This window comes from Pseudomonas sp. GW822-FHT01E03 (assembly GCF_058802985.1).
This window is the reverse complement of the sequence record NZ_JBXAOQ010000006.1, coordinates 349490-406643: the sequence shown is the minus strand read 5'-3', so window position 1 is coordinate 406643 and position 57154 is coordinate 349490. Positions and strand designations below refer to the sequence as shown.

Sequence of the window (57154 nt, the reverse complement as noted above, 5' to 3'; positions counted from 1 at the left end):
GGCACTGGAAGTGTGTCGGATGTGCATGCGCGGAATGTAACCGAGCTGGATCGCCTGGCGGGTCAGGGAGAACGCACCGGAAATCACCGCTTGCGAGGCAATCACCGTGGCCAGGGTCGACAGGCCGACCAGCGGGATCAACGCCCAGCTCGGCGCCAGCAGGTAGAAGGGGTTACGGGCCGCTTCCGGATCACCTAGCAGCAGCGCGCCCTGGCCGAAGTAGTTCAGCACCAGCGCCGGCAGTACAAGGATGAACCACGCACGTGCGATCGGCTTGCGGCCGAAGTGGCCCATGTCCGCGTACAGCGCTTCGGCACCGGTCAATGCCAGCACCACGGCGCCGAGAATCGTCACGCCCATGCCCGGATGGACCATGAAGAAACGTACGCCCCACATCGGGTTCATCGCTTCCAGGACTTCCGGATGCTGGCTGATGCCATAGACGCCCAATGCACCCAGCACGAGGAACCAGGTGACCATGATCGGCCCGAACAGAATGCCGATGCGCGCCGTGCCGTGACGCTGGATCAGAAACAGCGCGACCAGCACCACCAGCGACAGCGGCACGACCCAATGGTCGATACCTTCGAACGCCAGCCCCAGGCCTTCAATCGCCGACAGTACGGAGATCGCCGGGGTGATCATGCTGTCGCCATAGAACAATGCCGCGCCGATCAGTCCGCAGACCACCAGCAACATGCGCAATTTGGCATGCCCCGCCGCCGCCCGCCGGGCCAGTGCGGTCAAGGCCATGATCCCGCCTTCGCCCTGGTTGTCGGCGCGCAGCACGAACATCATGTACTTGATCGACACGACCCAGATCAGCGACCAGAAAATGAGCGCAAGAATCCCCAGCACCCCGTCATGGTTGACCGGCACGCCATAGCCTCCGGAAAACACTTCCTTCAGGGTGTACAACGGACTGGTGCCGATATCGCCATAAACCACCCCGACAGCCGCGACCAGCATGCCGATCGGCTTCACCGCCGAATGCTCGGCATCGGTAGCCTGACTACTTGCCTGACCCATCCACCACTCCTACTTCTCAGACCCGGGCTTCTTTGAAAGAAGCACTATGCTTTGTCGTGCAGCATGCGCTGTTTTACTTCACGTTACAGACGTTTTGTTGACAGTAAAAAATCTGTAAAGCGTAACGGCGCGAAGCATAGCGCAGCACTCGTCGTATTTCCCCGCATAAAGCTGGTCAAGTGAACGACTCATCGCTAGAATTGCGCACTTTTTGATCAGAGGCGCAGTTCAAGCGCCCGTCCGTCGGTTTTGCCCTGCCCGGCAAGCGGCGTCACAAAATACCGAGGTTAGACATGTCCACCACTCCTGCGCCGGCCAATCCAAAGGTTGGCTTCGTATCCCTGGGTTGCCCCAAAGCACTGGTCGACTCCGAGCGCATCCTTACCCAGCTGCGCATGGAAGGCTATGACGTGGTGTCCACTTACCAGGACGCCGATGTCGTGGTAGTCAACACTTGCGGCTTCATCGATTCGGCCAAGGCCGAGTCCCTGGAAGTGATTGGCGAAGCCATCAAGGAAAACGGCAAGGTCATCGTGACCGGCTGCATGGGCGTCGAAGAAGGCAACATTCGCAACGTACACCCGAGCGTGCTGGCGGTGACCGGCCCGCAGCAGTACGAGCAAGTGGTCAATGCCGTGCACGAAGTCGTGCCGCCGCGCCAGGACCACAACCCGCTGATCGACCTGGTGCCGCCACAAGGCATCAAGCTGACCCCGCGCCACTACGCCTACCTGAAGATTTCCGAAGGCTGCAACCACAGCTGCAGCTTCTGCATCATCCCGTCGATGCGCGGCAAACTGGTCAGCCGCCCGGTGGGTGATGTGCTCGACGAGGCCCAGCGTCTGGTCAAGTCCGGCGTCAAAGAGCTGTTGGTGATCTCCCAGGACACCAGCGCCTACGGCGTCGACGTGAAATACCGCACCGGTTTCTGGAACGGCGCGCCGGTGAAAACCCGCATGACCGAACTCTGCGAAGCCCTGAGCACCCTCGGCGTCTGGGTTCGCCTGCACTACGTTTACCCGTACCCGCACGTTGACGAGCTGATCCCGTTGATGGCCGCCGGCAAGATCCTGCCGTACCTGGACATCCCGTTCCAGCACGCCAGCCCGAAAGTGCTCAAGTCGATGAAACGCCCGGCGTTCGAAGACAAGACCCTGGCGCGGATCAAGAACTGGCGCGAAATCTGCCCGGACCTGATCATCCGTTCGACCTTCATCGTCGGCTTCCCGGGCGAGACCGAAGAAGACTTCCAGTACCTGCTGAACTGGCTGACCGAAGCCCAGCTCGACCGCGTCGGCTGCTTCCAGTACTCGCCGGTTGAAGGCGCACCGGCCAATGACCTGGACCTGGAAGTCGTCCCGGACGACATCAAGCAGGACCGCTGGGAGCGCTTCATGGCGCACCAGCAGTCCATCAGCTCGGCGCGTCTGCAAATGCGCATCGGCCGTGAGATTGAAGTGCTGGTCGATGAAGTCGACGAGCAAGGCGCGGTCGGCCGCTGCTTCTTCGATGCCCCGGAAATCGACGGCAACGTATTCATCGACAACGGCAGCAACCTCAAGCCGGGCGACAAGGTCTGGTGCAAAGTGACCGACGCCGACGAATACGATCTGTGGGCTGAACAGATCTAAACGCAAAAAATACGCAAAGCCCCGCTCTCTTGACGAGATGCGGGGCTTTTTTACGGCTATCGTTTGCACATGGAAGGATTCCTATCAACCACTGCATAAGAGGCAGACGGGCATGCGTCAGCATTCGGTCATCCACACGCCGAAACTCGGCGACTACGAAGAATTGACCCGGGTCTGGGAGGCCTCGGTACGCGCCACCCACGACTTTCTGCCAGACAGCTACATCGAACTGCTGAAGAACCTGGTGCTGACCCGCTACCTCGACGCGGTGATGCTGATCTGCACCAAGGATTCGAACCAGCGCATCACCGGGTTCGCCGGCGTCGCGGCGGGCAAGATCGAAATGCTCTTCATCGACCCCGACCATCGCGGCCAGGGCCTGGGCAAGAAATTGTTGCACTATGCCCTGGAACACCTGAACGCCGACGAACTGGACGTCAACGAACAGAACCCGCAAGCCCTCGGCTTTTACTTCAAGCAAGGCTTCGAGGTCATCGGTCGTTCGGAGGTCGATGGCATGGGCCAGCCGTATCCGTTGTTGCACATGCGTTTGCGTCAGGACCAGCAAAAATCACGGCATGGATGACACAACACAGATCAAATGTGGGAGCGGGCTTGCTCGCGAAGGCGGTGTGTCAGCCAACATACATGTTGAGGCTGATGGCCCTTTCGCGAGCAAGCCCGCTCCCACAAAAAGCCTCACTGCGTAAATGGAACCGGGATTAACCGGCGCCAGGCAGGTACAATGCCCACCCCCTTTTTGTTACGGCCCTGACATGACTGACCCGATTCGTCTCTCCAAACGCCTCATCGAACTCGTCGGCTGTTCCCGTCGGGAGGCTGAGCTGTTCATCGAGGGCGGCTGGGTCACCGTCGACGGTGTGGTCATCGACGAGCCGCAATTCAAGGTCGACACCCAGAAAGTCGAGCTTGATCCAGAAGCCAAGGCCACCGCACCGGAACCGGTGACCCTGCTGCTCAATGTGCCCGCAGGCATGGACGCAGACACCGCCTTGGCCACCCTCGGCGCCGAGACCCTGAGCGAAGAGCACCGCTACGGCAAGCGCCCGTTGCGCGGGCACTTCCTGCGCCTGACCGCCAGCACCGACCTGCAGGCCAACGCCAGCGGGCTGCTGGTGTTCACCCAGGACTGGAAAATCCTGCGCAAACTCACCGCCGACTCCAGCAAGATCGAGCAAGAGTATGTGGTCGAGGTTGAAGGCGAGATGGTGGCCCACGGCCTGAACCGCCTGAACCACGGCCTGACCTACAAGGGCAAGGAGTTGCCGGCGGTCAAGGCCAGCTGGCAGAACGAGAACCGTCTGCGCTTTGCCATGAAGAACCCGCAGCCGGGCATCATCGCCCTGCTCTGCCAGGCGGTCGGCCTCAAGGTCGTCGGTATCCGCCGTATTCGCATCGGTGGCGTGTCCATCGGCAAAGTGCCGGTGGGGCAATGGCGCTATCTGTCCGGCAAAGAGAAGTTCTAAGGCTTTTCTCGCCGCCATCCATTTCGGCGCCGCGCCTGGCCGCGACGCCCACAGCTGAATATCAGGACTGCACACATGATTCATAACGACGTACTGCGCAGCGTGCGCTACATGCTCGACATCAGCGACAAGAAAGTCATCGAGATCATCAAGCTCGGCGGCCTGGACGTGACCCTGCCGGATCTGTTGACCTACCTCGACAAGAAAGAGGAAGACGAGGAAGGTTTCGTACGCTGCCCGGACGAAGTCATGGCGCACTTCCTTGACGGTCTGGTGATCTTCAAGCGCGGCAAGGACGAAAGCCGCCCGCCGCAGCCGATCGAAGTGCCGGTGACCAATAACATCATCCTGAAAAAGCTGCGGGTGGCGTTCGAGCTGAAAGAAGACGACATGCACGCGATCCTCAAGGCTGCCGAGTTCCCGGTGTCCAAGCCTGAACTGAGCGCACTGTTCCGCAAGTTCGGTCACACCAACTATCGCCCGTGCGGCGACCAGCTGCTACGCAATTTCCTCAAGGGCCTGACCCTGCGAGTGCGCCCGCAGTAAGCTCAAGACACATCTGTTTTCTGTAGGAGCTGGCTTGCCAGCGATGGTCGCAAACGATAACGCGTGCTGACTGGATGAGCGCGGCGGTCTCTCATCCTTCGCTGGCAAGCCAGCTCCTACAGGACCGAATGCCTCCCTATTCCGCGCAAAAATAGTGGCTCCGCTTCTGGCGGCTGACGACTAGGGTGTAAAGACCTCAGTTCTCAGGATTCGCCATGCATCCCTACTTTTCCCTGCAAGGCCGCACCGCCCTGGTGACCGGCGGCACCCGTGGTATCGGCAAGATGATCGCCAAGGCCTACGTCGAGGCGGGCGCCACCGTATACGTCTGCGCCCGCGACGTCGAAGCCTGCCAGCAAACCGCTGACGAACTCGGTGCACTTGGCCGCTGCCGCGCCATCGCGGCGAACCTCGCCACCGAAGAGGGCGTCCTGCAACTGGCCACGCGCCTGGGCGAGCAGATCACTCATCTGGACATCCTGGTTAACAATGCCGGCACCACCTGGGGCGCGCCATTGGAGAGCTACCCGATCAAGGGCTGGGAAAAAGTCATGCAGCTCAACGTGACGTCGGTGTTCAACTGCATCCAGCAGTTCCTGCCCCTGCTGCGCAAGGCCGGTTCCGAAGCGAATCCGGCGCGGATCATCAACATAGGATCGGTGGCAGGGATTTCCTCCTTCGGCGAGCAGGCGTATGCCTACGGGCCGAGCAAGGCTGCGTTGCACCAACTGTCGAGGATTCTGGCGCGCGAACTGGTGAGCCAGCACATCAACGTCAACGTGATCGCCCCGGGGCGGTTTCCGAGCAAGATGACCCAGCACATCGGCAATGATGAACAGGCGCTGGCGCAGGATACGGCGTTGATCCCGATGAAGCGTTGGGGCCGCGAGGAGGAAATGGCGGCGCTGGCGATCAGCCTGGCGAGTACTGCCGGGGCTTATATGACCGGGAATATCATTCCGCTGGATGGTGGATTCAGCCTGTAGATCGGCGGTGCGGCCATCGCGGGCAAGCCACGCTCCCACAGGTTTTGAGACGGACACAAATCTTGTGTGCGCTCGAGAACCCTGTGGGAGCGTGGCTTGCCCGCGATGACGGACTGATAGGCGCCACCGGGCCAAAGGCCGTGTGGGTTATCATGCCTGCCTTAAATTCCACCTCGACCCCAAACCATGACCTACAGCGTTTCCCCCATCGGCTTCGTGCGCTCCTGCTTCAAGGAGAAATTCGCCATTCCGCGCCAACCGCAACTGGCCCCGGCTGCCCGTGGCGTGCTGGAACTGGTGGCTCCGTTCGATCAAGGGGACGCGGTACAAGGCCTGGAGCAGGTCAGCCACGTGTGGCTGCTGTTCCTGTTCCACCAGGCCCTGGAAGAAAAACCTCGCTTGAAGGTCCGCCCACCGCGCCTCGGCGGCAACAAGTCCATGGGCGTGTTCGCCACCCGCGCCACCCACCGCCCCAATGGCATCGGTCAATCCGTGGTCAAGCTGGACAAGATCGAAGCCAATCGCCTGTGGATATCCGGTATTGACTTGCTCGACGGCACGCCGATTCTCGACATAAAACCCTACGTGCCTTACGCCGACATCATCGATACAGCCACCAACAGCATCGCCAGCGCTGCGCCGCTGTTGATTCCCGTGCAGTGGACGGACGCAGCGCTGCAACAGGCTCACGAACACGCTCAGCGCCTTGAGGAGCCTTTGGTTGAGTTGATCGAGCAATGCCTGGCGCAGGATCCACGCCCGGCCTATCAAATGCCTGCACCCGAGCGGGAATACGGCGCGCAGTTCTGGGATCTGGATGTGCGTTGGCATTACCCGGAAACAAACGTGATCCGGGTCCTGGAAGTTATCCCGGTTAAATAAACCCGGCAACGAAAAAGCCCGCATGACCTTTTCAGGCCATGCGGGCTTTTCTTTGTGCTGCGAACCTACTGTAGGAGCTGGCTTGCCAGCGATGGGCTCGAACTCACCGCGTTAAACCAGAAAACGCGCGTTATCGTTAACGACCATCGCGAGCGAGCTCGCTCCTACAACGTGACCTGCGGTCACTTCTCGACGAACGCTCGCTCGATCAGGTAATCACCCGGCTCGCGCATCCGCGGCGAAACCTTCAGGCCGAAGCTGTTCAGCACTTCACTGGTCTCGTCGAGCATGCTCGGGCTGCCGCACAGCATGGCGCGGTCGTCCTGCGGGTTGATCGGTGGCAGACCGATGTCGCTGAACAGCTTGCCGCTGCGCATCAGGTCGGTCAGGCGACCTTCGTTCTCGAACGGCTCACGGGTCACGGTCGGGTAGTAGATCAACTTGTCACGCAGCGCATCACCGAAGAACTCGTTCTGCGGCAGGTGCTCGGTGATGAACTCGCGGTAAGCGACTTCGTTGACGTAACGAACGCCGTGGCACAGGATCACTTTTTCGAAGCGCTCGTAGGTTTCCGGGTCCTGGATGACGCTCATGAACGGCGCCAGACCGGTGCCGGTGCTGAGCAGGTACAAATGTTTGCCAGGCTTGAGGTCATCCAGTACCAGCGTGCCGGTAGGCTTCTTGCTGATGATGATCTCATCGCCTTCCTTCAGATGCTGTAACTGCGAAGTCAGCGGACCATCAGGCACCTTGATGCTGAAGAACTCGAGATGCTCTTCCCAGTTCGGGCTGGCAATCGAGTAAGCGCGCATAAGCGGGCGGCCGTTGGGCTGTTGCAGGCCGATCATCACGAACTGACCGTTCTCGAAGCGCAGGCCCGGATCACGGGTGCACTTGAAGCTGAACAGAGTGTCGTTCCAGTGGTGAACACTGAGGACACGCTCGTGGTTCATGTTGCTCATGTACGTGGGACTCCTGGAGATTTGTCTGCGCGTGTTCGGCGCCTGCTCTGCAAAAAAAGCCAGCTCTGCGCAATTGCATCGCATTCTAAAGGCAGAGACAATATCTGTTAAATGGATTATTAAGATAAGGGTTATCGGTTATATCGATATGCGATTTACTCTCCGTCAACTTCAAGTATTCGTCGCCGTCGCCCAGCAGGAAAGTGTGTCCCGTGCCGCGGGCCTGCTCAACCTCTCGCAATCGGCGGCGAGCACCTCGATCACCGAACTGGAGCGCCAGTGCAGCTGCCAGTTGTTCGACCGTGCCGGCAAACGGTTGAGCCTGAACGCCCTGGGCAAACAGCTGTTGCCACAAGCGGTGGCGCTGCTGGACCAGGCCAAGGAAATCGAGGACCTGCTCAATGGCAAATCCGGTTTCGGCTCGCTGGCCGTGGGTGCGACCCTGACCATCGGCAATTACCTGGCCACATTGTTGATCGGCAGCTTCATGCAGCGCCACCCGGAAAGCCAAGTGAAGCTGCATGTACAGAACACCGCCAATATCGTGCAGCAAGTGGCCCACTATGAAATTGATCTGGGTCTAATCGAAGGCGACTGCAGTCATCCGGACATCGAAGTGCAAAGCTGGGTCGAGGACGAACTGGTGGTGTTTTGCGCCCCCCAGCATCCGTTGGCCAAGCGTGGCACGGCCACCATGGAGGAGTTGAGCCACGAAGCCTGGATCCTGCGCGAACAGGGCTCGGGCACGCGGTTGACCTTCGATCAAGCCATGCGCCATCACCGCACTTCGTTAAACATCCGGCTCGAGCTTGAGCACACCGAAGCGATCAAACGCGCGGTGGAGTCTGGTTTGGGGATTGGCTGCATTTCCAGGCTGGCTTTGCGCGACGCATTTCGCCGCGGCAGCCTGGTGCCTGTCGAGACGCCGGATCTGGATCTGGCGCGACAGTTTTATTTCATCTGGCATAAACAGAAATATCAGACCTCGGCGATGCGCGAGTTCCTCGATCTGTGCCGCGCCTTCACCGCCGGGGTTCAGCGCAGCGACGAGATCGTGCTGCCGACGATCGCCTAGAGCAGAATCACCGCCCATACCAGGGCAATCATGCTCAATGCCACGGCCTGGGCGGCACTGCCCATGTCCTTGGCATTCTTGGACAGCGGGTGCCGCTCAAGGGAAATGCGGTCGATGGCCGCTTCCACGGCCGAGTTGAGCAACTCGACGATCAACGCCAACAGGCATACCGCGATCAACAACGCCTGTTCGACCCGGCTGACATTCAGGAAGAACGACAACGGAATCAGGATGACGTTGAGCAATACCAATTGCCGAAAGGCAGCTTCACCGGTGAAGGCTGCGCGCAGGCCGTCCAGCGAATAACCGGAAGCATTGAGAATACGTTTCAGGCCGGTCTGGCCTTTGAAAGGTGACATAGAGTGGGCAACTGGCAAAAAAGAAGTGGGAAAGCTAGTTCAACCAAAGTCAAAAAAGCGTGAATTTGCCAGCCTTTAATGGCTGGAAATTGACTCAAGTTGTTGCAAGAGCAGCGCGGCCTGGGTCCGGGTCCGCACATTCAGTTTACGGAAAATCGCGGTCACGTGCGCCTTGATAGTCGCCTCGGAAACACTCAGCTCGTAGGCGATCTGCTTGTTCAGCAAGCCTTCGCAGACCATGGTCAGCACCCGGAATTGCTGCGGGGTGAGGCTGGCAAGCCCTTCGCTGGCCGCCTTGGCTTCATCCGAGACGCTGACCGCTTCGAACGCCTGTGGCGGCCAGAACACGTCGCCATCGAGGACCGCCCGCACGGCTTTCTGGATCACACTCAAGTCGCTGGATTTGGGAATGAAGCCACTGGCGCCGAATTCACGAGACTTGACCATGATGGTCGGTTCTTCCTGGGCCGAGACCATGACCACCGGAATCTGCGGGTACTGCCCCCGCAGCAGGACCAGCCCGGAAAAACCGTAGGCCCCCGGCATGTTCAGGTCCAGCAGCACCAGATCCCAGTCGGACTTTTCCGTCAGGCGGGCTTCCAGTTCGGCGATGCTCGCCACTTCCACCAGACGGACATCCGGGCCAAGGCCCAAGGTCAGCGCTTGATGCAAGGCACTACGAAAAAGTGGGTGGTCATCGGCAATCAGGATTTCGTATGTGGCCATTTTTCAAATGATCCTGTTTTTCATGGGACGCCCGATGCATTCGGACCTCGCCAAAGCACCTCAAGGCACAGCCACGGAGCTGCACTGACAAGGCACGCTCAGCGCAAAAAACGGCGCCGAAAACTCCGGCCGCACCCTAATCGGCGCCAAGCATGCCCAGCGAAGCCGGGGTGGTCAAGCAGCATGGCCGGTACACTTTATTGCAGTATGCGCGACAATCAGTCCATCAATGGGGCGGCCACCTGAACATAGGGCATCAATTCGGCGTGTGCAGGGGTCGAAACGTTCATGTCCAACTGATGCTTGGCATCGAGGTAATGCTGGCTGAACACATCAAAGTAGGCATCCAGCGCCGATGCCGCGGCGACATCACCTGCAAGGTCAAGGCATAGCGCCGCCACTTCCGCCGTGCACAGATGCTCGCTGCGGGTCGAGCGGCGCAATCGGTAGCGGGAGAGTTTCTCCGGCAACAGGCTGAGGATCGGCAGTCGATCGAAATAGGGGCTCTTGCGAAAGATCTTTCGCGCTTCAGTCCAGGTCGCATCCAACAGAATGAAAAGCGGGCGCTTCGTGCCATCGACGTCCACGCTGTTTGTCACGCGCTCAGGTTCGACGTACTCACCCGGAAACACCAGGTAAGGCTGCCATTGCGGGTCGGACAACAGCGCCAGCAACTTCGGATCAATCTCGGTACGGGACCAGATGAACGCATGGTTGTCAGGCACCACGTCGGCAATCAGCCAACCGGTGTTGCTCGGTTTGAACACCTCCTTGTTGGTCATGATCAGGCACACGCCGGAGCGGGTAGCGACCTGCGGACGCCATGCACACAGACAGTGACTCTCGATCACCCGGCAGTCACGGCAGCGCGGCGCACGCCAGCCGCGGGCCTGAATCGGCTTGATGCCCTCCTCTTCGCGCTGATCGCGCAAGCGGGCCACGGCATTCAAGGCAAAGCGCGCGGGGGTATGACTCATCGCGGGCAACGCCCACAGAGAAGGGAAATCGACACGAAAAACACTCGACAGGGTAAAAAGTGCCAGCAGTTTACCAGACCGCCCGGCGCAAGCCTGTACCGTCCAGCTAGCCTCCCCTATAATTCGCCGCCACTGAACGCACAGTCACGTGACGGGTCAAACCCCGCATCACTGAACCAGGAGAGTTTCATGCTGCGCCTTATCGTTCCTACCGCGGCCATTTTGCTGGCGTCGTCCTTCAACGCCCAGGCTGCGTCCTTGAAAGACACGGAACTGAACAAAATGCTGCAAAACGTCGCCACCCAAAGCAGCGTCGGCACTCCTCGAGCGATCAACGAAGACATTCTCGATCAAGGCTACACCGTTGACGGCAAACAGTTGATCAACCATCTGAGCGTGCAGAGCAGCCACGCCGACAAGATGCGCGCAGATCCAAAAGCGGTTTACTTCCAGTTGGGGGCCTCAGTCTGCCGAAACGAAGGGTTTCGCAAGCTGATGGCCAAGGGCGCGATCATGCGTTACGACTTCACTGAGGTGAAGACCAACCGCCCGGTCGGCTCCGCAAGCTTCCAGGAATCGGATTGCCTGCAACCTGCCAAGAAGAAAAAATAATCACCTGGAGTTGGCGCGCCGTTGTTCATCTTCGGCGCGCAGTTCCGCCAGCAGCGCCTGCAAGTAATGCGAACGACGCTCGCCACCGCGCAAACGTCGGCAGCACTCCTCTTCGAGACTCAAATGATGGGTCTCGGCCGATGACTTCAGCAATCGATACAGTTGCGTATCGATCTCCAGAACGACTCTGGCCATGGTTTCCCGCCTCCTTGCACTTCACTCATGTTTGAGCAAAAAATCCTTGAACCGCTTGTATTGCGCGCCTTGCCGTTGACGCAAAGTTGTCGTGTCGCACCTGTAACTTAGTAAATCAGAGTGCAGCACACGCGACGTGCGTTCAGACGAGCGGTGAAAGCACCTTGCAAATCGTCAATAAGCGGTTGCCAGGAAAGACTTTGAGGCGCAATGATCAAGGCAGCGCAAATCACTGTGAAGGTCTAGATTTCAGGGTATCCACTTTCACTTTTTCAGGCCTGGAAAGGGGCTGGCCGTCGCTTGTCGTGTTATGCGAACGTTTCTTTCATCCAAGGGAAAACAGAACCTGTTTGGATGATCCGATGCCTTTCGGGTCAAGTAGGTCGCCCAGGCATGGGCCTGGGCAGACAGCGACACATGAAGTGTCGTGGCACCGACGTACATTGTCGGGCCGAGGGTTCTGTGCAGAAGGAGAAGTTGAATGCCTTACCAACCGAACGATCTCCTGAGCCGTCATTTTGAAGAAAGCGGCCACGACCTTATCAGCAAGGTCGAAGAACAACTCAAGCTGATTTCACCCAACAGCCCGAACATCCCGATCTACCGCGACATGATCCTGACCGTGCTGCGCATGGCCCAGGAAGACCACAACCGCTGGAATGCCAAAATCACCCTGCAAGCCCTGCGCGAACTGGAGCAGGCTTTCCGCGTGCTGGAACAATTCAAGGGGCGACGCAAGGTCACTGTATTCGGCTCGGCCCGAACCCCCATGGAACATCCGCTCTACAGCATGGCCCGGGAACTCGGCGCCGCTCTGGCGCGCTCGGACATGATGGTCATTACCGGCGCCGGTGGCGGCATCATGGCCGCCGCCCATGAGGGCGCCGGACTGGCAAACAGCCTGGGGTTCAACATTACCCTGCCCTTCGAACAGCATGCCAACCCCACTGTCGACGGCACGACCAGCCTGCTGCCCTTCCACTTCTTCTTCACCCGCAAGCTGTTCTTCGTCAAGGAAGCCGACGCCCTGGTACTGTGTCCGGGTGGCTTCGGTACGCTGGATGAGGCGCTGGAAGTACTGACACTGATCCAGACCGGCAAGAGCCCATTGGTACCCGTGGTGCTGCTCGACTCGCCGGACGGCAAATTCTGGCAAGGCGCACTGGACTTCATTCACCAGCAACTGGAAGAAAACCACTACATCCTGCCCACTGACATGAAACTGGTGAAACTGGTCTACAACGTCGAAGAAGCGGTAGAGCACATCAACCAGTTCTACAGCAACTTCCACTCCAGTCGCTGGCTCAAGCATCAGTTCCTGATTCGCATGAATCACACACTCAGCGACCACGCCCTCGAACACATGCAGGAGGCGTTCGCCGACCTGTGCCTGAGCGATCATTTCCATCAGCACGCTTACAGCGGTGAAGAACACAACGAAGCCGAATTCAGCCATCTGGCGCGGCTGGTCTTCAACTTCAATGCCCGCAATCATGGTCGCCTGCGCGAGCTTGTGGACTACATCAACCTGCCGGAAAACTGGGCACAATCAAAACCCCAGGTACAACAACGCACGCGGGAGCCGTCAAAGGTTTCGTGAGGCATAAAAAACGGCCCGCCATCTAAATAGCGGGCCGTTTCAGTTCAATCGTCCATCCCTCGACCGCTGAACAGGCGGTTGATCATTTCCATGGAGTATCCCCGATACGCCAGGAACCTGCCTTGTTTGGCTCGCTCCCTGGCGTCTGCCGGCAATTGCCCGGAGAACTTGCGTCGCCAGGTATCGATCAATTGCTCCTGCCAGTCGATACCGCTCTCACGCAGGGCGAGTTCAATATCGGTGCGCTGCAGGCCACGCTGGCTCAACTCTTCACGAATGCGTAAAGGGCCATAACCGGAGCGGGCGCGGTAGGAAACGAAACTTTCCAGGTAACGGGTTTCGGACAACAACCCCTCTTCCGTCAACCGGTCGAGTGCTGTTTCGATCATTTCAGGGAGGGCGCCGCGCTGACGCAGTTTACGCGTCAGCTCGACACGACCGTGCTCGCGTCGTGCGAGCAGGTCCATTGCGGTTCGCCGCACCGCGACGAGTGTATCGAGTACGGCGGTCATCGCTTCGATCAGATATCAGCGTCAGCCAGGTCGTCTTCGGTCTCTTTGACCGCAGAAGCTTTGGCGTCCGCAACCGATGCAGGCGACAGCAGCTTGTCACGCAGTTGCTTCTCCAGCTTTGCCGCGACTTCCGGATTGTCTGCCAGGAACTTGGCCGAGTTGGCCTTGCCTTGACCAATCTTGGTGCCTTCATAGGCATACCAGGCGCCGGATTTCTCGACGAAACCGTGCAGAACACCCAGGTCGATCATCTCACCGTTGAGGTAGATGCCCTTGCCGTAAAGAATCTGGAACTCAGCCTGACGGAACGGCGAAGCCACCTTGTTCTTCACAACCTTGACGCGGGTTTCGCTACCGACGACCTCATCACCTTCTTTCACCGCACCCGTACGACGGATGTCCAGACGAACCGATGCGTAGAACTTCAGTGCGTTACCACCGGTGGTGGTTTCCGGGCTACCGAACATCACGCCAATTTTCATACGGATCTGGTTGATGAAGATCACTAGGCAGTTGGCGTTCTTGATGTTACCGGTGATTTTACGCAGTGCCTGGGACATCAGACGGGCTTGCAGGCCCACGTGCATGTCACCCATTTCGCCTTCGATTTCAGCCTTTGGCACCAGGGCGGCCACGGAGTCGACGATGATCACGTCAACCGCGTTGGAACGCACCAGCATGTCGGTGATTTCCAGGGCCTGCTCGCCGGTATCCGGCTGGGAAACCAGCAGGTCGTCGACGTTGACGCCCAGCTTGCCGGCGTACTCAGGGTCGAGGGCGTGTTCGGCGTCGACGAATGCGCAGGTCGCGCCGGCTTTTTGAGCCTGGGCGATCACGGACAAGGTCAGCGTGGTTTTACCGGAAGATTCAGGACCGTAGATTTCAACAATACGGCCTTTTGGCAGACCGCCGATGCCGAGAGCGATGTCCAGCCCCAGAGAGCCAGTGGAAATGGCCGGGATCGCCTGACGGTCCTGATCGCCCATACGCATTACGGCACCCTTGCCGAATTGACGTTCGATCTGACCCAGGGCCGCAGCCAAGGCTTTCTTCTTGTTGTCGTCCATTAAAGTCCTCACGTAATCAATAAGGCCTGACGGCCAACACCTGTATAAGTAGCCAGTATTATTCCACAGCGTTTCCGGATCGCCTACCCCTGATTTGAGATTTCTGCCGCGGCATAGCGCAGCAGCCCCTCTAGCGCGGCCTTCACCGTTTGTCGGCGGACGTCATCGCGATTACCCGGGAAGTGCTGCCGCTCGCAGAACACCTGATCTCCGACGCCCCAGGCCAGCCACACCGTGCCAACCGGCTTGTTCGCCGTTCCGCCATCCGGCCCGGCGATGCCACTGACCGCCACGGAGAAATACGCGCTATTTTTCTCCTGCGCCCCCCGGACCATCGCCTCGACCACCTCGCGGCTGACCGCGCCCACGGTGGTGAACAACTCCACCGGTACATTCAGTTGCAGGGTTTTCTGTCGGTTGGAGTAAGTGACATAACCGGCCTCGAACCAGGCCGAACTCCCGGGGATACGGGTAATTGCCTCGGCGATGCCTCCGCCGGTGCAGGACTCCGCCGTGGTGACATGGGCATTGAGAACCTGCAGGCGTCTGCCGAGTTCGGCGGCGAGCTGGGTGATTTCGTTCACGGTCATCTCCTGATCGGGCGGGATGAGGTTAACCGTACACGAGCAGACCGCACTTGCAAGCGACAGGAACGATCAAAATGTAAAGAACCGGAGGCTCTGGAAAAGGCCTGTCGGAGAATCAATCTTCCACGTCACCGGAGGGGGTATGGCCGATACCCATGCGCTTGGCCAGCCAACGCTCATACAACCCCAGAACGACGTCTGTCCCGGCCATCGCCGCTAAACAACCACCCGCACAAGCAGCCCAGATGGAAACATTGGCAGCGTGCAGCAGCATGATGACCGAAGCGCCGCAGATCATGCTGGATCCAGACCGCAGGCTCAGGCGCCGGACAAGGGACCAGCCACGAACGCCCTCTTTTTCGGCACGCCACATTTCACCGGCAACGCCACCAAGGATTGGCAGGCTGATGACCAGCCACAAAGGCATGTCCAGCAATGCATATTGCTCAGCGGTCATTTCATGCCTCCTTGAGTAGTGATCACAGCGCATTCTTTAATAGTCAGGCAGCAACATTATGCACTTATGCATATTCAGTCAATGCACAAACGCATTATTAAAAGTATGCCCAATGCTTTCAGCACACGAAAAAAACCCGCTCGGGAAGCGGGTTTTATCTAAACGGATGAGTGTTAGCGGGCGTACATACCCCACCAGAAGACATGTCCGAGGATTACAATCGGCTCCTCCTGGATCTCCTGAAAGGTGTAATCTTCGTCCGGATGCTCGTCACGGTTGAAGCTGCGCAAGCGAATGCCGGTCGGCAGGCGATAGAGTTGCTTCACCCGCAATTGGCCGTTGTGATTGATTGCATAAAGGTCGCCGTCAACGATATCGCCAATGCCGCACTTGCCGGCATTGACCCCGACCGTGGCGCCGTCGCGCAGCACCGGCAACATGCTGTTGCCCCGCACTGTCACGCATTTGGCCTGGTCGAACTGCACGCCGTTATGGCGCAGACTCCGTTTGCCGAAGCGCAGGCTAGAGCGCTCGCTCTCCTCGATAACGAATCTTCCCGATCCCGCAGCCAATTCAACCTCGCGAAGAAAGGGGACCGACACCTCGTCGTCATCGACCGGGGTATCGTCGTCCCACAGACTTATATCCTTGAGTTCCGAATGCACAGGAGCGCGCCCGGCATTGGCGGCAGACGAGACGTCCGCGCGGCCACGCAACTGGTCGGTGCTCAAGGCGAAATACTCGGCAATCTTCGAAATATGTTTATCCGAAGGATCGACGATCTTCCCGCTGAGAATGCGCGAGAGCGTGGATTGAGGCACGCCGGTGCGACGGTGAAGCTCCGTGGGGGAGATCCCGTGCTGATCGAGCAATGCCCTTAATACAGTAGATACGTTGCGCTTTTGCATAACGCGCATAGTGCTTGCACTTTTCGAAGAAGACAATGCCGATTTGCATAATCGATGCATAACATGATTTTTGCATCGTAAAGGATGTCACCCGGCCGTGGCGCCTGCGTCGGGCAGACCGCCCATGGTAACCTTGCGCCCATCGCGGAAAAGCCCGGCCGTTGCCCTGCTTTTGCCCCACCTCTTTCAACGAGCTTCCTGACAATCCGATGAATAAAGCCGTCTCCGACCTGTCCTCCCACACCCCGATGATGCAGCAGTACTGGCGCCTGAAAAACCAGCACCCGGACCAGCTGATGTTCTACCGCATGGGCGACTTCTACGAGATCTTCTATGAAGACGCGAAGAAGGCCGCCAAGTTGCTGGACATCACCCTGACGGCCCGCGGGCAGTCGGCCGGCCAGGCGATTCCGATGTGCGGGATTCCTTACCACGCCGCCGAGGGCTACCTGGCAAAACTGGTGAAGCTTGGCGAATCGGTGGTGATCTGCGAGCAGGTCGGCGACCCGGCCACCAGCAAAGGGCCGGTGGAGCGGCAGGTGGTACGCATCATCACGCCGGGGACGGTGAGTGACGAGGCGCTGCTCGACGAGCGCAGGGACAACCTGATCGCTGCTGTCCTGGGCGATGAGCGCCTGTTCGGCCTGGCGGTACTGGACATCACCAGCGGCAACTTCAGCGTGCTGGAAATCAAGGGCTGGGAAAACCTGCTGGCGGAACTGGAGCGGGTCAACCCGGTGGAATTACTGATCCCGGATGACTGGCCCAAGGACTTGCCGGCGGAAAAACGCCGCGGCGTGCGTCGCCGTGCGCCGTGGGATTTCGAGCGCGATTCGGCGCTCAAAAGCCTGTGCCAGCAATTCTCGACCCAGGATCTCAAGGGCTTTGGCTGCGAAAACCTGACCCTGGCGATCGGTGCCGCCGGTTGCCTGCTGGCCTACGCCAAGGAAACCCAGCGCACCGCCCTGCCCCACTTGCGCAGTTTGCGTCATGAACGCCTGGACGACACCGTGGTGCTCGATGGCGCCAGCCGTCGCAACCTGGAGCTCGACACCAACCTGGCCGGGGGCCGCGACAACACCCTGCAATCGGTGGTGGACCGTTGCCAGACCGCCATGGGCAGCCGCCTGCTGACCCGCTGGCTGAATCGCCCATTGCGCGACTTGACGGTGCTGTTGGCACGCCAGAGCTCGATCACCTGCCTGCTCGACGGTTATCGCTTCGAAAGACTGCAACCGCAGCTCAAGGAAATCGGCGACATCGAGCGGATTCTTGCGCGGATCGGCCTGCGTAATGCCCGCCCCCGCGACCTCGCCCGGTTGCGTGACGCCCTCGGCGCACTGCCCGAACTGCAAGTGGCAATGACGGAGCTCGAAGCCCCACACCTCCAGCAACTCGCCACCATCACCAGCACCTATCCGGAACTGGCGGCACTGCTGGAAAAAGCCATCATCGACAACCCGCCCGCGGTCATTCGTGATGGGGGCGTGCTAAAAACCGGCTACGACAGCGAACTCGACGAATTGCAGTCGCTGAGCGAAAACGCCGGACAATTCCTGATCGACCTCGAGGCACGGGAAAAGGCCCGCACCGGCCTGTCGCATCTGAAGGTTGGTTACAACCGCATCCACGGTTACTTCATCGAGCTGCCAAGCAAGCAGGCGGAATCGGCACCGGCCGACTATATTCGTCGCCAGACGCTCAAAGGCGCCGAGCGCTTCATTACGCCGGAACTCAAGGCATTCGAAGACAAGGCACTGTCAGCCAAGAGCCGCGCCCTGGCCCGCGAGAAGATGCTGTACGAAGCGTTGCTCGAAGATCTGATCAGCCAGCTGCCACCGTTGCAGGACACCGCCGGCGCCCTGGCCGAGCTGGACGTCTTGAGCAACCTGGCCGAACGTGCACTGAACCTCGATCTGAACTGCCCGCGCTTCGTCAGCGAGCCGTGCATGCGCATCAGCCAGGGTCGTCACCCGGTGGTCGAACAAGTGCTGACCACGCCGTTCGTGGCCAACGACCTGAGCCTGGACGACAACACCCGCATGCTGGTGATCACCGGTCCGAACATGGGCGGTAAATCCACCTACATGCGTCAGACCGCATTGATTGTGCTCTTGGCGCACATCGGCAGCTTCGTGCCAGCGGCCAGTTGCGAATTGTCGCTGGTCGACCGCATCTTCACCCGGATCGGCTCCAGCGATGACCTGGCCGGCGGGCGTTCGACCTTCATGGTGGAAATGAGCGAAACCGCGAACATCCTGCACAACGCCACCGAGCGCAGCCTGGTGCTGATGGACGAAGTCGGGCGCGGCACCAGCACCTTCGACGGTCTGTCCCTGGCATGGGCGGCGGCCGAGCGCCTGGCGCATCTGCGTGCCTACACGCTGTTCGCCACCCACTACTTTGAACTGACCGTCCTGCCGGAAGCCCAGCCGCTGGTGGCCAACGTGCACCTCAATGCCACCGAGCACAACGAGCGCATCGTATTCCTGCACCACGTATTGCCCGGGCCGGCCAGCCAAAGTTATGGCCTGGCCGTTGCGCAGCTGGCAGGCGTACCGAGCGAGGTCATCACCCGTGCTCGCGAGCATCTGAGCCGCCTGGAAGACACCGCCCTGCCCCACGAAACACCGGCACCGGCCAAAGGCAAACCGGCCGCGCCGCAGCAAAGCGACCTGTTCGCCAGCCTGCCGCACCCGGTGCTGGATGACCTGGCCAAGCTCGACCTGGACGACATGACGCCACGTCGTGCTCTCGAAATGCTCTATACACTAAAGACACGGATCTAACGCAGCGGCTTGCAAGCTGTTAGAATCTCGCGCGGTTTGGGATGCTGCTGGCTAATAGCCTGGCCAGCAGACTATCGCTCCCGAACCTGGCGACCCCTACGAGAAGGGGCGCAGCAAGCCGCGCCTGAGGAGAAAATTAGAAATGACCTTCGTCGTCACCGACAACTGCATCAAGTGCAAGTACACCGACTGCGTAGAAGTCTGTCCGGTGGACTGCTTTTACGAAGGCCCGAATTTCCTGGTGATCCACCCGGATGAGTGCATCGATTGCGCGCTGTGCGAACCTGAATGCCCTGCCGTGGCTATCTTCTCTGAAGATGAAGTTCCGGCCGGCATGGAAAACTTCATTGAGCTGAACGCTGAGTTGGCCGATATCTGGCCAAACATCACCGAACGCAAAGATCCAATGCCCGATTCCGCAGAATGGGACGGCAAGCCAGGCAAGATCGCAGACCTCGAACGCTGATTACCCCCGCGTTCGCGAAAAAGGCCCCACAAGGGCCTTTTTGCTTTTCTGCGGGCAAAAAAAGGGGCGGTTTGACCCGCCCACATTTCTTCCCTATTCCCTGTATTCCTTTTCATCGTCCTGATGAATCGCGTCCTGCGATATCCATATCCCTCATCCATGAAGGACGTGTCTGTCCGTCGACACAACCTCAATACTAGAGTGTTCCCCTCCGGGATCAATCGGCCCTTGGCGCGAGATTCAGGTGTCACGCATCATTAATACTAAAAAATATTAATATAAATCAAAGATATATAAGCGGTCGACGCTCCGAATGGACGACTGCCGGGGTGTAAAAATAACGAACACTTACGCAAGAGTAAGCCTAGGCTTACAGCACGAAACCAAAATCCCGAGGGGACTCGGTCTCCTGGCCAGGCAATAAAAAACCCCGAGCCAGTCGGGGTTTTTCATGCCATCGCAGTGAGTGCCTTATTGGAACAGCGACTCGCTCGACAGACCATTTTTTTCCAGGATCTCGCGCAGCCGCTTCAAGCCTTCCACCTGAATCTGTCTGACCCGCTCCCGGGTCAGGCCGATTTCCAGGCCGACGTCTTCAAGGGTACTGCTTTCATGGCCGCGCAGGCCGAAGCGGCGTACAACCACTTCGCGTTGCTTGTCGGTCAGTTCCGAGAGCCATTGATCGATGCTCTGGGACAGGTCGTCGTCCTGCAACAATTCGCATGGATCGGTTGGACGGTCGTCAGTCAGGGTGTCCAGCAGGGTTTTATCCGAATCCGGACCCAGCGAGACGTCGACCGAAGAAACCCGTTCGTTAAGGCCGAGCATACGCTTGACCTCTCCCACCGGTTTTTCCAGCAGGTTGGCGATTTCTTCGGGTGAGGGTTCATGGTCGAGTTTTTGCGTCAGCTCCCGCGCGGCCCGCAGGTACACATTCAGCTCCTTGACCACATGGATCGGCAACCGGATGGTCCGGGTCTGATTCATGATTGCGCGTTCGATGGTCTGGCGAATCCACCAGGTCGCGTAGGTCGAGAAGCGGAAACCGCGTTCCGGATCGAACTTCTCCACCGCCCGGATCAAGCCGAGGTTGCCCTCTTCGATCAGGTCCAGTAGCGACAACCCACGATTGACGTAGCGTCGGGCGATTTTCACCACCAGTCGCAGGTTGCTTTCAATCATGCGTTTGCGCCCGGCCGGATCGCCACTTTGCGACAGGCGCGCAAAATGAACTTCTTCTTCGGGTGATAGCAGGGGAGAGAAACCAATTTCATTGAGATACAACTGCGTGGCATCAAGTGCCCGCGTGTAGTCAATGTACTTGTGCTGTTTCAAGGATGCGGAGTGTTTGGATTTGGCACGAACGGAAGGTGGAGCCGCCCCTTCATCATTCGACATCGAATCCGTATCGATGCTGCTCTCCATCAGGAGAACCTCATCGTCGATGTCAAACTCCGGCACTTCTTTACTGAGAGCCATTGTTATAGTCCTTTGGTGAGTTCGACCTCAAGCTCAAGCGGCGCCTTTCTCCCTGGCAACGCTGGAGCCTGTCCCCTCTACGCGACGGAACAGGCTGGTAGCGATCAACGGCGTGGCAGGAATTGCAGCGGATCTACAGGTTTACCTTGGCGGCGAATCTCAAAATGCAGTTTCACCCGGTCTGTACCCGTTGACCCCATTTCGGCAATTGTCTGTCCGACCTTGACCTGCTGCCCCTCCCGAACCAACAGCCTGCGGTTATGTCCGTAGGCACTGACGTAGGTTTCACTGTGCTTGATGATCACTAATTCGCCGTAGCCCCTTAAGCCACTCCCGGCGTATACCACCGTCCCATCAGACGCAGCTAAAACAGGCTGTCCCAAATCTCCGGCGATATCAATTCCTTTATTCAAACTACCGTTTGAAGAGAATTTTCCAATCAGAATGCCATTAGATGGCCATCCCCAGCCGGTCGGGGCTGGCCCGGGAGGTGGCAAAGGAGCAGGGGCTGGCTTGCTCGCGACGGACGGTACAACCGTCGTTGTGCTGGTGGTCGTACCGTTTGCCGAACGACGGATGACCGTGGTTTTACTCGACGACGAAGGTGTTGAACTGGACGAACTGACCACCGCCGTCGACGTTGAATTGGTACGACCATCAAAGCGAATCGTCTGACCCGGACGGATGGTGTAAGGCGCAGGAATGTTGTTGCGTGCCGCCAGGGCCTTGTAGTCCCAGCCGTAACGGAAGGCGATGGAGAACAGGGTGTCCTTGGGCCGAACAATGTATTGCCCGGTGGTCACGGCTGGACGCTGAGCCGCGGCATTGTTACGGTCCACGACACGAACATCGCTGGACTTGTTGCTGGAACAACCGACCAGCAAAGTGCTCAAGACAAGGCCAGTCACCAGGCGCTGAAAGCTCGTTTTACTCATACGCTGCGCAATGACTGTGAGACTCACCCGCCGCTCCCTCTGTGGTGGCTGAAAATGTGAAATGCCGGAGTCCGGCATGAACTGTCGCAAGTATAACGGGCCGTGCACGCTTTACCTTTAATGTGGCGAATCGGTGCCGCGCACACGTTTGCTGCCTGACGATGAATCCCGTTTAACACAACGATGCCGCTGTAAGACAAAGGCAATCGAAGAGAATTCAGCGTGCCGAAACAAATGCTCAGGCCAGTGGCCCATTGAGCAGTGGCACGAAGCGCACAGCCCCCAGGACATGCCTGGAAAAACCTTGTTCCTCGCGGATGATCAGCATCAATTGCTGGACTTCGCCGGCCCCGACCGGGATCACCATTCGGCCTCCCGGTGCCAACTGGTCAAGCAATGCCTGGGGCACGTCGGTTGCCACTGCGGTGACGATAATCCCGTTGTATGGTGCCAGTGCCGGCCAGCCCTCCCAGCCATCGCCCCAGCGGAACACCACGTTGCGCAGGTTCAGTTCGACCAGGCGTTCCTTTGCCCGATCCTGCAGAACCTTGATGCGCTCGACCGAGAACACACGCTCGACCAGTTGCGACAGCACCGCCGTCTGATAACCCGACCCGGTGCCGATCTCCAGCACCTTGTCGAGGGGACCGGCCTCCAGCAGCAGCTCGCTCATGCGCGCCACCATATAAGGCTGGGAGATGGTCTGGTTGTTGCCAATCGGCAGCGCGGTGTCTTCATAGGCACGGTGCGCCAGCGCTTCGTCGACGAACAGGTGGCGCGGGGTCCGGCGAATGACCTCCAGTACCCTGGCGTTGGAGATGCCTTCTTCGTACAGGCGCTGGATCAGCCGCTCCCGGGTTCGCTGGGAGGTCATGCCGATGCCGCGACGCAGCATATCGTCTTGTTCGCGACCCATCAGCGCAGCCCCTCCAGCCAGCCGTCCAGACTTCTGAAGGCATCATTGAAGGTGCGATCCAGTTGCAGCGGCGTGATCGAAACATAACCCTGCATCACTGCATGGAAATCGGTACCCGGGCCGCCATCTTCGGCATCCCCGGCCGCCGCGATCCAGTAACCGGACTTGCCCCGCGGATCCACCACTTTCATCGGTGCCGCGGCTCGGGCGCGATGGCCCAGGCGGGTCAGCTGGATACCGCGGATGCGGTCCAGCGGCAAATTGGGAATGTTCACGTTCAGTACCGTACGCGGTGGCAGATCCAGGTCAGCATGGGCTTCAACCAGTTTGCGCGCGAAATGGGCAGCTGTGGGAAGGTTCTCTACCTGGCGTGAGACCAGCGAAAAGGCAAACGAGGGGTGATTCAGGAAACGCCCCTCGAGGGCCGCCGCCACCGTGCCGGAATACAGGACATCGTCCCCCAGGTTCGCACCCAGGTTGATACCGGAAACCACCATGTCCGCTTCGCGCTCCAGCAGGCCGTTGAGGCCCAGGTGCACACAATCGGTTGGCGTGCCGTTGAGGCTGATAAAGCCGTTGGCCAGGGTTTGCGGGTGCAACGGACGGTCGAGCGTCAGCGAACTGCTGGCGCCGCTCTTGTCCTGGTCCGGGGCGATAACCACGCACTCGGTGTAATCCGCCAGCGCAGCATAAAGCGCGGCGAGACCGGGTGCTGTTACCCCATCGTCGTTAGAAATCAGAATACGCATGGGCTGTCCGTCTGCCCCACCGGCACCAGATCAACAAGCTCGCGCACCAATACGGTGGCGAAGCATCCGGCCGGCAGGACGAATTCCAGTTGCAGAATGTCAGGCTCGGGATAATGCCACGTCAACCCGCCAATGGGCAGCCGCAGGATGCGACGTTCGTGGCTCATACCGGCGTTAATCAACCAATCGCGAAGGTCTGCTTCGCGCGCGGCGATTGCCTGCTCCAGTTCATGGACAACGCCCGTGGCCGGCGAGTCACCTTCGCCCCACTGCGGGCCGGTCGGGTGCAGATCTAGAATCGCCAGGCGCGGGTCGCTGCACTCGGCTTCGCCTGCCGGGAAAAAGCTGCGGCTGTCGGTGAACGCCAGCAGGTCACCGACCTGGGCACGCTGCCAGGTACCATCGGCGACACGTGCGGCCAACACCTGGTTGAACAGAAAACTGCGGGCGGTCGAGAGCAGACGCGAGCGCACGTTACGCTGCTCCGGCAAGGCCTTGCGCGCGGCCCAGGCGCGAGCATCAACGACGTTGCCGCCGTCATGGCCGAAACGCTGGGCCCCGAAATAATTGGGGATGCCTTGTTTGGCGATCAGTTGCAGACGCTCTTCAAGCGCAGCCTTGTCGCCAGCGAATTGCGTCAGGCGCAACGTAAAACCGTTGGCCGAGTGGGCACCGCGTTGCAGTTTGCGCTTGTGGCGGGCGGTCTTGAGGATCTTCAGCGTATCGTTTTCCGCGGCCGACAGATCAGGGTCGGCCTTGCCCGGCAGTTGCACGCTGAACCACTGGCGAGTCAACGCCTGACGGTCCTTGAGCCCGGCATAACTGACAGTGCGCAATGGCACGCCGGCAGCCTTGGCAATCCGTCGCGCCGCTTCTTCAGTATTCAGGCCGCGCTTTTCCACCCAGATCCACAGGTGTTCGCCTTCGCCACTGAGGGGAATGTCGAGGACTTCGTCGACCTGGAAATCTTCGGCGATCGCTTTCAGGACCGCCGTGCCGAGGGCCTCACCGTAAGCCCGCGGGCCGAGCAATTGCAGTTCGTTCATGCGCGCAGCAACAAGGCAACGGAGTGCACGGCAATGCCTTCTTCGCGACCGACAAAGCCGAGCTTTTCGGTGGTGGTAGCTTTCACGTTCACTTGATCCAACTCTACTTGAAGATCCGCGGCGATCAGCGCGCGCATCGATTCGATATGCGGGGCCATTTTCGGCGCCTGGGCGACGATGGTGTTATCGACGTTGCCGACTTTCCAGCCTTTGGCATGGACCAGTGCGACGACGTGACGCAACAGCGCACGGCTGTCGGCGCCCTTGAATTGCGGGTCGGTATCCGGGAAATGCTTGCCGATGTCGCCCAGCGCCGCGGCGCCGAGCAAGGCATCGCTCAAGGCGTGCAAGAGGACGTCACCGTCAGAGTGGGCGAGCAGCCCGAAGCTGTGTGCAATGCGCACACCGCCCAGAGTGATGAAATCGCCTTCAGCGAAACGGTGCACATCATAGCCGTGGCCAATACGCATAAAAAAACGCCCCGATTTTTGTCAGGGCGTGATTCTACCTGCATTAGCCAACCAGAGCATGCGCGTGATGCCGCAAGTGCTCATCGATGAAACTGGCAATGAAGAAATAGCTGTGGTCATAGCCCGGTTGCAGGCGCAACGTCAGCGGGTGACCGGCCAGTTTGGCCGCCTGCTGCAAGGCTTCCGGCTTGAGCTGGTTGGCGAGGAAGTCGTCGCGATCACCTTGGTCGACCAACAGCGGCAGCTTTTCATCGACCTCGGCAATCAACGCGCAGGCATCCCATTCGCGCCATTTCGAACGGTCCTCTCCCAGATAGCGGGAAAAGGCTTTCTGCCCCCACGGGCAATCCATCGGGTTGTTGATTGGCGAGAACGCCGACACCGACAGATAGCGCCCCGGATTGCGCAAGGCGCAGACCAGCGCACCGTGGCCGCCCATGGAATGGCCACTGATACCGCGTCTGTCCGACGCCGGGAAATGGGCTTCGACCAATGTCGGCAATTCCTGCACGACATAGTCATGCATCCGATAGTGCCGCGACCACGGTTCCTGGGTGGCATTCAGGTAAAACCCGGCGCCGAGGCCAAAATCCCAGGCGCCATCCGGATCGCCCGGCACTTCAGGACCGCGAGGGCTGGTGTCCGGTGCGACGATGATCAGCCCGAGCTCGGCGGCCATGCGCATGGCGCCGGCCTTCTGCATGAAGTTCTCGTCGGTGCAGGTCAGGCCGGACAACCAGTACAACACCGGCAGCTTGCCGCCCTGCTCCGCTTGCGGTGGCAGGTAGACGGCGAACACCATGTCGCAGCCGAGCACTTCCGAGCGATGGCGATAGCGTTTGTGCCAGCCGCCGAAGCTTTTCTGGCAGGAGATGTTTTCCAGGCTCATGGCGGACCTCAGAAATGGATGACGGAGCGAATGCTTTTCCCTTCGTGCATCAGGTCAAACGCCTTGTTGATATCTTCCAGGCCCATGGTGTGGGTGATGAAGGTATCCAGCGGAATCTCGCCGGTTTCGGCCATTTCCACATAGCTTGGCAACTCGGTACGGCCACGCACGCCGCCGAACGCCGAACCCCGCCAGACGCGACCGGTGACCAGCTGGAACGGACGGGTCGAGATTTCCTGGCCGGCACCGGCAACGCCGATGATCACCGACTCGCCCCAACCCTTGTGGCAGCACTCCAGTGCGGCGCGCATCAGTTGCACGTTACCGATGCACTCGAAGGAAAAATCCACGCCGCCATCGGTCATGTCGACGATGACTTCCTGGATCGGACGATCGAAGTCTTTCGGGTTCACGCAATCGGTTGCACCCAGTTGCTTGGCGATCTCGAATTTGGCCGGGTTGATGTCGATGGCGATGATGCGGGCAGCCTTGGCTTTTACGGCGCCGATAACAGCCGACAGACCGATGCCGCCAAGACCGAAAATGGCGACCGTATCACCCGGTTTCACCTTGGCGGTGTTGAGCACTGCACCGATACCGGTAGTGACACCGCAGCCCAGCAGGCAGACTTTTTCCAGTGGCGCTTCCTTGGCGATTTTCGCAACGGAAATCTCCGGAAGCACGGTGTACTCGGAGAACGTGGAAGTACCCATGTAGTGGAAAATCGTTTCGCCCTTGTAGGAAAAACGCGAAGTCCCGTCCGGCATCAAGCCTTTGCCCTGGGTCGCGCGAATCGCCTGGCAGAGGTTGGTTTTACCCGACAGGCAGAATTTGCACTGGCGGCATTCCGGGGTGTACAGCGGGATCACATGATCACCGACTGCAACGGAGGTCACGCCCTCGCCGATCGCTTCCACGATCGCACCACCTTCATGGCCGAGGATCGACGGGAAGATGCCTTCCGGATCAGCGCCGGACAGTGTGTAGGCATCGGTATGGCAAACACCGGAGGCCACCACGCGCAGCAAGACTTCGCCGGCCTTGGGCATGGCGACATCGACTTCAACGATTTCGAGGGGCTTCTTGGCCTCGAAGGCAACGGCGGCGCGCGACTTGATCATGGTGATTCTCCAGTGAATTAAAACGAGACAAGGAGTGTAATACATGGCTCAACGATGAATAATCGATGTAAATGCAAAATATTATTGCCACAGAGGGATAATCATTGATGTCCGAAAATCGCTGGGAAGGGATCGACGAGTTTGTCGCCGTTGCCGAATGCAGCCAGTTCACCGCTGCCGCGCAACGCCTGGGGGTTTCTTCCTCCCATATCAGTCGACAAATCGTACGCCTCGAAGAGCGCCTGCAAACCCGCCTGCTCTACCGCAGCACCCGCCGGGTCACGCTGACCGAGGCCGGGCAAACCTTCCTGCAACATTGCCAGCGCTTGCAGGATGGCCGTGAAGAGGCGTTGCGCGCGGTGGGCGATTTGACCAGCGAACCCAAGGGCATGCTGCGCATGACCTGCGCCGTGGCTTACGGCGAGCGCTTCATCGTGCCGCTGGTGACCCGCTTCATGGGGCTGTATCCGCAACTGCGGATCGACATCGAACTGAGCAATCGCCAGCTTGACCTGGTGCACGAAGGCCTCGACCTGGCGATTCGCCTCGGGCGCTTGCAGGACTCACGGCTGGTCGCCACCCGCCTCGCGCCGCGACGCATGTTTCTCTGTGCATCACCCTCCTACATTGAACGCTACGGTCGCCCGCACAGCCTGTCGGAGCTGAGTCGCCACAACTGCCTCATCGGCAGCTCGGACCTCTGGCAACTTGAACAGAACGGGAGGGAGTTTTCGCAAAGGGTGCAAGGAAACTGGCGCTGCAACAGTGGGCAAGCCGTACTGGATGCTGCGCTACAAGGCGTAGGGCTGTGTCAGTTGCCGGACTATTACGTGCTGGAACATTTGAATAGCGGCGCGTTGATTTCGTTACTGGAGGCGCATCAACCGCCGAACACGGCGGTTTGGGCGCTGTATCCGCAGCAGCGGCATCTGTCGCCGAAGGTGCGCAAGTTGGTGGATTTTTTAAAAGAGGGATTGGCTGAAAGGCCGGAATACCGAAGCTAGCTGGCGTGTCAGCAAGATATCGGTGACCGGACTACCGCTATCGCGAGCAAGCTCGCTCCCACAGTGGGCGGGGTCGAACACAAATCTTGTAAACGCCAGCAATCCCTGTGGGAGCGAGCTTGCTCGCGATTGGGGACAACACTGAACCCAAATCAATCAGTGACGATTGGCCCAACGCTGTCTCAACCATTCAAGGTCTTCTGGACGCGTAACCTTGAGGTTATCGGACCGCCCTTCGACCAGTCGCGGTGCCGAACCGGCCCACTCCATCGCCGAAGCTTCGTCAGTAACAACGGCATCGGCCACCAGGCTGTCAGCCAGTGCGCGATGCAACGCCCCAAGGCGGAACATCTGCGGCGTGTAGGCCTGCCAGATCACACTGCGATCCACGGTTTCGACCACACGACCGTGCTTGTCGACCCGCTTGAGCGTATCCCGCGCAGGAACCGCCAGCAGCCCGCCGACAGGATCGTCAGCCAGCTCAGCCAGCAGTTTGTCCAGATCGTCACGACTGAGGTTCGGCCGTGCGGCATCGTGAACCAGTACCCAATCCTCATCATCAGCGCCCTGCGCATGCAAGTGCAGCAAGGCGTTGAGCACCGACCCGGAACGTTCGGCGCCGCCCTCGACCCGGGCAATACGCGGATCACTGGCACACGCCAGGTTCGGCCAATAAGGATCGTCCACAGCAACACTGACCACCAGACCTTTCAGGCATGGATGATCAAGGAAACAGCCAAGGCTGTGTTCGAGAATAGTGCGCCCGCCCAGTTGCAGATACTGCTTGGGACGGTCCGCGGCCATACGGGCACCGACGCCCGCGGCAGGAATCACGGCCCAGAAGGCCGGTAACGAATTAATCATTGGGCCAACTGGTAAAGGGTTTCACCGTCCTTGACCATACCCAACTCATGACGAGCCCGTTCTTCGACGGTCTCCATGCCCTTTTTCAACTCACTGACCTCGGCGTCCATCACCCGGTTGCGTTCCAGCAATGCCTGGTTCTCAGCCTGCTGATCCGCAATCTGCTGAGTCAACTCGGCCACTTGCGCCAGACTGCCATTTCCCACCCACAGGCGGTACTGCAGGCCAGCCAGCAACAAAAGCAGGATGAGGAACAACCAATTGGGACTGCGCATCGAATATCAGGTATCCAGTGAAAAAAGACAGCCATGCCAAACGTGAAGCTTCTGATAGCACGAAGCCTGGAAGAACCAGGCTTGTGCATATAAGGCATCAGATTAGTGGCAAAAACGTCGCTGTAGCGATTTTTCCGACACAATCCGGTGTCTTTTTACCAGTTACCGCTTAACCGCGGAACTCGCCGCGACCGTTGTACTTGGCTTTGCCGTTCAACTGCTCTTCGATACGCAGCAGTTGGTTGTACTTGGAAACGCGGTCGGAACGGCACAGGGAGCCGGTCTTGATCTGGCCAGCCGAGGTGCCCACGGCCAGGTCGGCAATGGTCGAATCTTCGGTTTCGCCGGAGCGGTGCGAGATCACTGCGGTGTAACCGGCGGCCTTGGCCATCTGGATGGCTTCCAGGGTTTCGGTCAGGGTGCCGATCTGGTTGAACTTGATCAGGATCGAGTTGGCGATCTTCTTGTCGATGCCTTCTTTCAGGATCTTGGTGTTGGTGACGAACAGGTCGTCGCCTACCAGCTGAGTCTTCTCGCCGATCTTGTCGGTGAGGATCTTCCAGCCAGCCCAGTCGGACTCGTCCAGGCCATCTTCGATGGAGATGATCGGGTAACGCTCGGTCAGGCCTTTGAGGTAGTCAGCGAAACCTTCGGCGGTGAACACCTGGCCTTCGCCGGACAGGTTGTACTTGCCGTCTTCGTAGAACTCGCTGGCTGCGCAGTCCAGGGCCAGGGTCACGTCGGTGCCCAGCTTGTAACCGGCGTTGGCCACGGCTTCGGAGATCACTTTCAAAGCGTCTTCGTTGGAGGCCAGGTTCGGCGCGAAACCACCTTCGTCACCGACGGCAGTGCTCAGGCCACGGGCCTTCAGCACGGCTTTGAGGTGGTGGAAAATCTCGGTGCCCATGCGCAGACCTTCCGAGAAAGACTTGGCGCCAACCGGCTGAACCATGAATTCCTGGATGTCGACGTTGTTATCGGCGTGCTCGCCGCCGTTGATGATGTTCATCATCGGAACCGGCATCGAGTAGACACCCGGGGTGCCGTTCAGGTTGGCGATGTGAGCGTACAGCGGCAGGTCCTGGTCCTGTGCTGCTGCCTTGGCCGCGGCCAGGGAAACGGCGAGGATCGCGTTGGCGCCCAGGGAACCTTTGTTTTCAGTACCGTCGAGCTTGATCATTGCCAGATCGAGCGCTTTCTGGTCGCTTGGGTCCATGCCTTTCAACAGGTCGCGGATCGGACCGTTGATGTTGGCCACGGCCTTCAGAACGCCCTTGCCCAGGTAACGGCTCTTGTCGCCATCGCGCAGCTCGAGCGCTTCACGCGAGCCAGTGGAAGCACCGGACGGCGCGCAGGCACTGCCGATGATGCCGTTGTCGAGAAGCACGTCCGCTTCCACGGTGGGATTGCCACGGGAGTCGAGAACTTCACGACCTTTGATGTCGACGATTTTAGCCATTGTTGTAAACACTCCAAAGTTGACGAAAACGACGCAGCTGTAGGAAATCTTTGATCGTCGGCAAGTGAGGTGCAGCGGGCAGTCTTGCAGACGACAAGGCTCAGGCCCGAGGGCCTGAGCGTTAAATCGTGCGGTACTTTACCGGAGAATTGAGGATTACGCGGTTTCTACCGTCGGAAAACTCTTCACCAGTTCGTCCAAAGCTTTGAGCTGGGCCAGGAATGGCTCCAGTTTGTCCAGGCGCAAGGCGCAAGGACCGTCGCACTTGGCGTTGTCCGGATCCGGGTGGGCTTCCAGGAACAGGCCGGCCAGCGACTGGCTCATACCGGCTTTTGCCAGGTCGGTGACCTGGGCGCGACGACCGCCGGCGGAATCGGAGCGACCACCAGGCATTTGCAGCGCGTGGGTCACATCGAAGAACACCGGGTATTCGAACTGCTTCATGATGCCGAAGCCGAGCATGTCGACGACGAGGTTGTTGTAGCCGAAGCTCGAACCACGCTCGCAGAGGATCAACTGATCGTTACCCGCTTCCACGCACTTGTTCAGGATGTGCTTCATTTCCTGGGGGGCGAGGAACTGGGCTTTCTTGATGTTGATCACGGCGCCCGTTTTGGCCATCGCGACCACGAGGTCGGTCTGGCGCGACAGGAATGCCGGCAACTGGATGATGTCGCAGACTTCAGCGACGACCGCGGCCTGGTCAGGCTCGTGGACGTCGGTGATGATCGGCACGCCGAAGGCTTGCTTGATGTCCTGGAAGATGCGCATGCCTTCTTCCAGGCCAGGACCACGATAGGAGGTCACAGAAGACCGGTTGGCCTTGTCGAAACTGGCCTTGAACACGTAAGGGATACCGAGCTTCTCGGTGACCTTCACATACTCTTCGCAAACCTGCATGGCCATGTCACGGCTTTCCAGCACGTTCATGCCGCCGAACAGCACCATGGGTTTGTCGTTGGCAATCTCGATGTCGCCGATGCGGATGATCTTCTGTGCCATCGGGGTTACGCCTTCTTCTGGTGTTGAGCCAACGCGGCCTTGACGAAACCGCTGAACAGCGGGTGACCGTCGCGTGGCGTCGAGGTGAACTCAGGGTGGAACTGGCAAGCGACGAACCATGGGTGATCCGGAGCTTCAACCACTTCAACCAGTGCGCCATCACCGGAACGACCGGAGATTTTCAAACCGGCTTCCATGATTTGCGGCAGCAGGTTGTTGTTCACTTCGTAGCGATGACGATGACGCTCGACAATCACGTCCTTGCCGTAGCAACCGTGGACCAGGGAACCCGGCTCCAGCAGGCAATCCTGCGCGCCCAGGCGCATGGTGCCGCCCAGGTCGGAGGTTTCGGTACGGGTTTCGACGGCGCCGGTGGCATCTTCCCACTCGGTGATCAGGCCCACGACCGGGTGACCGCTTGCACGATCGAACTCGGTGGAGTTGGCGTCTTTCCAGCCCATCACGTTACGTGCGAACTCGATAACGGCCACTTGCATGCCCAGGCAGATACCCAGGTACGGAACCTTGTTTTCGCGAGCGTATTGAACGGCAGTGATCTTGCCTTCAACGCCACGCAGACCGAAGCCGCCAGGTACCAGGATGGCATCGACGCCTTCGAGCAGCGCGGTGCCCTGGTTCTCGATGTCTTCGGAATCGATGTAGCGCAGGTTGACCTTGGTACGGTTGCTGATGCCCGCGTGACTCATCGCTTCGATCAGCGACTTGTAGGCGTCCAGCAGTTCCATGTACTTGCCGACCATGGCGATGGTGACTTCGTGCTCAGGGTTGAGCTTGGCGTCGACCACGGCTTCCCACTCGGACAGATCGGCACCGCCGCATTGCAGACCAAAACGCTCGACGACGAAATCGTCCAGGCCCTGGGAGTGCAGGATACCCGGGATCTTGTAGATGGTATCGGCGTCTTCCAGCGCGATTACCGCACGTTCTTCGACATTGGTGAACTGCGCGATCTTGCGACGCGACGACACATCGATCGGGTGGTCGGAGCGGCAGACCAGCACGTCTGGTTGCAGGCCGATGGAACGCAGTTCCTTCACCGAGTGCTGGGTAGGCTTGGTCTTGGTTTCGCCGGCAGTGGCGATGTACGGCACCAGTGTCAGGTGCATCAGCATCGCGCGCTTGGCGCCGACCTCGAAACGCAGTTGGCGGATCGCCTCGAGGAACGGTTGCGACTCGATGTCACCCACGGTGCCACCGATTTCGACCATTGCCACGTCAGCGTCACCGGCACCCTTGATGATGCGGCGCTTGATTTCGTCGGTGATGTGCGGGATCACCTGGATGGTTGCACCCAGGTAGTCACCACGGCGCTCCTTGCGCAGGACGTGTTCGTAGACACGGCCCGTGGTGAAGTTGTTGTTCTGGGTCATGGTCGTGCGGATGAACCGCTCGTAGTGACCCAGGTCCAGGTCGGTCTCGGCGCCGTCGTGAGTGACGAACACTTCACCGTGCTGGAACGGGCTCATCGTGCCCGGGTCGACGTTGATGTACGGGTCCAGCTTCAGCATGGTGACCTTAAGTCCCCGCGCCTCCAGGATGGCCGCCAATGATGCCGATGCAATGCCTTTCCCCAATGAAGAAACAACACCGCCCGTGACGAATATGTAGCGCGTCATGAAAAACCCTAGAAGTCTGCGTTAAAGCGGTCCGAGCCGCCGGGGAAAGCGAAGGAAGGCCGAAGCCCCCGATCACCTGCATTAATCACAGTGCACCTTTCGAAAAAACCGCCGCGTTGGGACAGACCGGAAAATGAAACACCGGTTCGTTGCTCGCTACACATTTTTTGGAATCGCCCAGCAAAGACTGCTTGGTAATCGGCAACTCCTGCAATTCAGGCGAATCCACAGAAGTTGTATCAAGAAGGGAGCGTAGTCTACCGGAAAGCCCCTTTCAGCTCAAACCTTGATCTTCGTTCAGTGGCTGCCAATGCAAATGCCAGTCGCCGAGTGCACCACCATCGAGCCCCTTGAGGTTCGCTACCGCCAGCAGTTGCCCGTCTTTGTAGAGCAGCGGCAATCTGCCGCGTACGAAGGACGGTACAGCACTTTCATTGAGCAAACGTTTCAGGTCCCTATGGCCGCGGCCTGGCAATGCCATGACCTCTCCCCCTTCACGATAGCGGATATGCAGCGGGCCATCGGGGATTTGCCCGGTCAGCGAAAGCACGCCGTTGCCCGGGATAACCAGCGGTGAAGCCGGATCCAGCCACACCCCGGCGCCGGGCAGAGGCCTCAGCCAGTGGCCGGACAGCCACCAGATCCGCCCGCCCGCCCGATGCAGTTCGCCATCGGCCAGCCGCCACACCGGGCAGGCATCGCCGGTGGCATCGCGCAAATCCTCCCAACCCGACCAATGGTCAGTGTCCGGCAAGCGGGTCAGCGGTTCGAGCCAATGACTCAAGGCATTGCGCTGCCGGGCATCAGACAAATGCGCAAGCGGCGCCAGCTCAAGCGACCGCAAGCCCAGCCAGGCAAACTCACTGGCAGAGCTGGCCTCACGCAAATCCATGCCCGCCAGTTCTTCGAGCAGTCCTTGCGCCTCATTCAAATGCGTCGCGCTGCGGGCCATGGTCGCCACCGCTTGCGGCCAGCGCTGGATCAGCACCGGCAAGACTTGATGCCTAAGGTAATTGCGCGAGTACTGCCGATCCTGGTTCGAGGGATCCTCGATCCAGCTCAAGTCATGCGCACTGGCATAAGCCTCCAACTCAGCCCGCGTGACATCAAGCATTGGCCGCAGCAAATGCCCCTTGCCCAAAGGGCGCTGACGCGGCATCCCGGACAATCCGCGCACGCCCGCTCCGCGCAACAAGCGAAACAGCAGCGTTTCCGCCTGATCGTCGCGGTGCTGGGCCGTCAGCAGCACTTCGTTGGCCTGAAGGGCTTCAGTGAAGGCGTGATACCGCGCATCCCGGGCTGCACGTTCAAGGCTGGCACCCGGTTGCACCTGCACGCGAACCACTTGCAGCGGCACGCCCAGCGCAGCGCACACGGCACGACAATGTTCCGGCCACGTATCGGCTACGGCTTGAAGGCCGTGATGAACATGGATGGCGTTGAGCGCCGGCAGGGATTCGGTTTTGGAGAGTGTTGCCAGAAGGTGCAGCAGGACAGTGGAGTCGAGGCCGCCGGAGAAGGCGATGCGCCAGGTCGCAGCATTGCGCCACGAGGCAAGATTCAACAAGAGTCTGGCGGGCAGATCAATATTGGACCGACTCATATCCATCACCTTGCATAAATCAAATGTGGGAGCGAGCTTGCTCGCGATAGCGGCCTGACATTCAACAGATTCGTCGACTGTCATACCCTCATCGCGAGCAAGCCCGCTCCCACATGGGCACTGCGTGTACGGCTTAGAGACCGTAGCTCATCAGTCGATCGTAGCGGCGCTTGAGCAGCGCGTCGTTATCGAACTTCTTCAGCATCGCCAGTTGCGAGCTCAGCTCGGCGCGGATCGATGCGGCTGCGGCGGCCGGGTCGCGGTGCGCGCCGCCCAGTGGCTCGCCAATCACCTTGTCCACGATGCCCAGGCCTTTGAGGCGCTCGGCGGTGATGCCCATCGCTTCTGCGGCATCCGGTGCCTTCTCGGAGGTTTTCCACAGAATCGAAGCGCAACCTTCCGGCGAAATCACCGCGTAGGTGGAGTATTGCAGCATGTTCAACTGGTCGCAGACACCGATCGCCAGTGCACCACCGGAACCACCCTCACCGATCACGGTGGCGATGATTGGGGTCTTCAGGCGGGCCATCACTCGCAGGTTCCAGGCAATCGCTTCGCTCTGGTTGCGCTCTTCAGCGTCAATGCCAGGGTAAGCGCCCGGAGTGTCGATGAAGGTCAGGATCGGCATTTTGAAACGTTCGGCCATTTCCATCAGGCGGCAAGCCTTGCGGTAGCCTTCCGGACGCGGCATGCCGAAATTGCGGCGAACTTTCTCGCGCACTTCACGGCCTTTCTGGTGACCGATGATCATCACCGGCTTGTCGTCCAGACGGGCAATACCGCCAACGATGGCAGCGTCGTCGGAGAAATGACGGTCACCATGCAGTTCGTCGAACTCAGTGAAGATGTGTTCGATGTAGTCCAGGGTATACGGACGTTTCGGGTGACGCGCCAGACGTGCGATCTGCCAGCTGGTCAGCTTGCCGAAGATGTCTTCGGTCAGCGTTTTGCTCTTGTCCTGCAGGCGGGAGATCTCATCGCCGATATTCAGCGAATTGTCATTACCGACCAAGCGCAACTCTTCGATCTTGGCTTGCAGGTCGGCGATCGGCTGTTCGAAATCTAGAAAATTCGGGTTCATAGGCGTCCGTCTTGGGTCGAGTCCCAAGGGTTCTTGGGCCGGCCGGTTGTCTATTCGCGCCCTACCTTAAGGGACAGGCGCGTTGAGGTCGAGATTAAAAATTCAGGTCAAGGTCAGGGCAATCTGATAGCACTGACCGTCAACGGTATTGGAGGAAGACGTTGTCTCGCCCGAACTGGTCACGCAGGGCTTGAATCAACGCATCCGCCGGATCGATTCGCCAGCCTTCGCCGAACTGCAACAAGGCCTTCGCATCGGGGCTGGTGTAGTCCAAGGTGATCGGGCACGCGCCGCGGTGACGCTTCAACAGTTCACCCAGCCAGCGTAGCTGATCGCCCTTGAGGTCCTTGGTATGCAACTTCAGGCGCAAGCTTTCGGCCAGATTGGTGCGCGCATCCTCCATGCTCATCACCCGCTTGACCCGCAATTTCAGGCCACCGGAGAAGTCGTCGTTGCTGACCTCGCCTTCGACCACCACCATCGCGTCGGTCTGCAACAGCGATTGCGCGGAATGGAACGCCTCGGAAAACAGCGAGGCCTCGATCCGTCCGGAGCGGTCGTCGAGGGTGATGAACCCCATCTTGTCGCCCTTTTTGTTCTTCATCACCCGCAAGGCGATGATCATCCCGGCAACGGTCTGGGTATCACGCGCCGGTTTCAGGTCGATGATGCGCTGGCGGGCGAAGCGACGGATTTCACCTTCGTATTCGTCGATCGGGTGACCGGTCAGGTACAGGCCGAGGGTATCTTTCTCCCCCTTCAGGCGCTCCTTGAGGGTCAGTTCCTTGGCCTTGCGGTGATTGGCGTAGACGTCGGCGTCTTCTTCGACAAACAGACCGCCAAACAGGTCGGAGTGACCGCTGTCCTGGGTGCGCGCGGTCTGTTCGGCCGCCTTGATCGCCTCTTCCATGGCGGTCAGCAGCACCGCGCGATTGCGGTCGATGTTGGCCTGGTAGGCTTTCTGCTCGTCGTGGAAATACGGCCCGAGGCGATCCAGGGCGCCGCTGCGGATCAAACCGTCGAGGGTGCGCTTGTTGATGCGCTTGAGGTCGACCCGTGCGCAGAAATCGAACAGATCCTTGAACGGACCGGCCAGACGCGCCTCGGTGATCGCCTCGACCGGGCCTTCACCCACGCCCTTGATGGCGCCCAGGCCGTAAATGATCCGGCCTTCGTCGTTCACCGTGAACTTGAATTCGGAGGTGTTCACGTCCGGCGCGTCGAGACGCAGCTTCATCGTCCGCACTTCTTCGATCAAGGTCACGACCTTGTCGGTGTTGTGCATATCCGCAGAGAGTACCGCGGCCATGAACGGCGCCGGGTAGTGCGCCTTCAGCCATGCGGTCTGGTACGACACCAGGCCATAGGCGGCGGAGTGGGATTTGTTGAAGCCGTAACCGGCGAATTTTTCCACCAGGTCGAAAATGTTACCGGCGAGGTCCGCGTCGATATTGTTGGTGGCGCAACCTTCAATGAAGCCACCGCGCTGCTTGGCCATTTCCTCGGGTTTTTTCTTACCCATGGCTCGACGCAGCATGTCCGCACCACCGAGGGTGTAACCGGCCATGACCTGGGCAATCTGCATCACCTGTTCCTGGTACAGGATGATGCCGTAAGTCGGTGCCAGTACCGGCTTGAGGCCTTCGTACTGGTAGTCCGAGTGCGGATACGCCAGCTCGGCGCGACCGTGCTTACGGTTGATGAAGTCGTCCACCATGCCTGATTGCAGCGGGCCCGGACGGAACAGTGCCACCAGTGCGATCAAGTCTTCCAGGCAGTCGGGCTTGAGCTTTTTGATCAGCTCCTTCATGCCCCGGGATTCAAGCTGGAACACCGCCGTGGTTTCGGCTTTTTGCAGCAAGGTGTAGGTCGGTTTGTCATCCAGCGGGATGAACGCGATATCCAGCGGCGGTTCGTTGACCTTGGCACGGTCGCGGTTGATGGTTTTCAGCGCCCAGTCGATGATCGTCAGGGTCCGCAGGCCGAGGAAGTCGAACTTCACAAGGCCGGCCGCCTCGACGTCATCCTTGTCGAACTGGGTTACCAGGCCATCACCGGCTTCGTCGCAATAGATCGGCGAGAAGTCGGTCAGCTTGGTCGGGGCGATTACCACACCACCGGCGTGCTTGCCGACGTTACGCACAACGCCTTCAAGCTTGCGGGCCATCTCCCAGATTTCCGCGGCCTCTTCATCGACCTTGATGAAATCGCGCAGGATCTCTTCCTGCTCATAGGCCTTTTCCAGGGTCATGCCGACTTCGAACGGAATCATCTTCGACAGACGATCCGCCAGGCCATAGGACTTGCCCTGCACCCGCGCCACGTCGCGGACCACGGCCTTTGCCGCCATGGAACCGAAGGTGATGATCTGGCTCACGGCGTTGCGGCCGTACTTCTCGGCTACGTAGTCGATTACCCGGTCGCGACCGTCCATGCAGAAGTCGACGTCGAAGTCGGGCATCGACACCCGTTCCGGGTTGAGGAATCGTTCGAACAGCAGGTCATATTCCAGCGGGTCGAGGTCGGTGATCTTCTGTACGTAGGCCACCAGCGACCCGGCACCCGATCCACGGCCAGGACCCACCGGTACGCCGTTGTTCTTGGCCCACTGGATAAAGTCCATCACGATCAGGAAGTAACCGGGGAACCCCATCTGGATGATGATATCCAGCTCGAAATTCAGCCGGTCGACATAGACCTGGCGCTTGGCCTCGTAGTCTTCGGTGGTGTCCTTGGGCAGCAGAACGGCAAGGCGCTCCTCCAGGCCGTCGAAGGACACCTTGCGGAAGTACTCGTCGATGGTCATGCCATCAGGGATCGGGAAGTTGGGCAGGAAGTGCGTGCCCAGCTTCACTTCAATGTTGCAGCGCTTGGCAATCTCGACGGTGTTTTCCAGCGCTTCGGGAATGTCGCTGAACAGCTCAGCCATTTCCTCGGCGCTTTTGAGATACTGCTGATCGCTGTAATTCTTCGAGCGCCGCGGATCGTCGAGGGCGCGGCCCTCACCGATGCAAACGCGGGTTTCGTGGGCAGCGAAGTCTTCCTGCTTGATGAAGCGCACGTCGTTGGTCGCCACCAGCGGCGCACCGAGCTTCTCGGCCAGGGCCACGGCACCGTGCAGTTGTTCTTCATCGTTGGGGCGGTTGGTGCGCTGGATTTCCAGATAGAAACGATCCGGAAACACGTCCATCCATTCGCGGGCCAGGGTTTCGGCCTCGGCGGGGTTGCCGCTGAGCATGGCCTGGCCGATCTCGCCTTCTTTGGCTGCCGACAGCATGATCAAGCCCGAGTTGGCTTCAGCAACCCATTCGCGCTCGATGATGATCGCGCCGTTGCGCTGACCATCGATAAAGCCGCGGGAAATCAGTTCGGTGAGGTTGCGATAGCCTTCGGCGTTCATCACCAGCAGGCTGATCCGGCTCAGGGGGTTGTCCGGATCCTTGTTCGACAGCCACAGGTCGGCGCCGCAGATCGGCTTGATCCCGGCACCCATGGCGTTTTTATAGAATTTGACCAGGGAACACATGTTGTTCTGGTCGGTGACCGCCACGGCAGGCATGTTCATGCCCACCAGGGTCTTGACCAGCGGTTTGATCCGCACCAGACCGTCGACCAGGGAGTATTCAGTGTGCAGGCGTAGGTGAACGAATGAAGCCGGCATAGTGATCCTGTCTATAAACATGAAGACAACAAGGCCCGGATTGTACCGGGCCTTGGTAAAAAAAATCAGCCTTGCGACTAACTCTCTACGGCGCTCTCTAGCGCCTCATACGCCAGCCGCACCGGGGCAAACGAACGCCGATGAATCGGGGTCGGCCCAAGCCGTGCCAGCGCTTCCAGATGAACAGGCGTCGGGTAGCCTTTGTGCCCGCCGATGCCGTAACCCGGGTAGATCAATTCGAACGCGGCCATTTCACGATCACGGCTGACCTTGGCCAGAATCGATGCGGCGGCGATGGCTGGAACCTTGCTATCGCCCTTGACCACGGCTTCGGAGCGCATCGGCAGTTTCGGGCAACGATTGCCGTCGATCATCGCCAGCTTCGGCTGAACGTGCAGCCCGGCGACCGCGCGCTGCATGGCCAACATGGTGGCGTGCAGGATATTCAGTTCGTCGATTTCTTCGACTTCGGCGCGAGCGATACACCAGCTCAGGGCTTTTTCGCAGATTTCGTCGTAGAGCTTTTCGCGACGGGCTTCGGTGAGTTTCTTCGAGTCATTCAGGCCGAGGATCGGGCGGTTCGGATCGAGGATCACCGCCGCTGTCACCACCGCACCACAGAGCGGACCGCGACCCACCTCATCGACACCGGCAACCAACTCTTCGATTTCAGCGACCAAGGTGAAATCCAGCCCCATCTGCATATTCGTTTTACTCATTTTACTTGGCCGATCAGGTTCAGCACTGCGTCCGCAGCCTGGTTGGAGGCATCCAGACGCAGGGTCCGGTGAATCTCGTCAAAACCGCGGGTCTGCTCTTCCCCATCCTCGATCAGTGGCGACAAGGTCTGGGCCAGCGCTTCGACCGTGGCATCGTCCTGCAACAACTCGGGCACCAACAGACGTTGGGCCAACAGGTTCGGCAACGAAATGTAGGGGCTTTTCACCATGCGTTTGAGAATCCAGAACGTCAGTGGCGCCAGGCGATAGGCGACCACCATCGGTCGCTTGTACAGCAGCGCTTCAAGCGTCGCGGTACCGGAGGCGATCAACACCGCATCGCACGCTGCCAGGGCCAGATGAGACTGCCCGTCGAGCAGGGTCAGCGGCAGATCGCGACCGGCCAACAGTTCTTCGAGCTGTGCGCGACGTTGCGCACTGGCGCACGGCATGACAAACCGCACCCCCGGGCGCAACGCCCGCAGGCGTTGCGCCGTATCGAGAAACAATGAACCGAGCCGGCCAACTTCACCGCCACGGCTGCCTGGCATCAACGCCACCAGCGGCCCGTCAGGCAAACCGAGTTCGGCCCGCGCAGCAGCGCGATCGGCTTGCAGTGGAATGGCATCGGCCAGGGTATGGCCGACGAAACGCACCGGCACGCCTTTCTCTTCGTAGAATCTGGCTTCGAACGGGAACAGCGTGAGCATCAGGTCGCAGCCTTCGCGAATCTTCAGCACGCGTTTCTGACGCCAGGCCCAAACCGACGGGCTGACGTAATGCACCGTCTTGATTCCGGCCTGGCGCAGCTTGAGTTCGATATTGAGGTTGAAGTCCGGCGCGTCGATACCGATGAATACATCGGGTTTCGCGTCGATCAGGTCGGCGACCAGCTTCTTGCGCCGAGCCAGCAACTCGCGCAATCGGCCCAGCACTTCCACCAGGCCCATGACGGACAGACGCTCCATCGGGAAATACGAGGTCAGGCCTTCAGCCTGCATCAACGGACCACCGACACCGATGAACTCGACCGCCGGGTGGCGAGTCTTGAGCGCGCGCATGAGACCCGCACCCAGAATGTCACCGGAAGCCTCACCCGCTACCAGCGCAATACGCAGATTGGCCATGGTTAGCGGGTGATGCCGCGGGTCGAAGACTGGATGGAGTCACGGAACACCGCTACTTCCGGGAACTGCGCAGATGGCTCCGCCAGTTCGGCGAGCGCCTGCTCCACGGTCAGGCCCTGGCGGTACACCACCTTGTAGGCACGACGCAGCGCGTGGATCGCATCTTCGCTGAAGCCTCGACGGCGCATGCCCTCGAAGTTCATGCTCCGGGCTTCGGCTGGGTTGCCGAACACCGTGACATACGCAGGAACATCCTTGCCGATCGCTGTACCCATACCTGAAAAGCTGTGGGCGCCAATGTGGCAATACTGGTGAACCAGGGTAAAGCCGGAAAGGATCGCCCAGTCTTCCACATGCACATGGCCCGCCAGTGCGGTGTTGTTCACCAGGATGCAATGGTTGCCGATAACGCTGTCGTGGCCTATGTGGGCATAGGCCATGATCAGATTGTGGTCGCCCAGGGTCGTTTCCGAGCGGTCCTGGATGGTGCCACGGTGAATCGTCACGCCTTCACGGATAACGTTGTGATCACCGATCACCAGGCGGGTTTCCTCGCCCTTGTACTTCAGGTCGGGTGTGTCTTCGCCCACCGAGGAAAACTGGTAGATGCGATTGTGCTTACCGATTCGGGTCGGGCCCTTGAGAATCACGTGCGGCCCGATGACTGTCCCCTCGCCGATTTCCACACCTGCGCCGACGATCGACCACGGGCCGACCTCGACGCCGTCAGCCAGAACGGCTGTCGGATCGATGATTGCACGAGGGTCAATCAAACTCATAGCTTGCGTTCCGCACAGATGATTTCAGCCGAGCAGACAGGCTTGCCATCGACCGAAGCCTGGCACTCGAACTTCCAGATCTGACGCTTGCAGCTGATGAACTTGGCCTCAAGGATCAGCTGATCGCCCGGCAAAACCGGCTGGCGGAAGCGCAGCTTGTCGGACCCGACGAAGTAATAGAGCGTGCCGTCAGCCGGTTTCACGTCAAGCATTTTGAAACCAAGGATCCCGGCAGCCTGAGCCATTGCCTCGATGATCAATACGCCCGGCATGATTGGATGCGCAGGGAAGTGACCATTGAAGAACGGTTCGTTGATGCTGACATTCTTGTAGGCGCGAATGCGCTTGCCTTCAACATCCAGCTCCACTACCCGGTCCACCAGCAGGAACGGGTAACGGTGAGGCAGGTATTCGCGAATCTCGTTGATGTCCATCATTTCGGGGGGAAGCCTATGTAAAGATTGGGAGCGCGCGACTGACACACGCCCCTCTAGCAAATCAAGCAGGCCGTCTAACGGCTGTGCACACTTGATATGGAAATGGTATCAGCCATCTGATGAAGCATTACCGTCAGGGGTCACTTCCCCTACACGCTTTTCCAGCTGTCGCAGGCGCCGCGCGATGTCATCGAGCTGACGGATGCGAGCCGCGCTTTTGCGCCATTCGGCTGCTGGCTGCATTGCCGTACCGGAAGAATAGGAACCCTTTTCGGTAATCGAGTGGGTCACCATGGTCATCCCGGTGATGAAAACGTTGTCGCAAATTTCGATATGCCCCACCAGCCCTACACCGCCAGCGAGCATGCAATGCTTGCCGATTTTGGTGCTGCCGGAGATCCCGACGCAGGCGGCCATGGCGGTGTGATCACCGACCTGAACGTTGTGGGCGATCTGGATCTGGTTGTCGAGCTTCACACCATTACCGAGAACGGTATCGGCCAATGCGCCGCGGTCGATAGCGGTATTCACGCCAATCTCCACATCGTCACCGACCAACACACCACCGATCTGGGCAATTTTCTGCCAGACACCTTTCTCATTGGCAAAACCGAAACCTTCGCCGCCGAGCACGGCACCTGACTGAATGACCACACGCTTGCCGATACGCACGTCGTGGTACAGCGTGACCCGCGGGGCCAGCCAGCCGCCTTCGCCAATTTCGCAACGGGCACCGATGAAGCAATGCGCACCGATGGTCACACCCGCAGCAATACGTGCCGCGCTTTCGATCACTGCAAAGGCACCAATACTCGCAGCCGGGTCAACCACCGCGTCCTCGGCCACAACGGCTGTCGGGTGAATGCCGGCAGCCGCTTTCGGCTTTGGATCGAACAGGTGGGAAACGCGCGCGTAGGCCAGATACGGATCAGGCACCATCAGCGCATTACCGGCAAAACCTTCAGCATCAGCAGCCTTCAGTAACAGAGCTGCGGCCTGACTATCTGCCAGGTACTTACGGTATTGAGGGTTTGCGAGAAAGCTCAACTGAGCTGGGCCAGCCTCTTGCAAAGTGGCTAGCCCAGTAATTTCTTTCTCCGGGTCGCCACGTAGCGTGGCGCCGAGGAACTCGGCCAATTGGCCGAGCTTTATAGTCGCTGTCATAGTTACTTCAGCTGATTCATGCGCTCGATAACCTGGCGAGTGATGTCGTACTGAGGCTTGACATCAATCACTGCGCCACGCTCGAAGACCAGGTCAAAAGCACCTTTCTTGATGACTTCTTCCACAGCGCTGTCCAGTTTCGGCTTGAGCTGCTTCAGCATTTCACGGTCGGCAACGGCTTTGGCTTCGTTCAGTTCCTTGGACTGGAACTGGAAGTCACGGGCCTTTTGCTTGAATTCAAGCTCCAGACGCTCGCGCTCGCCCTGCTGCATTTTGTCGCCACCGGCCATCAGGCGGTCCTGAATGCCCTTGGCGCTGCTTTCCAGCGTCTTGAGCTTGGTCAGCTGAGGACCGAACTTCTTCTCGGCATCCACGGCGTACTTCTTGGCCGCATCGGACTCCAGCAGAGCCATCTGATAGTTCAGAACAGCAATTTTCATGTCGGCGAACGCCGGACCAGCGACCAGTACGCTGGCCAGGAGAACCAATTGAGTCAACTTACGCACGATGCACCCCTACAAAATTCATTGTCGTTATCTTGGGTCAGACGCTTAGAACGTCTGGCCGAGAGAGAATTGGAACACTTGAGTTTCAGCGTCATCCGGTTTCTTGACTGGCATGGCCAAGGCGAAACTCAGAGGACCCAGTGCGGTGACCCAGGTCACACCCACACCGACGGAACTGGCCATGTTGCTCAGACTGATATCGTTGCACTTGGTGTTGGACTTCGAGCCATCCGCGTTTGTGGTATCCGAGCAAGATGAATCGAACACGTTACCCACATCCCAGAATACCGAGGTCCGCAGGGAGCGTTGATCCTTGATGAACGGCAGCGGGAACAGAACCTCCACACCACCCTGGATCAGGACGTTACCACCGAACGGCAGCGGATCCTGGTCCGGGTCGACCGCTGTACCAGGGTTCTTGCCGGTACTTGGTGTACTGCGAGGCCCCAGGGTGCTGTCCTTGAAGCCACGAACCGAGTTGAAACCACCAGCATAGTAGTTTTCATAGAATGGCAAGCCATCCGTCGACCCGTAGCCATCGCCATAACCCAGCTCGGTGTGCAGGCGCATGGTGTAGTTCTCGCTCAATGGCTGGAACAACTGGCCACGGTAGTCGAGCTTGAAGAACGACAGGTCGCTGCCTGGAATCGTGGATTCCAGCACCAGGCTCTGGGAATGACCACGGGTAGCGAGCACACCCTTGTTCAGGGTGGACTCGGACCAACCGGCCGAAGCCTTGAAGTTCAGGTACTTGTCGCCTTCCTTGTTAACGAAGTCGAAGATCTCGTCAACGGTGTACACACCTGTCTTGATCTCGTCCTGCTGAGCCGTCAGGCCAAAGGTCAGACGCGAAGTCTCGCTGATCGGGTAGCCAACGCTCACGCCTGCACCCAGGCTGTCTACGGCGTAGCTGGCGATGTCAGTATCGAGCTCGTCATAGTCAGTCGTGCGGTAGAACGCGTTGTAACCCAGGCTCACGCCGTCGGCGGTCCAGTAGGGGTCGACAAAGCCGAAGTTATAGCGGGTCTGGTATTCGCTTTTGGTCAAGCCGACGCTGACCTTGTTACCGGTACCCAGGAAGTTGTTCTGGGTGATCGAACCACCGAGGATCAGACCGGCGCTCTGGGCGAAACCGACGCTGGCGGTAATCGAACCGGAGGCTTGTTCTTCAACGCTGTAGTTGACGTCCACCTGGTCATCGACACCCGGCACGGCCGGAGTCTCAACGTTGACTTCCTTGAAGAAGCCCAGACGTTCAAGACGGGTCTTGGATTGGTCGATCAGGTAAGTGGAAGCCCAGCCGCCTTCCATCTGACGCATTTCACGACGCAGCACTTCGTCTTCGGACTTGGTGTTGCCACGGAAGTTGATGCGGTTCACGTAGGCACGCTTGCCCGGATCGACCGCGAAGAGGATGTCTACGGTGTGATCTTCGTCGTGCGGTTGAGGCACACCGTTGACGTTGGCGAAGGTGTAACCCTCGTTACCCAGGCGACGGGTGATCAGTTCGGAGGTGGTGGTCATCAGCTTGCGCGAGAACACCTGGCCTTTTTGCACCAGCAACAGGGACTTGATCTGGTCTTCAGGGACTTTCAGGTCACCGCTGAGCTTGACGTCACGAACGGTGTACTTCTCGCCTTCGTTGACGTTGACGGTGATGTAGACGTGCTTCTTGTCTGGCGTAATGGAGACCTGAGTCGAAGCGATATCCATGTTGATGTAGCCACGGTCCAGATAGTAGGAACGCAGGCGTTCCAGGTCACCGGACAGCTTTTCACGGGCGTACTTGTCGTCGTTCTTGAAGAACGACAACCAGTTGGTGGTCTTGAGTTCGAACAGGTCGATCAGGTCTTCGTCAGGGAAGACCGTGTTGCCGACCACGTTGATGTGCTGGATAGCCGCAACGGTGCCTTCGTTGATGTTGACCTTCAGGCCGACGCGGTTACGCGGCTGCGGCACCACTTCGGTGTCGACGGTAGCCGAGTAGCGACCCTGGGCGACGTACTGACGCTGCAGCTCGTTACGCACACCTTCGAGGGTGGCACGCTGGAAGATCTCGCCTTCGGCCAGACCGGATTGCTTGAGGCCTTTCATCAGGTCTTCGGTAGAGATCGCCTTGTTGCCTTCGATCTCGATACTGGCGACCGACGGGCGCTCGACTACCGTGATGACCAGGACGTTGCCATCGCGGCCCAGCTGGATATCTTGAAAGAAACCGGTTTTGAACAACGCACGAGTGGATTCCACCAGGCGACGATCATCCGCCTGTTCACCGACGTTCAACGGCAAAGCACCAAAGACGCTACCCGCGGAGACCCGCTGGAGGCCATTGACGCGAATATCAGAGATAGTGAAGGACTCGGCGTGAACTTCGGCGATCATCAATACGGTGAGAACCGCAGTTAGCAGCAGACGTTTCATGAAGTCCTTTCTTATTCCAACTGGCAATAAACAAACTGCCGCAAAATGCGGCAGATTCGCAATTCAGCGAAGCGTTACAGTCGACCCAGATCATTAACCAGAGCAAGCAACATCACCCCGATCACCAAACTGATACCGATCTGTATCCCCCAACCTTGCACCCGATCTGACAAGGGACGACCACGCACCCACTCGATCAGATAAAACAACAAATGCCCCCCATCCAGTACCGGAATGGGCAACAAATTCAGAACGCCCAAGCTAATACTCAGATAAGCAAGGAAATTCAGGAAATCAGCAACACCCGACTGGGCCGAAGCGCCCGCCACTTTAGCAATGGTTATCGGTCCACTCAAGTTTTTTACCGAGAGCTCGCCGAACAACATTTTCTTCAGTGAATCGAGGGTCAGCACGCTCATGGTCCAGGTGCGTCGAGCCCCCTCGCCAATTGCTGCCAATGGCCCGTAGCTGACCTCGCGGATCATCTCCGGCGGCCAGTCGATCGCTTTCACCCCTGCCCCCAAATAACCGCTGGGTGACTTGCTCTCGCCGCGAGCGGCAAGTGTTACCGGGACGTCGATCTGAGCACCGTCGCGCTCAACCCGCAGCATGATTTTGGTATCAGGATGCATACGGACGGTATCGACAACCTGCTGCCAGTCATCGAGCGTACGACCATCGAGCGCGAGCAACCGGTCACCGGTCTTCAGGCCGGCAGCCTTGGCCGGCCCCTTTGGATCGAGCTCGGCCAGGACAGGCGGCAATGCCGGACGCCATGGACGAATCCCCAAAGAATGGATAGGGTCGGGCTCGTCAGCCCCTTTGAGCCACTTGTCCAGCACAAGTTCACGAGGAGAGTCGGCCGTGGAACCCTGTTCGCGCACCACTATCTGCAACGAACCGCTTTCGCCCAGGCGACGCACCAGTTGCAGGTTCACCGCTGCCCAGCCGGAAGTTGCCTCACCATCAATGGCCACGATTTCCTGGCCAGGGCTCAAACCTGCCTTGGCCGCGATACTCCCGGACTCGACAGCGCCGATGACCGGACGCACCTGCTCGCTGCCGAGCATTGCCAATACCCAGAAGAACGTAAATGCCAGCAGGAAGTTGGCAATCGGCCCCGCCGCTACGATGGCAATGCGCTGACGAACGGATTTACGATTGAAGGATTGATCAAGCTGATCGAGCGGTACTTCACCTTCGCGCTCGTCGAGCATTTTGACGTAGCCGCCCAACGGGATGGCGGCGACGACAAATTCGGTGCCCTGCTTGTCGTGCCAACGCAGCAAAGGCATGCCGAAGCCTACGGAGAAACGCAGCACTTTGACCCCACAGCGACGCGCGACCCAAAAATGGCCGAACTCGTGGAAGGTAACCAGCACACCCAGAGCGACCAGGGTGCCGACAATCATATAGAGCGCGCTCATCTACTTTCTCCGCATTCCTATCCGCTGCTGCCTGGGCCAACTATCCGCAGCATTTACCGCCCGTGACGGCTCAACCATTGTCCGGCCAGCAATCGGGCCTTCGCGTCTGCCGTGAACACTGCATCGAGATCATCCACCGCCACTACGGGCTCCAGATTCAGTACTTCCTCGATGATACTCGCGATTTCCGGGTAACGAACCCGTTCGTCGAGAAATGCCGCTACCGCCACTTCGTTCGCCGCATTGAGCATGGCTGGCGCGCTGTTACCCGCTTCGGCCGCCTGACGAGCCAGACGCAGGCACGGGAAACGTTTTTCATCGGGCGCCTGGAAGTCCAACCGCGCAATGGCAAACAGGTCCAGCGGCGCCACGCCCGAGTCAATCCGCTCCGGCCAGGCCAGGGCATTGGCGATGGGCGTGCGCATGTCCGGATTACCCAGCTGTGCCAGAACAGAACCATCGACGTAGTCGACCAGCGAATGGATCACACTTTGCGGGTGAATCACCACCTCGACCTGCGAAGGCTTGGCATCGAACAGCCAGCAGGCTTCGATCAACTCAAGCCCCTTGTTCATCATGCTGGCCGAGTCAACGGAGATTTTTCGCCCCATGGACCAGTTCGGATGAGCACACGCCTGATCGGGAGAAACATTCGCCAGCTCCGCCATGGGCGTCTGTCGAAACGGACCGCCGGAAGCCGTCAGCAGAATCCGACGTACGCCAACCACCTCAAGGCCACGGGCATAATCGAGCGGCATGCACTGGAAAATGGCGTTGTGCTCGCTATCGATCGGCAGCAACACCGAACCGCTCTTGCGCACGGCCTGCATGAACAGCGCGCCGGACATGACCAGCGCCTCTTTATTGGCCAGCAGAATTTTCTTGCCGGTCTCCACCGCCGCCAGTGTCGGGCGCAAACCCGCCGCACCGACGATGGCCGCCATGACCGTATCGACTTCCGGATCGGAAGCGACCTGACACAAACCTTCCTCACCCACCAGAACACGGGTCGAGAGACCCGCCGCGCGCAAATCATCTTGCAGGGTGCGGGCAGCTGCGATCTCAGGCACCACGGCAAATCGCGGGACATGGCGCACGCAGAGCGCCAGCAATTCACTCAAGCGGCTAAAGCCAGTCAAGGCAAAGACCTGATATCGATCAGGGTGACGAGCGATGACGTCGAGCGTGCTCAGGCCAATCGAGCCGGTCGCCCCCAGAACGGTAATCTGTTGTGGGCGGCTCATGGTGCAGCCATCCACAGCAGCACCGCAAACACCGGAATCGCTGCCGTCAGGCTGTCGATACGATCCAGCACACCGCCGTGACCCGGAAGCAGATTACTGCTGTCCTTGATCCCGGACTGACGCTTGAACATGCTTTCAGTGAGATCACCCACCACCGAAATGAACACGATCAGCGCGGCACCGATCAACCCTTTGAGCAGCTCGGCCACCGTCCAGTCGCGTACCAGACCAACGATTGTGGTAATCACCAGGCTCAGCGCCAGACCACCGTACACGCCCTCCCAGCTTTTGCCCGGACTGACCTGTGGTGCGAGCTTGCGTTTGCCGAAAGCGCGACCGGAGAAGTAGGCGCCAATATCGGCACCCCACACCAACACCATCACCGCCATGATCAGCCAGTTACCCAGCGGGTATTGCTTGATCTGCACCAGACCTTGCCAGGCCGGCAGCAGAATCAACAGGCCGATCACCAACTTGGTCGCCGCACTGGACCATTGCTCGCTCGAGCGCGGATAGGTCAGCACCAGATACGTCGCCGCTGCCCACCACAGCACTGAAGCACCCAATACCCAAGGCGCGAGGCCGGGCAGGATGTACATGAGGAACAGCACCAGAGCGACCACAGCGGCATAGCCAACGCGGTACGCTTGAGCGGCAAAACCCGCCAGACGCGCCCATTCCCAGGCACCAAGGGTCACGACCAGCCCGATGAACAGTGCAAAACCGGAACCTTCAAGCAGAAAGAATCCGCACAAGGCAATCGGCAGCAGGATCAGTGCGGTGATGATTCGTTGTTTAAGCATTAAACCCGGGCTCCAGCCTCGACCTGCTCGCTCGTTTTACCGAAGCGGCGCTGGCGGGAAGCGAAATCGGCCAGCGCATTGCGCATGGCATCGTGTTTGAAGTCCGGCCAGAACAGGTCGGAGAAATACAACTCGGCATAGGCCAGTTGCCAGAGCAGGAAGTTGCTGATGCGGTGCTCGCCACCGGTGCGGATGCACAGGTCCGGCAACGGCAGATCGCCTGTGACCAGGCAGGTCTGCAGCAGATCAGGCGTGATGTCTTCCGGACGCAAGTGCCCGGCCTGAACCTCTCGCGCCAGTCGTTGCGCAGCTTGCGCGATATCCCACTGACCGCCGTAATTGGCGGCGATCTGCAGGACAAAACGATTGGCACCAACCGTCATGGCCTCGGCTTCACGCATGGCAGCCTGCAGCTCTGGATGAAAACGCGAGCGGTCACCAATGATGCGCAGGCTGATGTTGTTGTCGTTGAGGCGCTTGGCCTCACGACGCAGCGCCTTGAAGAACAGATCCATCAAAGCGCTGACCTCATCGGCCGGACGTTGCCAGTTCTCACTGGAGAAGGCGAACAGGGTCAGCACTTCGACCTTGGCCTCGGCGCAGACTTCAATGACTGCACGTACCGCATCCACGCCCGCTTTATGCCCGGCGACACCTGGCATAAAGCGTTTTTTCGCCCAGCGATTGTTACCATCCATGATGATCGCGACATGGCGCGGCACCGCGGACGGTGCAGTCTGCTTAGTCTTTTCCATGAAAACGCGACCCTTATACGGCCATCAGGTCTTTTTCTTTCTCTGCCAGCTTCGCGTCGATTTCAGCCACGAATTTCTTGGTCAGGTCGTCGATCTCGCCAGTGGCGCGACGCTCTTCGTCTTCGCTGATCTCTTTTTCTTTGACCAGGTCTTTCAACGAGCTGTTGGCATCGCGACGGATGTTGCGCACGGCAACACGAGCGTCTTCAGCCACGTCACGGGCCTGCTTGGTGAAACCGCGGCGGGTTTCTTCGGTCAGGGCCGGCATGCTGATCAGCAGCAGCTCGCCGAGGTTGGTCGGGTTCAAGTTCAGACCTGCACTGCCGATAGCCTTGTCGACTGCGCCGAGCATGTTGCGCTCGAAGGCAACGACTTGCAGGGTGCGGGCGTCCTTGACGGTGATGTTGGCCACTTGCTTGATCGGGGTGTCAGCGCCGTAGTACGGCACCATCACGCCTTCCAGGATGCTCGGGTGCGCCTGGCCGGTACGGATGCGGCCGAAGTTGTGCGACAGGGACTCCACAGACTTCTGCATGCGCTCTTTAGCGTCTTTCTTGATTTCGTTGATCATTGTTCGCCTTCCTCGATCAGGGTCCCTTCAGCGCCGCCGTGTACGATATTCAGCAGGGCGCCGGGCTTGTTCATGTTAAATACGCGTAGTGGCATCTTGTGGTCGCGGCACAGGCAAATGGCCGTCAGATCCATCACACCCAGCTTGCGATCCAGCACTTCATCATAAGTCAGATGATCGAACTTCTCGGCATGCGGGTCTTTGAACGGGTCAGCGGTGTAAACACCATCGACCTTGGTCGCCTTGAGCACGACATCGGCATCGATTTCGATTGCACGCAGGCAGGCTGCCGAATCCGTCGTAAAGAACGGGTTGCCGGTACCGGCCGCGAAAATCACCACGTCCTTGGAATTCAGGTGACGCATGGCCTTGCGACGATCGTAGTGATCGGTCACGCCAACCATGGAAATAGCGGACATCACGATGGCCGAGATGTTGGCGCGCTCAAGGGCGTCGCGCATCGCCAGGGCGTTCATCACAGTGGCCAGCATGCCCATGTGGTCGCCGGTGACCCGGTCCATGCCAGCCTTGCTCAGCGCTTCACCGCGGAACAGGTTGCCACCACCGATAACCAGACCAACCTGAACGCCGATGCCGACCAGTTGGCCAACTTCCAATGCCATGCGATCCAGAACTTTCGGATCGATCCCGAACTCTTCCGAGCCCATCAGGGCCTCGCCGCTAAGCTTGAGTAGAATGCGTTTATAGCGAGCCTGATAACCACTGCCCTGCTGAGCCATTGCGAATCTCTCCTGCGGCGTATTTAAAAAAAAATTCTTTGCGAGCTGTTTTACAGCTGACGCTCACTCTAGCTTGGCACTGCTTCAGCGCCATCGGAACATGGCTTTGTAAGCCAGTTCCAAAGGGAAACCAAATAAAAATTGATACCCCATCTGAAAAGAGGCTGCGCGCGTGAGCGGGCAGCCTCTTCTGGGCGACAGTTAAAAAACCGTCTTATTGCTTGGCGGCAGCCAGCTGGGCAGCAACTTCTTCTGCGAAGTTGTCCACTGGCTTCTCGATGCCTTCGCCTACTTTGAAGTAAGTGAAGGAAACGATTTCAGCGCCGGCTTTCTTGGCCAGGGCACCAACGGTGACTTCCGGGTTCATCACGAAAGCTTGCTCTACCAGGCTGGCTTCAGCCAGGAACTTGGTGATACGGCCGGCGATCATCTTCTCGACGATTTCAGCTGGCTTGCCTTTCATCTTGTCTTCGTTCAGGGTCAGGAAAACGCCCTTCTCGCGCTCGATGGCTTCTGGCGAAACCTGCGATGGCAGCAGGAACTCAGGGTTGCTTGCCGCCACGTGCATGGCGATCTCTTTGGCCAGCTGAACATCGCCGCCCTTGAGAACAACAGCAACACCGATCTTGTTACCGTGCAGGTAGGTGCCGACAACGTCGCCCTCTACGCGTACCAGGCGACGAATGTTGACGTTCTCGCCTACTTTGGCGACCAGAGCTTCACGAGCCGATTCCTGAGCGGCGATCAGCGGAGCTGCGTCGGTCAGTTTTTCGTCGAAGGCTTTTTCTACGCAGGCAGCAACGAAGTTCTTGAAGTCGTCTTGCAGGGCCAGGAAGTCGGTCTGCGAGTTAACTTCCAGCAGCACGGCTGCCTTGTCGTCAGCCTTGATGGCGATAGCGCCTTCAGCGGCAACGTTGCCGGCTTTCTTGGCAGCCTTGATGGCGCCCGAAGCACGCATGTCATCAATGGCTTTCTCGATGTCGCCGCCAGCCTTGGTCAAGGCCTTTTTGCAGTCCATCATGCCTTCGCCAGTACGCTCGCGCAGTTCTTTGACCAACGCTGCAGTAATCTCTGCCATTTCAAAATCCTCTTGGATAGGTTTTCAACCATTCCACCCGATCGAACGGGCGATCAATTCTTCCCGAACCACCCTTGTTAGCTGCCGCACGTTACAGATAGAGCAGTGGGCGCCGACAAATGGTTTTCGAGGTGGCAAAAAGGGGGCCAAGCCCCCTTTTTGCTTACTGAGTCAACGCCAAGGCGTCAATTACTCAGCTGCTGCTACCGGAGCTTCTTCAACGAAAACTTCGGTGCCGCCGGCAACATTGTTGCGACCGCGGATGACAGCGTCAGCCATCGAACCCATGTACAGCTGGATAGCGCGGATTGCGTCATCGTTGCCTGGGATGATGTAGTCAACGCCTTCCGGGCTGCTGTTGGTATCGACTACGCCGATAACCGGGATGCCCAGTTTGTTGGCTTCGGTGATCGCGATGCGCTCGTGATCAACGTCGATAACGAACAGAGCGTCTGGCAGACCGCCCATGTCCTTGATACCACCCAGGGAACGATCCAGCTTTTCCAGGTCACGAGTGCGCATCAGCGCTTCTTTCTTGGTCAGCTTGGCGAAAGTACCGTCTTCGGCTTGTACTTCAAGGTCACGCAGACGCTTGATGGAAGCACGGATGGTCTTGAAGTTGGTCAGCATGCCGCCCAACCAGCGGTGATCGACGTACGGCGAACCGCAACGTGCTGCTTCTTCAGCAACGATCTTACCAGCGGAACGCTTGGTGCCGACGAACAGAATCTTGTTTTTGCCCTGGGCCAGACGCTCTACGAAAGTCAGAGCTTCGTTGAACATTGGCAGGGTTTTTTCAAGATTGATGATGTGGATCTTGTTACGCGCACCGAAAATGTACTTGCCCATTTTCGGGTTCCAGTAACGGGTCTGGTGACCGAAGTGCACACCGGCCTTCAGCATATCGCGCATGTTGACTTGGGACATGATAGTTCCTTAATAAGTCGGGTTTGGCCTCCACGTATCCCAATGACCAACCAGCAGCATCAGCTGAAGGCACCCAGGTCATCGTGTCGACACGTGTGTGGATTTAAGCTTCCCGGGACATCCCCGGAAAGCGGCGCATTTTATATCACAAGACAGGGCAAAACGGAACCCGGATTCTGAAATCCTGGCGAGCGTTTTGTTCCACCCCTTGGAATCCGCCAAGAATGCACCATTCTATAGAGAGAAGCGATGCACACAGCCGCAGATTTGCGCTGATCGTCTGGTAGAATCGTATTTTTCAGGGCCGCGAAGTTCGATCGCGCATTGCCCCCTCCGTCTAGAAAGCGCCGCCTGGCGCAGAGAGAGCCTGTATGACCGTCACCCTCAAAACCCCCGAGGATATCGCCAAAATGCGTATCGCCGGCAAACTGGCCGCCGATGTGCTGGAAATGATTGCCGAATACGTCAAGCCGGGCGTTACCACCGATCAACTGAACCAGATCTGCCACGACTACATCGTCAATGAGCAGAAAGCCATCCCTGCCCCGCTCAATTACAAGGGCTATCCAAAGTCGATCTGCACGTCGATCAACCATGTGGTCTGCCATGGCATTCCAAACGACAAGCCGCTCAAAGATGGCGACACCCTGAACATCGACGTCACCGTCATCAAGGACGGTTTCCACGGTGATACCAGCCGGATGTTCCACGTCGGCAACGTACCGGTCTGGGCCGAGCGCCTGTCCCAGGTGACCCAGGAATGCATGTACAAGGCGATCGAGATCGTCAAACCTGGCTGCCGCCTGGGCGACATCGGCGAAATTATCCAGAAGCATGCGGAAAAGAACGGCTTCTCGGTGGTTCGCGAATTCTGCGGCCATGGTATCGGCAAGGTGTTCCACGAGGAGCCGCAGATCCTGCACTACGGCCGCGCCGGCACCGGCATGGAACTCAAGGCCGGCATGACCTTCACCATCGAGCCGATGATCAACCAGGGCCGCGCCGACACCAAGGTACTGGGCGACGGCTGGACCGCGATCACCAAGGACCGCAAGCTCTCGGCACAGTGGGAACACACCCTGCTGGTGACCGAAACCGGTTACGAGATCTTCACCCTGCGCAGTGATGACACCATCCCTCGCGTTTCGGCCTGATCCCGCTACCGTACATCGCCTATAGAAAGGAAAGCCAATCGATGCCGCAGGTGGATCCCGAACTCTTCGACCGCGGCCAGTTCCAGGCTGAACTGGCCCTGAAGGCAAGCCCGATCGCGGCCTTCAAGAAGGCGATCCGCCAGGCCCGCGAAGTGCTCGACACGCGTTTTCGCAATGGCCGGGACATTCGCCGGCTGATCGAGGATCGCGCCTGGTTCGTCGATAACATCCTGCAAAAGGCCTGGGAGCAGTTCAGCTGGAGCGAGGACGCCGACATCGCGCTGGTCGCGGTCGGCGGCTACGGCCGTGGCGAATTGCACCCTTATTCCGATATCGACTTGCTGATCCTTCTGGACAGCGCCGACCACGAGGTTTTCCGCGATTCCATCGAGCGTTTTCTGACGCTGTTGTGGGACATCGGCCTGGAGGTCGGTCAGAGCGTTCGCTCGGTCGACGAATGCGCCGTCGAGGCCCGCGCCGACCTGACGGTCGTCACCAACCTGATGGAAAGCCGCACCATCGCCGGCCCCGAGCGTTTGCGCCAGCGCATGCTGGACGTCACCAGCACCGGGCACATGTGGCCGAGCAAGGACTTCTTCCTGGCCAAGCATGCCGAACAAAAGGCTCGCCACCACAAGTACAACGACACCGAATACAACCTGGAACCCAACGTCAAAGGCTCACCCGGCGGCCTGCGGGATATCCAGACGATTCTGTGGGTGGCCCGTCGCGAGTACGGCACCCTGAACCTGCGGGCACTGGCAGGCGAAGGATTCCTGGTAGAGAGCGAAAACGCCCTGCTCGCCTCCTCCCAGGAGTTCCTGTGGAAGGTTCGCTATGCCCTGCACATGCTGGCCGGCCGCGCCGAAGACCGCCTGCTGTTCGATCACCAGCGCACCATTGCCGGGCTGCTGGGCTTCAAAGGCGACGACGCCAAGCAAGCCATCGAAAACTTCATGCAACAGTATTATCGGGTGGTCATGAGCATCGCCCAACTCAGCGACCTGATCATCCAGCACTTCGAGGAAGTCATCCTCGCACCGGAAGACGAAGCGCCACCGCAGCCGATCAACTCGCGTTTCCAGTTGCATGACGGCTACATCGAGGCACGCAACGACAACGTCTTTCGCCGCACGCCGTTCGCCATGCTCGAAATCTTCGTGCTGATGGCCCAGCAGCCCGAAATCAAGGGCGTGCGCGCCGACACCATTCGCCTGCTGCGGGAACACCGCCACCTGATCGACGACGACTTCCGCAA

56 protein-coding genes (2 of these 56 cut by a window edge) are annotated in these 57154 nt (G+C 59.1%); 14 read left to right on the top strand and 42 right to left on the bottom strand.

The features are described 5' to 3' along the window. Positions 1-1029, bottom strand: partial view of a potassium transporter Kup gene (locus AC1RP7_RS15185; RefSeq protein WP_090453505.1) — the 5' portion only. The gene continues 873 nt to the left of window position 1, outside the view; the window shows 1029 of its 1902 coding nt (coding positions 1-1029); its start codon is at positions 1027-1029; the stop codon falls past the left edge of the window. Between the two features lie 293 nt (positions 1030-1322). On the opposite strand from AC1RP7_RS15185, the gene rimO reads away from it, so the two are divergent. From rimO to tsaA, 6 genes are all read left to right on the top strand, one after another. Further along, on the top strand, positions 1323-2660 hold the full coding sequence (rimO, locus tag AC1RP7_RS15180) for a 30S ribosomal protein S12 methylthiotransferase RimO (protein WP_340316493.1): 1338 nt from the start codon (positions 1323-1325) through the stop codon (positions 2658-2660). Positions 2661-2772: 112 nt separating this feature from the next. Beyond that, positions 2773-3246, top strand: a complete 474-nt coding sequence (locus AC1RP7_RS15175) for a GNAT family N-acetyltransferase (RefSeq protein ID WP_150812923.1) — start codon at positions 2773-2775, stop codon at positions 3244-3246. A gap of 190 nt (positions 3247-3436) precedes the next feature. After that, a complete protein-coding gene (locus AC1RP7_RS15170; RefSeq protein ID WP_057716144.1) occupies positions 3437-4147 on the top strand; it encodes an rRNA pseudouridine synthase in 711 nt (236 codons plus the stop codon). A 75-nt stretch (positions 4148-4222) separates the two neighbouring features. After that, positions 4223-4693 carry a YehS family protein gene (locus AC1RP7_RS15165; RefSeq protein ID WP_046041186.1) on the top strand — a complete coding sequence of 157 codons (471 nt, stop codon included), beginning with the start codon at positions 4223-4225 and terminating at the stop codon, positions 4691-4693. Positions 4694-4908: 215 nt separating this feature from the next. Beyond that, the gene (locus AC1RP7_RS15160; protein ID WP_057716145.1) at positions 4909-5679 is read left to right on the top strand and encodes an SDR family oxidoreductase; all 771 of its coding nucleotides are present in this window, start codon (positions 4909-4911) and stop codon (positions 5677-5679) included. Positions 5680-5865: 186 nt separating this feature from the next. Then, positions 5866-6561 carry a tRNA (N6-threonylcarbamoyladenosine(37)-N6)-methyltransferase TrmO gene (gene tsaA / locus AC1RP7_RS15155; protein ID WP_493182191.1) on the top strand — a complete coding sequence of 232 codons (696 nt, stop codon included), beginning with the start codon at positions 5866-5868 and terminating at the stop codon, positions 6559-6561. 182 nt (positions 6562-6743) lie between these two features. Here tsaA and fpr read toward each other — a convergent pair whose 3' ends face one another. Beyond that, on the bottom strand, positions 6744-7523 hold the full coding sequence (fpr, locus tag AC1RP7_RS15150; RefSeq protein WP_008054100.1) for a ferredoxin-NADP reductase: 780 nt from the start codon (positions 7521-7523) through the stop codon (positions 6744-6746). Positions 7524-7671: 148 nt separating this feature from the next. On the opposite strand from fpr, the gene AC1RP7_RS15145 reads away from it, so the two are divergent. After that, on the top strand, positions 7672-8598 hold the full coding sequence (locus AC1RP7_RS15145) for a LysR family transcriptional regulator (protein ID WP_043302480.1): 927 nt from the start codon (positions 7672-7674) through the stop codon (positions 8596-8598). Here AC1RP7_RS15145 and AC1RP7_RS15140 read toward each other — a convergent pair. From AC1RP7_RS15140 to AC1RP7_RS15130, 3 genes are all read right to left on the bottom strand, one after another. Then, positions 8595-8957 (bottom strand): diacylglycerol kinase, encoded by a 363-nt coding sequence (locus AC1RP7_RS15140; protein ID WP_057716147.1) that lies wholly within the window; start codon positions 8955-8957, stop codon positions 8595-8597. The two genes, AC1RP7_RS15145 and AC1RP7_RS15140, sit on opposite strands and share 4 nt — an antisense overlap. 75 nt (positions 8958-9032) lie before the next feature. Continuing rightward, positions 9033-9683, bottom strand: a complete 651-nt coding sequence (erdR, locus tag AC1RP7_RS15135; RefSeq protein WP_090453499.1) for a response regulator transcription factor ErdR — start codon at positions 9681-9683, stop codon at positions 9033-9035. Positions 9684-9901: 218 nt separating this feature from the next. Next, complete coding sequence (locus AC1RP7_RS15130; RefSeq protein ID WP_218495046.1) at positions 9902-10660, bottom strand: tRNA-uridine aminocarboxypropyltransferase; 759 nt, start codon at positions 10658-10660, stop codon at positions 9902-9904. Positions 10661-10849: 189 nt separating this feature from the next. On the opposite strand from AC1RP7_RS15130, the gene AC1RP7_RS15125 reads away from it, so the two are divergent. Next, entirely contained in the window at positions 10850-11272 is a 423-nt protein-coding gene (locus AC1RP7_RS15125; RefSeq protein WP_057716150.1) for a PA3611 family quorum-sensing-regulated virulence factor, read from the top strand. Here AC1RP7_RS15125 and AC1RP7_RS15120 read toward each other — a convergent pair whose 3' ends face one another. After that, positions 11273-11467 (bottom strand): hypothetical protein, encoded by a 195-nt coding sequence (locus AC1RP7_RS15120; RefSeq protein WP_057716151.1) that lies wholly within the window; start codon positions 11465-11467, stop codon positions 11273-11275. A gap of 481 nt (positions 11468-11948) precedes the next feature. Between AC1RP7_RS15120 and AC1RP7_RS15115 the strand changes: the two genes are divergently transcribed. Then, positions 11949-13067, top strand: coding sequence for an LOG family protein (locus AC1RP7_RS15115; RefSeq protein WP_493182189.1), 1119 nt, complete (start codon positions 11949-11951; stop codon positions 13065-13067). Between the two features lie 44 nt (positions 13068-13111). Here AC1RP7_RS15115 and recX read toward each other — a convergent pair whose 3' ends face one another. The 5 genes from recX to AC1RP7_RS15090 all read right to left on the bottom strand — a co-directional run bounded on the left by recX (position 13112) and on the right by AC1RP7_RS15090 (position 16598). After that, positions 13112-13579: a recombination regulator RecX gene (gene recX, locus AC1RP7_RS15110; protein WP_493182187.1), complete on the bottom strand. Its 468-nt coding sequence runs from the start codon at positions 13577-13579 to the stop codon at positions 13112-13114. A gap of 8 nt (positions 13580-13587) precedes the next feature. After that, positions 13588-14646, bottom strand: coding sequence for a recombinase RecA (gene recA, locus AC1RP7_RS15105; protein WP_007996915.1), 1059 nt, complete (start codon positions 14644-14646; stop codon positions 13588-13590). An 83-nt stretch (positions 14647-14729) separates the two neighbouring features. Continuing rightward, positions 14730-15230 carry a CinA family protein gene (locus tag AC1RP7_RS15100; protein WP_057716659.1) on the bottom strand — a complete coding sequence of 167 codons (501 nt, stop codon included), beginning with the start codon at positions 15228-15230 and terminating at the stop codon, positions 14730-14732. 118 nt (positions 15231-15348) lie between these two features. After that, the gene (locus tag AC1RP7_RS15095; RefSeq protein ID WP_057716153.1) at positions 15349-15690 is read right to left on the bottom strand and encodes a phage holin family protein; all 342 of its coding nucleotides are present in this window, start codon (positions 15688-15690) and stop codon (positions 15349-15351) included. Between the two features lie 173 nt (positions 15691-15863). Further along, entirely contained in the window at positions 15864-16598 is a 735-nt protein-coding gene (locus AC1RP7_RS15090) for a LexA family transcriptional regulator (protein ID WP_150812917.1), read from the bottom strand. A gap of 209 nt (positions 16599-16807) precedes the next feature. Between AC1RP7_RS15090 and mutS the strand changes: the two genes are divergently transcribed. Both mutS and fdxA read left to right on the top strand, forming a co-directional pair. Further along, positions 16808-19387, top strand: coding sequence for a DNA mismatch repair protein MutS (gene mutS / locus AC1RP7_RS15085; protein ID WP_057716154.1), 2580 nt, complete (start codon positions 16808-16810; stop codon positions 19385-19387). A 142-nt stretch (positions 19388-19529) separates the two neighbouring features. Continuing rightward, entirely contained in the window at positions 19530-19853 is a 324-nt protein-coding gene (fdxA, locus tag AC1RP7_RS15080) for a ferredoxin FdxA (protein ID WP_007970729.1), read from the top strand. 471 nt (positions 19854-20324) lie between these two features. Here the strand turns inward: fdxA and rpoS are convergent, their stop codons facing one another. The 8 genes from rpoS to AC1RP7_RS15040 all read right to left on the bottom strand — a co-directional run bounded on the left by rpoS (position 20325) and on the right by AC1RP7_RS15040 (position 27458). After that, a complete protein-coding gene (gene rpoS / locus AC1RP7_RS15075) occupies positions 20325-21332 on the bottom strand; it encodes an RNA polymerase sigma factor RpoS (RefSeq protein ID WP_007990225.1) in 1008 nt (335 codons plus the stop codon). Positions 21333-21436: 104 nt separating this feature from the next. Next, a complete protein-coding gene (locus tag AC1RP7_RS15070; RefSeq protein WP_090453404.1) occupies positions 21437-22294 on the bottom strand; it encodes a peptidoglycan DD-metalloendopeptidase family protein in 858 nt (285 codons plus the stop codon). Between the two features lie 211 nt (positions 22295-22505). Further along, positions 22506-23141: a protein-L-isoaspartate(D-aspartate) O-methyltransferase gene (locus AC1RP7_RS15065; protein ID WP_172435346.1), complete on the bottom strand. Its 636-nt coding sequence runs from the start codon at positions 23139-23141 to the stop codon at positions 22506-22508. Positions 23142-23182: 41 nt separating this feature from the next. Further along, entirely contained in the window at positions 23183-23932 is a 750-nt protein-coding gene (gene surE / locus AC1RP7_RS15060) for a 5'/3'-nucleotidase SurE (RefSeq protein WP_057716156.1), read from the bottom strand. Beyond that, positions 23920-24978, bottom strand: a complete 1059-nt coding sequence (gene truD / locus AC1RP7_RS15055; protein ID WP_090453402.1) for a tRNA pseudouridine(13) synthase TruD — start codon at positions 24976-24978, stop codon at positions 23920-23922. Before truD ends, surE begins: the two co-directional genes overlap by 13 nt. Next, positions 24975-25448, bottom strand: coding sequence for a 2-C-methyl-D-erythritol 2,4-cyclodiphosphate synthase (gene ispF, locus AC1RP7_RS15050; protein WP_007970721.1), 474 nt, complete (start codon positions 25446-25448; stop codon positions 24975-24977). Before ispF ends, truD begins: the two co-directional genes overlap by 4 nt. Before the next feature lie 43 nt (positions 25449-25491). Further along, the gene (gene fghA, locus AC1RP7_RS15045; RefSeq protein ID WP_057716158.1) at positions 25492-26337 is read right to left on the bottom strand and encodes an S-formylglutathione hydrolase; all 846 of its coding nucleotides are present in this window, start codon (positions 26335-26337) and stop codon (positions 25492-25494) included. Positions 26338-26345: 8 nt separating this feature from the next. Continuing rightward, positions 26346-27458, bottom strand: a complete 1113-nt coding sequence (locus tag AC1RP7_RS15040) for an S-(hydroxymethyl)glutathione dehydrogenase/class III alcohol dehydrogenase (protein WP_015093777.1) — start codon at positions 27456-27458, stop codon at positions 26346-26348. 107 nt (positions 27459-27565) lie between these two features. On the opposite strand from AC1RP7_RS15040, the gene AC1RP7_RS15035 reads away from it, so the two are divergent. Continuing rightward, a complete protein-coding gene (locus AC1RP7_RS15035) occupies positions 27566-28462 on the top strand; it encodes a LysR family transcriptional regulator (protein ID WP_340316466.1) in 897 nt (298 codons plus the stop codon). A 156-nt stretch (positions 28463-28618) separates the two neighbouring features. Here the strand turns inward: AC1RP7_RS15035 and ispD are convergent, their stop codons facing one another. The 23 genes from ispD to rpsB all read right to left on the bottom strand — a co-directional run bounded on the left by ispD (position 28619) and on the right by rpsB (position 54742). Then, positions 28619-29326: a 2-C-methyl-D-erythritol 4-phosphate cytidylyltransferase gene (gene ispD, locus AC1RP7_RS15030; RefSeq protein WP_057716160.1), complete on the bottom strand. Its 708-nt coding sequence runs from the start codon at positions 29324-29326 to the stop codon at positions 28619-28621. After that, positions 29323-29601, bottom strand: coding sequence for a cell division protein FtsB (gene ftsB / locus AC1RP7_RS15025; protein WP_007970710.1), 279 nt, complete (start codon positions 29599-29601; stop codon positions 29323-29325). Before ftsB ends, ispD begins: the two co-directional genes overlap by 4 nt. Before the next feature lie 169 nt (positions 29602-29770). Next, positions 29771-31060 carry a phosphopyruvate hydratase gene (gene eno, locus AC1RP7_RS15020; protein WP_008019783.1) on the bottom strand — a complete coding sequence of 430 codons (1290 nt, stop codon included), beginning with the start codon at positions 31058-31060 and terminating at the stop codon, positions 29771-29773. 156 nt (positions 31061-31216) lie between these two features. After that, on the bottom strand, positions 31217-32062 hold the full coding sequence (gene kdsA, locus AC1RP7_RS15015; RefSeq protein ID WP_493182183.1) for a 3-deoxy-8-phosphooctulonate synthase: 846 nt from the start codon (positions 32060-32062) through the stop codon (positions 31217-31219). Positions 32063-32067: 5 nt separating this feature from the next. Next, the gene (pyrG, locus tag AC1RP7_RS15010) at positions 32068-33699 is read right to left on the bottom strand and encodes a CTP synthase (RefSeq protein ID WP_057716161.1); all 1632 of its coding nucleotides are present in this window, start codon (positions 33697-33699) and stop codon (positions 32068-32070) included. A gap of 274 nt (positions 33700-33973) precedes the next feature. Further along, the gene (gene tilS / locus AC1RP7_RS15005; RefSeq protein ID WP_493182181.1) at positions 33974-35302 is read right to left on the bottom strand and encodes a tRNA lysidine(34) synthetase TilS; all 1329 of its coding nucleotides are present in this window, start codon (positions 35300-35302) and stop codon (positions 33974-33976) included. A 133-nt stretch (positions 35303-35435) separates the two neighbouring features. Beyond that, positions 35436-36383 (bottom strand): acetyl-CoA carboxylase carboxyltransferase subunit alpha, encoded by a 948-nt coding sequence (locus AC1RP7_RS15000; RefSeq protein ID WP_057716163.1) that lies wholly within the window; start codon positions 36381-36383, stop codon positions 35436-35438. 139 nt (positions 36384-36522) lie between these two features. Next, on the bottom strand, positions 36523-40044 hold the full coding sequence (gene dnaE, locus AC1RP7_RS14995; protein ID WP_057716164.1) for a DNA polymerase III subunit alpha: 3522 nt from the start codon (positions 40042-40044) through the stop codon (positions 36523-36525). A gap of 77 nt (positions 40045-40121) precedes the next feature. Beyond that, complete coding sequence (gene rnhB, locus AC1RP7_RS14990; RefSeq protein WP_150812975.1) at positions 40122-40748, bottom strand: ribonuclease HII; 627 nt, start codon at positions 40746-40748, stop codon at positions 40122-40124. Positions 40749-40759: 11 nt separating this feature from the next. Next, entirely contained in the window at positions 40760-41890 is a 1131-nt protein-coding gene (gene lpxB, locus AC1RP7_RS14985; protein WP_150812909.1) for a lipid-A-disaccharide synthase, read from the bottom strand. A 2-nt stretch (positions 41891-41892) separates the two neighbouring features. Continuing rightward, the gene (lpxA, locus tag AC1RP7_RS14980) at positions 41893-42669 is read right to left on the bottom strand and encodes an acyl-ACP--UDP-N-acetylglucosamine O-acyltransferase (RefSeq protein ID WP_057716167.1); all 777 of its coding nucleotides are present in this window, start codon (positions 42667-42669) and stop codon (positions 41893-41895) included. Next, complete coding sequence (gene fabZ, locus AC1RP7_RS14975; RefSeq protein WP_007978374.1) at positions 42666-43106, bottom strand: 3-hydroxyacyl-ACP dehydratase FabZ; 441 nt, start codon at positions 43104-43106, stop codon at positions 42666-42668. Before fabZ ends, lpxA begins: the two co-directional genes overlap by 4 nt. A 108-nt stretch (positions 43107-43214) precedes the next feature. Then, complete coding sequence (lpxD, locus tag AC1RP7_RS14970; RefSeq protein WP_090453388.1) at positions 43215-44270, bottom strand: UDP-3-O-(3-hydroxymyristoyl)glucosamine N-acyltransferase; 1056 nt, start codon at positions 44268-44270, stop codon at positions 43215-43217. 2 nt (positions 44271-44272) lie between these two features. Then, the gene (locus AC1RP7_RS14965; RefSeq protein WP_007990260.1) at positions 44273-44776 is read right to left on the bottom strand and encodes an OmpH/Skp family outer membrane protein; all 504 of its coding nucleotides are present in this window, start codon (positions 44774-44776) and stop codon (positions 44273-44275) included. A 45-nt stretch (positions 44777-44821) separates the two neighbouring features. Further along, positions 44822-47197: an outer membrane protein assembly factor BamA gene (bamA, locus tag AC1RP7_RS14960; RefSeq protein ID WP_057716169.1), complete on the bottom strand. Its 2376-nt coding sequence runs from the start codon at positions 47195-47197 to the stop codon at positions 44822-44824. 74 nt (positions 47198-47271) lie between these two features. Next, positions 47272-48624 (bottom strand): sigma E protease regulator RseP, encoded by a 1353-nt coding sequence (gene rseP, locus AC1RP7_RS14955; RefSeq protein WP_407514168.1) that lies wholly within the window; start codon positions 48622-48624, stop codon positions 47272-47274. 53 nt (positions 48625-48677) lie between these two features. Then, positions 48678-49868: a 1-deoxy-D-xylulose-5-phosphate reductoisomerase gene (gene ispC, locus AC1RP7_RS14950; protein ID WP_218495037.1), complete on the bottom strand. Its 1191-nt coding sequence runs from the start codon at positions 49866-49868 to the stop codon at positions 48678-48680. Beyond that, complete coding sequence (locus AC1RP7_RS14945; RefSeq protein WP_493182177.1) at positions 49865-50671, bottom strand: phosphatidate cytidylyltransferase; 807 nt, start codon at positions 50669-50671, stop codon at positions 49865-49867. The genes ispC and AC1RP7_RS14945 overlap by 4 nt, the downstream gene beginning before the upstream one ends. Next, complete coding sequence (gene uppS / locus AC1RP7_RS14940; RefSeq protein ID WP_057716173.1) at positions 50671-51426, bottom strand: polyprenyl diphosphate synthase; 756 nt, start codon at positions 51424-51426, stop codon at positions 50671-50673. Before uppS ends, AC1RP7_RS14945 begins: the two co-directional genes overlap by 1 nt. 13 nt (positions 51427-51439) lie before the next feature. Continuing rightward, complete coding sequence (gene frr / locus AC1RP7_RS14935; RefSeq protein ID WP_008019552.1) at positions 51440-51997, bottom strand: ribosome recycling factor; 558 nt, start codon at positions 51995-51997, stop codon at positions 51440-51442. Then, positions 51994-52737 (bottom strand): UMP kinase, encoded by a 744-nt coding sequence (gene pyrH / locus AC1RP7_RS14930; RefSeq protein ID WP_008000043.1) that lies wholly within the window; start codon positions 52735-52737, stop codon positions 51994-51996. The genes frr and pyrH overlap by 4 nt, the downstream gene beginning before the upstream one ends. A 214-nt stretch (positions 52738-52951) precedes the next feature. Continuing rightward, entirely contained in the window at positions 52952-53815 is an 864-nt protein-coding gene (tsf, locus tag AC1RP7_RS14925; protein WP_008052779.1) for a translation elongation factor Ts, read from the bottom strand. A 189-nt stretch (positions 53816-54004) separates the two neighbouring features. Next, positions 54005-54742 carry a 30S ribosomal protein S2 gene (gene rpsB, locus AC1RP7_RS14920; protein WP_007978390.1) on the bottom strand — a complete coding sequence of 246 codons (738 nt, stop codon included), beginning with the start codon at positions 54740-54742 and terminating at the stop codon, positions 54005-54007. Between the two features lie 371 nt (positions 54743-55113). Here rpsB and map point away from each other — a divergent pair, with 371 nt between their 5' ends. Continuing rightward, the gene (map, locus tag AC1RP7_RS14915; RefSeq protein ID WP_057716174.1) at positions 55114-55896 is read left to right on the top strand and encodes a type I methionyl aminopeptidase; all 783 of its coding nucleotides are present in this window, start codon (positions 55114-55116) and stop codon (positions 55894-55896) included. Between the two features lie 41 nt (positions 55897-55937). After that, positions 55938-57154 carry the 5' end (the start) of a [protein-PII] uridylyltransferase gene (locus AC1RP7_RS14910; RefSeq protein ID WP_057716175.1) on the top strand. 1486 nt of this gene lie beyond the right edge of the window, so only the first 1217 of its 2703 coding nucleotides appear in the window; the start codon lies at positions 55938-55940; its stop codon lies off the right edge, out of view.

Coding starts and splice junctions, on each gene's coding strand:
- uppS (WP_057716173.1), bottom strand. CDS start 51,426: ATGGAAAAGACTAAGCAGACTGCACCGTCCGCGGTGCCGCGCCATGTC.
- AC1RP7_RS14945 (WP_493182177.1), bottom strand. CDS start 50,671: ATGCTTAAACAACGAATCATCACCGCACTGATCCTGCTGCCGATTGCC.
- rnhB (WP_150812975.1), bottom strand. CDS start 40,748: ATGCAGATGGGGCTGGATTTCACCTTGGTCGCTGAAATCGAAGAGTTG.
- bamA (WP_057716169.1), bottom strand. CDS start 47,197: ATGAAACGTCTGCTGCTAACTGCGGTTCTCACCGTATTGATGATCGCC.
- ispC (WP_218495037.1), bottom strand. CDS start 49,868: ATGAGCCGCCCACAACAGATTACCGTTCTGGGGGCGACCGGCTCGATT.
- AC1RP7_RS15145 (WP_043302480.1), top strand. CDS start 7,672: ATGCGATTTACTCTCCGTCAACTTCAAGTATTCGTCGCCGTCGCCCAG.
- AC1RP7_RS15115 (WP_493182189.1), top strand. CDS start 11,949: ATGCCTTACCAACCGAACGATCTCCTGAGCCGTCATTTTGAAGAAAGC.
- rpsB (WP_007978390.1), bottom strand. CDS start 54,742: ATGTCCCAAGTCAACATGCGCGATATGCTGAAGGCCGGTGTGCACTTC.
- ftsB (WP_007970710.1), bottom strand. CDS start 29,601: ATGCGCAGTCCCAATTGGTTGTTCCTCATCCTGCTTTTGTTGCTGGCT.
- lpxD (WP_090453388.1), bottom strand. CDS start 44,270: ATGACAGCGACTATAAAGCTCGGCCAATTGGCCGAGTTCCTCGGCGCC.
- recX (WP_493182187.1), bottom strand. CDS start 13,579: ATGACCGCCGTACTCGATACACTCGTCGCGGTGCGGCGAACCGCAATG.
- rseP (WP_407514168.1), bottom strand. CDS start 48,624: ATGAGCGCGCTCTATATGATTGTCGGCACCCTGGTCGCTCTGGGTGTG.
- kdsA (WP_493182183.1), bottom strand. CDS start 32,062: ATGGCACAGAAGATCATCCGCATCGGCGACATCGAGATTGCCAACGAC.
- AC1RP7_RS15040 (WP_015093777.1), bottom strand. CDS start 27,458: ATGATCAAGTCGCGCGCCGCCGTTGCCTTCGAGGCCAAGAAGCCCCTC.
- AC1RP7_RS15090 (WP_150812917.1), bottom strand. CDS start 16,598: ATGCAAAAGCGCAACGTATCTACTGTATTAAGGGCATTGCTCGATCAG.
- AC1RP7_RS15165 (WP_046041186.1), top strand. CDS start 4,223: ATGATTCATAACGACGTACTGCGCAGCGTGCGCTACATGCTCGACATC.
- ispF (WP_007970721.1), bottom strand. CDS start 25,448: ATGCGTATTGGCCACGGCTATGATGTGCACCGTTTCGCTGAAGGCGAT.
- AC1RP7_RS15120 (WP_057716151.1), bottom strand. CDS start 11,467: ATGGCCAGAGTCGTTCTGGAGATCGATACGCAACTGTATCGATTGCTG.
- AC1RP7_RS15065 (WP_172435346.1), bottom strand. CDS start 23,141: ATGACCTCCCAGCGAACCCGGGAGCGGCTGATCCAGCGCCTGTACGAA.
- erdR (WP_090453499.1), bottom strand. CDS start 9,683: ATGGCCACATACGAAATCCTGATTGCCGATGACCACCCACTTTTTCGT.
- tilS (WP_493182181.1), bottom strand. CDS start 35,302: ATGAGTCGGTCCAATATTGATCTGCCCGCCAGACTCTTGTTGAATCTT.
- ispD (WP_057716160.1), bottom strand. CDS start 29,326: ATGATTAATTCGTTACCGGCCTTCTGGGCCGTGATTCCTGCCGCGGGC.
- AC1RP7_RS15125 (WP_057716150.1), top strand. CDS start 10,850: ATGCTGCGCCTTATCGTTCCTACCGCGGCCATTTTGCTGGCGTCGTCC.
- AC1RP7_RS15170 (WP_057716144.1), top strand. CDS start 3,437: ATGACTGACCCGATTCGTCTCTCCAAACGCCTCATCGAACTCGTCGGC.
- map (WP_057716174.1), top strand. CDS start 55,114: ATGACCGTCACCCTCAAAACCCCCGAGGATATCGCCAAAATGCGTATC.
- pyrG (WP_057716161.1), bottom strand. CDS start 33,699: ATGACGCGCTACATATTCGTCACGGGCGGTGTTGTTTCTTCATTGGGG.
- surE (WP_057716156.1), bottom strand. CDS start 23,932: ATGCGTATTCTGATTTCTAACGACGATGGGGTAACAGCACCCGGTCTC.
- rimO (WP_340316493.1), top strand. CDS start 1,323: ATGTCCACCACTCCTGCGCCGGCCAATCCAAAGGTTGGCTTCGTATCC.
- AC1RP7_RS15035 (WP_340316466.1), top strand. CDS start 27,566: ATGTCCGAAAATCGCTGGGAAGGGATCGACGAGTTTGTCGCCGTTGCC.
- AC1RP7_RS15095 (WP_057716153.1), bottom strand. CDS start 15,690: ATGACCGCTGAGCAATATGCATTGCTGGACATGCCTTTGTGGCTGGTC.
- fdxA (WP_007970729.1), top strand. CDS start 19,530: ATGACCTTCGTCGTCACCGACAACTGCATCAAGTGCAAGTACACCGAC.
- AC1RP7_RS15140 (WP_057716147.1), bottom strand. CDS start 8,957: ATGTCACCTTTCAAAGGCCAGACCGGCCTGAAACGTATTCTCAATGCT.
- AC1RP7_RS15160 (WP_057716145.1), top strand. CDS start 4,909: ATGCATCCCTACTTTTCCCTGCAAGGCCGCACCGCCCTGGTGACCGGC.
- dnaE (WP_057716164.1), bottom strand. CDS start 40,044: ATGCCGGCTTCATTCGTTCACCTACGCCTGCACACTGAATACTCCCTG.
- lpxB (WP_150812909.1), bottom strand. CDS start 41,890: ATGGCCAATCTGCGTATTGCGCTGGTAGCGGGTGAGGCTTCCGGTGAC.
- pyrH (WP_008000043.1), bottom strand. CDS start 52,737: ATGGCTCAGCAGGGCAGTGGTTATCAGGCTCGCTATAAACGCATTCTA.
- mutS (WP_057716154.1), top strand. CDS start 16,808: ATGAATAAAGCCGTCTCCGACCTGTCCTCCCACACCCCGATGATGCAG.
- eno (WP_008019783.1), bottom strand. CDS start 31,060: ATGGCTAAAATCGTCGACATCAAAGGTCGTGAAGTTCTCGACTCCCGT.
- fabZ (WP_007978374.1), bottom strand. CDS start 43,106: ATGATGGACATCAACGAGATTCGCGAATACCTGCCTCACCGTTACCCG.
- AC1RP7_RS15130 (WP_218495046.1), bottom strand. CDS start 10,660: ATGAGTCATACCCCCGCGCGCTTTGCCTTGAATGCCGTGGCCCGCTTG.
- recA (WP_007996915.1), bottom strand. CDS start 14,646: ATGGACGACAACAAGAAGAAAGCCTTGGCTGCGGCCCTGGGTCAGATC.
- truD (WP_090453402.1), bottom strand. CDS start 24,978: ATGAACGAACTGCAATTGCTCGGCCCGCGGGCTTACGGTGAGGCCCTC.
- lpxA (WP_057716167.1), bottom strand. CDS start 42,669: ATGAGTTTGATTGACCCTCGTGCAATCATCGATCCGACAGCCGTTCTG.
- tsf (WP_008052779.1), bottom strand. CDS start 53,815: ATGGCAGAGATTACTGCAGCGTTGGTCAAAGAACTGCGCGAGCGTACT.
- frr (WP_008019552.1), bottom strand. CDS start 51,997: ATGATCAACGAAATCAAGAAAGACGCTAAAGAGCGCATGCAGAAGTCT.
- fghA (WP_057716158.1), bottom strand. CDS start 26,337: ATGAGCCTGGAAAACATCTCCTGCCAGAAAAGCTTCGGCGGCTGGCAC.
- AC1RP7_RS15175 (WP_150812923.1), top strand. CDS start 2,773: ATGCGTCAGCATTCGGTCATCCACACGCCGAAACTCGGCGACTACGAA.
- AC1RP7_RS15000 (WP_057716163.1), bottom strand. CDS start 36,383: ATGAACCCGAATTTTCTAGATTTCGAACAGCCGATCGCCGACCTGCAA.
- fpr (WP_008054100.1), bottom strand. CDS start 7,523: ATGAGCAACATGAACCACGAGCGTGTCCTCAGTGTTCACCACTGGAAC.
- tsaA (WP_493182191.1), top strand. CDS start 5,866: ATGACCTACAGCGTTTCCCCCATCGGCTTCGTGCGCTCCTGCTTCAAG.
- rpoS (WP_007990225.1), bottom strand. CDS start 21,332: ATGGCTCTCAGTAAAGAAGTGCCGGAGTTTGACATCGACGATGAGGTT.